Consider the following 42,685-nt stretch of genomic DNA (forward strand, 5'->3'; position numbering starts at 1 on the left):
ACTCCTTTAATTGCTATGCCATGCGGCACTACAATCTTATGCGGTATTAATCTTCCTTTCGAAAGGCTATTCCCCTCTATGAGGCAGGTTACCCACGTGTTACTCACCCGTCCGCCGCTAATCCGTTCCCGAAGGAACTTCATCGCTCGACTTGCATGTGTTAAGCACGCCGCCAGCGTTCGTCCTGAGCCAGGATCAAACTCTCAATTAAAAGTTTAATCTTAGCTTACTCAAATAAAAATTGCTGGTTTACTTAAATGTATTTATGTTATTCTGTTCAATTTTCAAAGACCAATTTTTCTCACAACATATTGTTGCGTTTTATTTTTTCTCGTCACCCTCAAGCGACTTTTTAAGTTTATCACCTAATTTAAATATTGTCAATAACTTTTTTATTTATCAAATTTTCTTAAATTTGTTAGCTTATTTTAAGTTATCTATGTCTCTTAACGACGTTTTTTATATTATCATATAATTCACTAATATTTATGTAACATATATCCATTATTTTGATTTATATTTATGCTAATTAAAATATCTATATAATGCTTAACATATCTCATTATGACACGCCTGGTACGTATTACCATGATATTTTGCATATACTAATACTTATAGAAAAAAATAAGGCTATAATCTATATTAAATAGTTATGCCTTATTTATAAATTTATAAATTTATAAATTTTTCTAAGTTTAATATTATTCTTCTATATTATTTACTTCAGAATCAATTTCATCACTTGACTCATTTTCTTGATCATCATTGCTTAATATTTTAGCTATTGCAACAACCTTCTCATCTTCATTAGTTCTCATTAATGTTACACCCATTGCAGATCTACTTGTTACAGAAATATCTGCTACATTAATTCTAATAGCTACTCCACTAGAATTTATAAGCATTAATTCATCATCTACCTTACAAATTGTAGCTCCAGCAAGCTTCCCAGTCTTCTCACTAATTTTATAAGTTATTAGCCCTACTCCGCCCCTATTTTGAAGCTTATATTCAGTAATAGGCGTTCTCTTTCCGTATCCATTTTCACTTATTACTAATAACTCTTCTCCATCAACAGCAATATCCATACACACTGCTACATCATCTTCTTTTAAATTAATAGCTTTAACACCTGATGCAGTTCTTCCCATAGATCTAACATCTCTTTCATTAAATTTAACAGCGTAACCATTTTGAGTTACAACCATAATGTTAGCATCGCCATAAGTATTCTTTACTTTTAATAATTCATCACCATCTTTTAAGCTTATTGCAATTAAACCGTTCTTTCTTAAATTTTTAAACTCGCTTAACGGAGTCTTCTTTACTATTCCTTGCTTAGTTCCCATAAACAAAAATCCTTCTCTTTTCTCATCTGTTACAGTAAGTACTGTTTGAATTTTTTCATCAGGTTCTATTGCTATAAGATTTATTAAGTTCGTACCTTTTGCTTGTCTTCCAGCATCAGGAACTTCATAAGCTCTTAATTTATACACTCTTCCTTTATTGGTAAAGAATAATACATCAGAATGTGTTGATGTTATCATCAAGTGTTCAACAAAATCATCTTCTTTAGTTGACATTGCTTGAATTCCTTTTCCACCTCTTCTTTGTGAAGAATAAGTGTCAGCTGAAATTCTTTTTATATATCCGGAATGTGTTAATGTTATAACAACATCTTCTTCTTGAATCAAATCCTCTATATCTATTTCATTTACTATTTTTTCAATTTTACTTTTTCTCTCATCTGAGTATCTATTCTTTATTTCTATTAGTTCCTGTTTAATAACATCTAACAGCTTTTCTTCGCTAGCTAAAATAGATTTTAAATATTCTATTTGTTTCATTAGTTCGTTATACTCTTCCTCGATTTTACCTCTTTCTAATCCAGTTAATCTTCTTAATCTCATCTCTAATATAGCTTGAGATTGCTTCTCAGAAAACTCAAATCTTTCCATTAGGGTATTTTTTGCAATCTCAGTAGTATTAGAATTTCTTATTATACTTATTACTTCATCTATGTTATCTAATGCTATTTTTAAACCTTCTAAGATATGCGCTCTGGCCTCTGCCTTGTTTAAATCAAATACAGTTCTTCTTGTTATAACTTCTTTTTGAAATTCTACATAATTTTCTAGTATTTGCTTTAAATTTAAAACCTTCGGCTCATTATTGACTAATGCCAACATAATAATGCCAAATGTATCTTGAAGCTTTGTATGCTTGTATAATAAATTCAATACTATACTTGGGTTAGCATCTCTTTTAAGCTCAATTACAATTCTCATACCATCTCTGTCTGATTCGTCTCTCAAATCAGAAATTCCAGTAATCTTTTTATCTTTTACTAGATCAGCAATATTTTCTACAAGTTTTGCCTTGTTTACTTGATATGGTATCTCAGTAACAATTATTGAATGCCTTCCATTCTCTTCTTCTATATCAGTGTTAGCTCTTACTATTATCTTTCCCTTACCAGTTTCATATGCAGCCCTAATTCCTGCTTTACCCATAATGGTAGCCCCTGTAGGAAAATCTGGTCCTGTAATCTTGGTCATAAGTTCCAAAACTGTACTCTCAGGATTATCTATAAGCATAACAGTCCCATCAATTATTTCAGCCAAATTGTGTGGTGGAATATTAGTTGCCATACCAACTGCAATTCCTGACGAACCATTTACCAAGAGATTTGGAAATCTTGATGGTAATACTACTGGCTCTTGCTCTTCACCATCAAAGTTAGGCATAAAATTAACTGTGTTCTTATTAATATCTCTTAACATTTCAACTGCTATTTTATTCATTTTTGCTTCTGTATATCTCATAGCAGCTGCACTGTCACCATCAACTGATCCAAAATTTCCATGTCCATCAACTAGCATATATCTCATTGAAAAATCTTGAGCCATTCTAACTAATGCATCATAAACTGAACTATCACCATGTGGATGATATTTACCTAAAACATCTCCAACTATTCTTGCACACTTTCTATATCCCTTTTCAGGAGTTAATCCCAATTCCTGCAACGAATATAATATCCTTCTATGAACAGGCTTTAATCCGTCTCTTACATCTGGCAATGCACGACCAACTATAACACTCATTGCATAATCTATATAGCATTTTTTCATTTCATTTTTAATATCTACAGGTATAACTTTTCCTTCATTAAAATCCATGTACTTCACCTCGTATTTCAGTACTAAATATCTAAATTAACAACATTTCTAGCATTTTGTTGTATAAATTCTTTTCTTGGTTCAACTTTTTCACCCATCAGTATTGTAAAAATTTCATCGGCTGCCATAGCATCATCTATGTTTACTTTTAATAAAATTCTCTTTTCCGGATCCATAGTTGTATCCCATAATTGAGACGCATTCATTTCTCCAAGACCCTTATATCTTTGAATATCAGTAGAATTATCTTTTCCACCTAACTCTGATAAAACACTTTCTAATTCATTATCACTATATGCATAATAATCTTTTTTACTCTTACTAACTTTATATAATGGTGGTTGTGCTATGTATACATGCCCATCATCTATTAAATTCCTCATATATCTGTAAAAAAATGTTAGCAATAGTGTTCTAATATGAGCACCATCAACATCGGCATCTGTCATAATTATAATTCTATTATATCTAATCTTTTCAACATCAAAATCATTCCCTATGCCTGCTCCAAATGCAGTAATCATTGATCTAATAGTATCTGCATTTAATATTCTATCTAGTCTTTGTTTTTCAACATTTAATATTTTACCTCTTAAAGGTAAAATAGCTTGGAATTTTCTATTTCTTCCTTGCTTTGCAGATCCACCTGCCGAATCTCCTTCGACTATATAAATTTCACATTCCCTCGGGTCCTTAGATGAACAATCTGCTAATTTCCCGGGCAATGTAGATCTTTCCAAGACTGATTTTCGTGTTAATTCTCTTGCTTTTCTAGCTGCATCTCTAGCTCTAGCAGCCATTAGCGCTTTATCAACAATCATTTTACCTATGTTAGGATTTTCTTCAAGAAACATTCCTATATTCTCGCCAACAATAGAATCTACAATTCCTCTTACTTCACTATTTCCCAACTTAGTCTTTGTTTGCCCCTCAAACTGAGGTTCCTCAATCTTTATAGATATTACTCCAGTAAGTCCTTCTCTTATGTCATCACCAGTAAAATTCTTGTCATTTTCTTTTATATGTCCAAATTTCTTTGCATAATCATTAAATACTCTGGTTAATGCAGTTTTAAATCCAACTAAATGGGTTCCACCTTCAACTGTATCAATATTATTTGCAAAGGAAAATATATTTTCAGTGTAACCATCATTATATTGAATAGCTACTTCCACCGATATATTATCTTTCACGCCTTCGATATATATTGGTTCTTCATGAAGCGAGACTTTGTTTCTATTTAAATAGCTAACAAATGATTTAATTCCTCCCTCATAATGGAAAACTTCTTCCTTTTCATCTCTTTTATCTACTAACTTTATATATATTCCTTTGTTTAAGAAAGCTAACTCTCTTAGTCTTTGAGATAAAACTTCAAAATCAAATACTATTTCATCAAATATTTCTGTATCTGGCTTAAAATATGTCTGTGTTCCAGTCTGGTCACTATCCCCTATTTTAGAAAGCTCATTGAGAACCTTCCCTTTACTATACTTCTGTTCCCATATATGTCCATCCCTTTTAACTGTGACAGTACATTCTTCTGAAAGAGCATTAACTACAGATGCACCAACTCCGTGTAATCCACCTGAAACCTTATACCCCCCTCCTCCAAATTTACCACCTGCATGTAATATAGTCATTATAACTTCAACAGTGGATTTTCCCATCTTAGGATGTATTCCAACAGGCATACCTCTACCATCATCATTTACTGTAATCGAATTATCCTCGTTAATGTATACTTCTATTTTACTACAATAGCCTGCTAATGCCTCATCAATGCTGTTATCTACAACCTCATATACTAAATGATGAAGACCTCTCGAACTAGTACTTCCAATATACATTCCTGGCCTTTTTCTTACTGCTTCTAATCCCTCAAGAACTTGTATCTGATTTTCATCATATTTTCTATTGTTTTGTTCCAAATCAGACTCCTCCTAAACTTAATAAATATTATTAAAATTTTTAATTTTATGGAACTAAGAACTATACTCTATATCTGTTCTTTTTGTTAATGTAGTTGATGATATTGGTGATAAATATATTTTACTTTTATTATCTACTTCTGCTATTATAAACGATTTTGGTTTTTCATCTGTTATTCTTTCTACAAATCCGTCTTCTTCTGCTAGCCTTAAAAATTGTATTGTATCAGAGCTATACATCGTGTTTTGAAGATCAAATATCCCAATAATGTCTTTAATAGGAACTACTACATTTTCACCTAAATGCAAAAACATTATATATTCCTCCCTTGATTTAAAATTTGTCCGTTTGATACGTTAAATATCTTGACTTTATCATCTAAATAATCCGTTAAATCATCAATTCCAGCACATGTTATTATAGTTTGCATATCCTTTATCGATCTTAATATATATCTTTTCCTATTGAGATCAAGTTCTGATAGAACATCATCTAACAATAATACTGGATATTCGCCTGTAATCTCTCTAATTATTTTTAAAGATGCAAATTTCATAGTTAAAATAGATGTTCTTTGCTGTCCCTGGGATCCGAAAATCTTAGTATCAATATTATTTATAAATACGCTAAAGTCATCTCTGTGCGGTCCTATAGAAGTCAATCCCTTTTCTCTATCTCTGGTAATATTATCCTTCAACTTTCTTAAATAATTATCTTTAAAGTTTTTATTTTCTAAATTAACAGTACAATTGTACTTAAACTTTATCACTTCTTTTCCAGATGTTATTTCCTTATGGATTACATCACCGTAAAAATTTATCTTATCTATATATTCTAACCGCTTTGAAATAATATAATCAGCATATTTGCTCAATTGTATATCATATACCTCTAAAATTTCTTCGCTAAATGACCTATTCTTTAATAAAATGTTTCTTTCGCTTAAAACCTTATTGTACTGTACTAAATTAAAGTAATAATTAGGATTTACCTGAGATAATTCCATATCTAATAGTCTTCTTCTTAAACTTGGTGATTCTTTTATAACTTTTAAATCTTCCGGAGAAAACATCACTACATTAAAAATTCCAAATAGTTCACCTATTTTAGTCACTTTTATATTATTTACTTTTATAGCCTTCTTACCATCTCTGAGTATATTTATATCAATCTTTTTATCTAACCTATTTTTTCCTATAAGCAAGCTTATGTAAGCTGTGCTATTTTCCCAATTTATCAATTCTTTATCTTTTGATGATCTGTGAGATTTTGCAAAAGCACAATAATATACTGATTCTAAAATATTTGTTTTACCTTGAGCATTATCCCCCACAAACACATTAACACTTTCAGTTAATTCTACATTTAACTTTTTATAATTCCTATAATTAAGCAAACTTATATTTTTAACATACATAAAAATACACCTATAATGATTATATCATAAATAATCAAATAACTATCTCTATATTATTTCAAAATCTGAACCATTGAAATTCACTCTATCTCCAACTTTTAATTTCTTACCTCTTTGAGTGCAAACTTCTCCATTAACTTTTACCATTCCATCTTGTACATAAATCTTAGCTTCTGAACCTGAGCTAGCAATTGAAGCCCACTTTAAAAAAGCATCTAATTTTATAGTTTCAGTATCAATTTTTATTTTATTCATTTTTATTTTATAAATATTAAAATAATATTTATCCTCCTATCTCATTAATCTAACTGGTAAAACCAAGTATTTAGCATTTTGATTGTTGTTTTCTTCAATAACACATGGACTTATACCAGATGTCATTTTCATAACAACTTCATTGTCTTCCATATTCTTCAAAACATCTAGCAAATATTTTGAGTTAAATGCAATTTCTATTTCATCTCCTTGCAATTTTATAGAAATTTCTTCCCGTACCTTTCCCAATTGAGAATTAGAGGTTATTATTAAATTGTCCTGACGCAAATCTAGTCTTATTAAATTAGTATTTCCATCCTTAGCCATCAGAGATGCTCTTTCTATAGCATTTTGTAGTTCTTGTCTATTAACATTTACAAATAGTTTATGTTCTTGTGGTAATAACGATTTATAATTTATAAACTTACCTTCCAATAATCTAGATATTATTTTAGTTCTTTTTAAATTAAATAATATATGGTTATTAGTAAATGTTATATCTACAATTTCATCTATATCCTCTAATATTTTTGACACTTCATTTAATGTTTTTCCCGGAATTACAACTTCTATATTGATATCTGTATCTAAAAATTCATTCTTTATAGCTAGTCTATATCCATCTAGAGCAACTAAATTTAAATTTTTATTTTTCACTTCAAATAATATTCCCTGAAGAATTGGCCTTGTTTCATCTTGAGCAATAGCAAAAGACGTACCTTTTATCATATTCTTTAGTATATTTTGATTTACTGATATTTTTAAACTCTCATTAATTTCAGGTAAATCTGGAAATTCATGTGTGTTCATATAAACTACATCAAATATGGATTTTTCACAAGTTATTTTTATTAACTGGTTTTCCATAGTTTCTATCTTTATAGTTGAATTAGGTAATTTTCTTATTATTTCTCCAAACATTTTAGCATCAATAACTATATTTCCTTCTTCCATAACAGTTGCATCTACTAATGTTTGAATACTAACGTCCATATCTGAACCTATAAGAGTTAATGTTGAGTTATTTGCGTTTATATAAATGCCTTCTAATATGGGCATTGTTGATTTACCTGTTATAGCTTTTTGAACTATTGATATACCTTCTAATATTTTTTGTTTTTCACATGTAAAGATCATTAAGAATCCTCCTTATTTTATTCACAATAATTAAAGATGACAATTAGTAGTTAGATAAATATTTTTATAGTAATAATAGTAGTAGGGGCTGTTGATTTGTTGATAACTATCCTAATCGCTGTAATATCAACAAAATTTAATTCAAAAATATTGTGGATAAATCAGTAACAAAACAGACTGGTTATCCACAAGTGTAAACATAATATAACTAAAAAAATATTATCCACAATTTATTATGTACTTATTAGACAGTCCTGTGGATTAGTTCTGAGTTAATTTTTTTGTAATGTCGTTAACAGTATTTTGTAATGAATCATCAGTTTTGAGATTTTCAGATATTTTCTCATAAGCATGTATTACTGTGGTATGGTCTCTTCCTCCAAATTCCTCTCCAATCTTAGGTAAAGACATATCTGTTAGCTTTCTACTTAAATACATTGCTATTTGCCTTGGATAAGCAACATTTCTAGTTCGCCTTTGAGATTTTAAATCTTCAACACGCAAATTAAAGTAACTAGAAACTACATCTTGTATTAAGTCAATAGTCACATGCTTTCCTTGCTTTTTAGATATTATATCTTTTAATGCTTCCGTTGCTAGATCTACTGTAACTTCCCTATTCGTTAATGAAGAGTAGGCAATTATTCTTATCAATGCACCTTCAAGTTCTCTTATATTGGATTTAATCTTAGTAGCAATATATCCCATAACTTCATTTGCTACATTTAGATTTTCAACATCAGCTTTCTTTTTTAGTATAGCCATTCTAGTTTCAAAATCAGGGACCTGAATATCTGCTATTAATCCCCATTCAAATCTAGAGCGAAGTCTATCTTCTAATGTTGGAATTTCCTTTGGTGGCCTATCTGAAGATAATATGATTTGTTTATTTGCGTCATGCAATGCATTAAAGGTATGAAAGAATTCTTCTTGAGTACGCTCTTTTCCGGCTATAAATTGTATATCATCTATAAGTAAGATATCAACATTCCTATATTTATTTCTGAATTCTTCATTCTTATCATCTTTTATAGCATTTATTAATTCATTAGTAAATTTTTCAGATGAGACGTAGACCACTTTAGCATTGGGATTCCCATCTAAGATATAGTGACCTATCGCATGCATTAGGTGAGTCTTTCCAAGTCCAACTCCACCGTATATAAATAACGGATTATATGCTTTGGCTGGGGACTCCGCAACTGCTAAAGATGCAGCATGGGCAAATCTATTACTATTACCGATTACAAAAGAATTAAAAGTATATTTTGGATTTAATGTAGATGACATTTCATCATTAACTACGATAGCTTTTGTTTTCTGATTTGAAGTACTCTTATTTTCTTCTTTGTCATAGCTTTCAGACATTATAATAAATTCAATTGTATATAATTTTGAACAGACTGCTTTTATGGAGTTTGCAACTAAGTCCTTATATCGTTTATCTAAAATATCTTGAGTAAAGGAATTTGGAACGCTTATCTTTAGAGTATTAGAAGAAATAGACAGAGGTTCGCAGCTTTTAATCCAAGTATTAAAACTAACTTCACTTAGCTCACTTTTTATAATATCTAAGGTTTTATCCCATAAATTTTTAAGATCGGCATCCATTCTTATTCCTCCAATAATTGTAATAAAAAAATTTTTATAATATTTATGTACAGTTTATCAACAAGGATGTTAACATTCATATATTATAGCCAAGTATGTATATAAATATATCAACATGTTAATAACTATGTGTATATATTAATTTAATATAAACTTAATAACAGATTATTATTAAATGTTATAAACATGCGATTATCATAGTAAAATCAACTATGAAGCATGTACTAACAATAAAAATAAACAAGTTATGCACAATTTTATCCACACATGTGGATAAGTTTTTATGCTAATAAGTTATTCACAACATAATATTTATGATAACATAAGTAATTGCTCATATTCAATAAGTTATCCACAAAAAAATATATATAAATATATTTATCAACAATTATTACCACCTTGACAGAAAAATAGTATATCTATATAATAATAAAGTAAAATTTAAATAGCGAAGTATAGTTTTTACTATAAATAATAAATTTAAGGGGGTGCATATGTATGTTTATGACTTACCAACCTAAAAAGAGACAAAGAAAAAAAGAACATGGTTTTAGAAAAAGAATGAGCACTCAATCAGGAAGAAACATTCTTAAGAGCAGAAGACAAAAAGGAAGAAAAAAATTAACAGCTTAAGGGCCCATTAGTGGCCTTTTTTCTGCAAATGCAGGGAAAAAAGGAGTATAAAAATATCTATGATTTATAGATTAAAGAAGAATTTTGAATTTACAATTGTATATAGAAGAGGTAAATCATTTGCAAATGAGCTTCTGGTTATGTATATATTAAAGAATAGAAAAAATAAAGATAAAAATCTTATGGCCTATAATAAGATAGGCATTTCTGTAAGTAAAAAAGTTGGAAATAGTGTTGTTAGAAGTAGATCTAAAAGATTAATAACTGAAAGCTTTAGATTAAATTATAATTATATAGTAAATGGATATGATTTTGTTTTTATAGCAAGAAATCCTATTAAAAGTAGAAGTTACTTTGAAGTAGAAAAAGCTATGAAAAATTTAATTAAAAAGGCAGGCTTATATAAGAATGAAGAAATTACTAATACGCCTAATTAAATTTTATAGAAAATATATTTCACCTATAAGGCCTTCATGCTGCAGATTTGTGCCGACTTGTTCACAATATGCATTAGATGCCATAAATAAATATGGAGCTTTTAAAGGTTGTGCATTAGCAGTTTACAGAATATTAAGATGTAATCCTTTTGGTAAGTGTGGGCATGATCCAGTTAGGTGAAATATTAGGAGGTATATATTTTAATGTTTCAATCAATAGTTAATTTTATGAAAGGCATATTTGACTCCCTGCATGATTTTATAGTTAGTATGGGAATATCAGATGTTGGACTATCTTATGTTTTGGCAATATTTATTTTTACATTAATTATAAGAATTTTAATATTACCATTTAACATTAAGGCAGCAAAGTCATCACAAGGAATGCAGAAAATTCAGCCAGAAGTGAAAAAGCTTCAGGCTAAATACAAAGATGATCCACAAAAATTGAATACTGAAACTATGAAACTATATAAGGACAATAATGTTAGCGTGGCTGGCGGATGCCTTCCATCATTATTACCCCTACCTATATTAATGGCTCTTTATTGGGTGTTTATGGGAATACAAGGGATAGAGGGTGCGTCATTTCTATGGATTCATGATTTATTTGCACCAGATAAATATTATATATTACCAGTATTAGCTGCATTGTCAACATATATACCATCTTATTTAATGTCTAAATCAACTCCATCACAACCTGGTGGAATGAATATGGGAAGTATGAACCTAGTTATGGCTGGAATGATGGGTGTTATGTCATTGAATTTCAAATCAATACTTGTACTTTACTGGATAATTGGTAATTTAATTCAAACTATACAAACATATTTCTTAAATTATAGACCAGCAATGAGAGAGATCAATGATAAGAGTCAAAAAGATGCTGTGATAGAATCAGATAAATTTGTTATGTCAGTGGAAGAACCTAAAAATTCAGCAAGTAAAAAAAGAAGAAAGAAATAATTAAAAAGTGATTTTGCTTTGATATTAGAGGTGGTGAATTAACAGATGAAATCAGTAGAAGTGGAAGGGAAAACTGTTGAAGATGCCTTAAATAAAGCGTTAATTGAATTGGGTGCAGATAAAGATATGGTTGATATTGAAATTTTGTACCATGGTTCAAAAGGCTTATTTAATGTTATAGGAGTTAAACCAGCTAGAATTAAAGTTTCTAGAAAATATAATTATATTGAAGAAGCACGAAACTTTATAGTTCATATACTTAAGTGCATGGAAGTTGAAGCAAGGATTGATATTAAAGAGGAAGATGATGTTATTATAATCAATTTATCAGGGGAAAAAATGGGAGTAATAATTGGTTATAGGGGAGAAACCTTAGATTCTATTCAATATTTAGTTTCACTTATAGTTAATAAGGTACATGAACTTCCTCATAAAAAGGTTATACTAGATACCGAAGATTATAGAAGCAAAAGAGAGGAAACTCTTAAGGGTGTTGCAATTAAAACAGCTAATAGAGTTAAGAAAACAAAAAAAGCATTTAAACTAGAACCAATGAATCCCTATGAGAGAAGGATTATACATTCTGCGCTTCAGGAAGATACCTTTGTTAATACATATAGTGAAGGTGAGGAGCCGTTCAGAAGGGTAGTTGTTGAATTAAAGAAAGATTTAACTTAAAAAGAAAGCCATAGTGGCTTTCTTTTTAAGTTTATAAATAAAATTTATGACTAAAAAAGAGAAGTTTTAGCTAATATAACTTTGACTATTTAAATTTTGTTATGTAAAATTGATAATAGTTAAAAAGGAATTTTAGGTTAAAAAATAATCTTCTTTAAATAAGAGGAGGAAATTAAATGAAAGAATTTGATACTATTTGTGCGATTGCTACCCCTATTGGAGAAGGTGGCGTTGCAATAATAAGGATTTCAGGGGAAAATGCTTTAAAAATTGCTAGCAAGATATTTGTTCCTAGAAATAACTATGATATTGAAAATATGAAAACATACACTATGAAATATGGAAATGTTATGGATTTAGAGAATAAAGATATAATTGATGAAGTTATTTTAAGTTATATGAAGGCTCCAAGGAGCTATACGGGGGAAAATGTTGTAGAAATAAATTGTCATGGAGGAGTTGTATCTACTAACAGTGTATTGGATCAAGTTATTAAAGCCGGTGCAAGACTCGCAGAACCTGGAGAATTTACTAAAAGAGCATTTTTAAATAGAAGAATAGATTTGAGTCAGGCTGAAGCAGTTATGGATATAATAACTGCTAAAACAGAGTTATCAATGAAGGCTGCTATGCTTCAGAGCAAAGGAGCTTTATCTAAAGAAATAAACGAATTAAGAAAGTATTTACTAAACGTTTTAGCTTTGATTGAATATGCGGTTGATTTTACAGAAGATGATGAGGATATCGTTGATGACAACTTAATTCTCCAGATTAAAGAAGGTATAGGTAAGACTAACTCAAGAATTCAAAACTTATTATCCAATGCTGATCAGGGAAAGATTGTAAGGGATGGACTCAATATAGTTATTGTGGGAAAACCAAATGTAGGAAAGTCCTCATTACTTAATGCGTTATTAAGAGAAAATAGAGCTATAGTAACAGATGTTCCAGGGACGACTAGAGATATAATTGAAGAGTACATAAACCTTGACGGAATACCAGTTAAAGTAACTGATACAGCGGGGATAAGAGATACAGAGGATGTAGTAGAAAAAATAGGCGTAGAAAAATCAAAAGAGAAAATTGAAGAAGCAGACTTAATAATACTCATGCTTGATGCATCTAGATATATAGATCAAGAAGACAGTAGAATAATTAATAAAATAAAGGATAGGAAATATATAGTACTACTAAATAAGATGGATTTAGACGATATGAAAATTCAAAAGGAAGTGCTTAGAAGTCTAAATAATATAATAAATATATCAGCTAAAACTGGAGAAGGAATAGATATTTTAAAGGGTGAAGTTAAAAGGTTATTCTTTAATGGAGAGATAAGTTCTGAAAGTTTAATAATTTCTAATGCACGGCATAAGCAAGCATTATATAAGTCATTGGAAAATTGTAAAATAGCTTTAGAAAAAATTAATGCTAATGAATATCTTGATTTAATATCAATTTATATAACAGCAGCTATGAAAGCTTTAGGAGAAATAACAGGCGATGAGCTAGAAGAAGATTTATTAAACAAAATTTTTAGTGAATTTTGTGTAGGAAAGTAGGTAAAAGTAATGGCAGTAAATTATGATGGTGGTCAATTTGATATAATTGTTGTTGGTGCAGGTCATGCGGGATGTGAAGCTGCATTAGCATCAGCAAGATTAGGGCTTAATACATTAGTATGTACAATAAATTTAGATTCAATAGCATTGATGCCTTGTAATCCTAATATAGGTGGTACTGCAAAAGGCCATTTGGTTAGAGAAATTGATGCACTTGGTGGAGAAATGGGAATTAATATCGATAATACATTTATTCAGTCAAGAATGTTGAATACTTCAAAAGGACCAGCTGTTCACTCGTTGAGAGCTCAAGCAGATAAAAAGAGCTATCAATTTAGAATGAAGAGAGTTTTAGAGGAACAAGAGAATCTTAAAATAAGACAAATTGAAGTAACCGAACTTAATGTTGAAAATGGAAAAGTAACAGGTGTAGTTACTAAAAATGGAGCAATCTTTAAATGTAAGGCGGTAATACTTGCAACTGGTACATATTTGAAAGGAAAAATTATAATTGGTGAAGTATCATATAGTGGTGGTCCTAATGGTTTATTTCCAGCAGATGATTTATCGCAATCATTATTGGATTTAGGAGTTTCTTTGAGGAGATTCAAAACTGGCACTCCAGCTAGGATAAATAGACGATCTGTGGATTTTTCTAAGATGATAGAACAAAATGGCGATGATAGTATAGTACCCTTTTCATTTATGAGTGAAAATATCCAAAAGGAACAAGTATCTTGCTATTTAACTTATACAAATGATGAAACACGTAAAATAATTAGAGATAACATAGAAAGATCTCCAATTTACAATGGAAGTATAAAAGGTGTTGGTCCTAGATATTGTCCATCTATAGAAGACAAAATAATGAGATTTCCAGATAAACCACAGCACCAGATATTTATTGAGCCTGAGGGTCTTGACACACTGGAAATGTATGTAGGTGGATTTTCATCATCATTGCCTGAAGAGGTGCAAATTAAAATGCTTAAGACCCTACCAGGGCTTGAAGATGTTGAAATGATGAGAACTGCATATGCAATTGAGTATGATTCAATTGATCCAACTCAATTAAAGCCAACATTAGAGTTTAAGGATATTGAAGGATTATATGGTGCAGGTCAACTTAATGGAAGTTCAGGATATGAAGAGGCTGGAGCGCAAGGACTAATTGCGGGTATAAATGCAGCATTAAAAATTAAAAAACAAGATCCATTAATATTAACTAGATCTGATGCTTATATAGGAGTTCTTATAGATGATTTAGTTACGAAAGGTACTAATGAACCTTATAGGATGATGACTTCTAGAGCAGAATATAGATTATTATTGAGGCAGGATAATGCAGATTTTAGATTAACAGATATAGGACATAGCGTTGGATTAGTTACAGAGGAAAGATATAGTAAGTTTTTAAAGAGAAAACAAAATATTGAAAATGAATTAGAACGACTAAAGAATTTGAAGGTAACCAATAAAAAGGAAATAAATGAATTTTTAATATCGTTAAATTCAGCTGAATTAAGAAAACCAATTACTTTCTATGAACTACTACAAAGGCCTGAGTTAGACTATTTCGATCTGAAGCAACTAGATCCGGATAGACCTGAATTGCCTTATGACGTTGGAGAGCAAATTAATATATTAACAAAATATGAAGGATATATTCAAAGTCAGCTTGAGCAAGTCGCTCAATTTAAGAAATTTGAGAAGAAATTGTTACCGAAGGACATCGATTATAGTGATATTAAAGGGCTAAGGACTGAAGCAATACAAAAGCTAAGTAACATTAAACCAATAAGTATGGGGCAAGCAACACGTATTTCTGGAGTATCTCCAGCAGATATTTCGGTAATACTTATTTATCTTGAACATCATTATAATAAATAATTTTAATTATTAGTGGAGGAATTATGGATTTTTATGATTTAATGTCTAGATCAGCAGAGGATGTTGGTTTACAATTATCAAAAGAACAGTATGAAAAATTTATTGATTATATGAAGCTTCTTCAAGAATGGAATGAAAAGATTAATTTGACAGCTATAGTTGATGATGAAGGAATAATCAAAAAGCACTTTATTGATTCAATAAAAGCATTTAAACGAGATGAATTTAAAAGTGCTAGCAATTTAATAGATGTTGGTACAGGAGCAGGTTTTCCAGGTTTACCGATTGCAATAATGAGAGCTGATTTGAATGTTACACTATTAGATTCATTGAATAAAAGAGTGAATTTTTTAAATACTGTTATCAATAGGATTGGAACATCTAATGTAGCAACAATACATTCTAGAGCAGAAGATGGAGCAAAAGATATTAATCTAAGGGAAAAGTTTGATATTGCGACATCTAGAGCCGTTGCAAATATGAGTGTGCTATCTGAATTATGCTTGCCATATGTAAAAGTTGGAGGAAACTTTATTGCATTAAAAGGTCCATCGGTTGATCAAGAAATCGTAGAGAGTACAAATGCTGTAAAGATTCTCGGAGGAGAATTGTTAGAAATTTGTGAGATTAGTATTGAAGATACGGAATTAAAACATAATTTAGTTGTTGTAAAAAAGATAGCTAAATGCCCTAAGGCATATCCAAGAAAAGCAGGATTAATAAGTAAGAATCCAATTAAATAAAGAAAGTATATAAAACAATCGAAATTTGATTATTTAAGTAGATATATGATAAAATATTAAGGTAGTAACAAGATAGATAAAATAGGATATTAAGGTAAAATATGTATATAGTATTTTAATAAGGGATGGGTTGGGAACATGAATAATGAAATAGTAAAGATAAGCATAAATAAAGTCATTCCAAATATTTATCAACCTCGTAAATATTTTAATGAAGAGGCTATAGAAGAATTATCACAATCAATTAGGGAACATGGAATAATTCAACCGATTACTGTAAGAAAACGTGGTGAGGTTTTTGAATTAGTAGCAGGTGAGAGAAGACTTAGAGCAGCTAAGTTAGCTGATCTAGAGATGATTCCCTGCAATATTATAGATATAACAGATTCTGAATCTGCTCAGATAGCTTTACTCGAAAATCTTCAGAGAGAGGATTTAAATTACATAGAAGAAGCAGAAGCGTACTATAATTTAATAAGTGATCATAATTTTACACAAGATGAATTAGCAAGAAAGATGGGGAAGAAGCAATCAACAATTGCTAATAAATTAAGGTTGCTAAAGTTAAGTAGCGAAGTCAGAGAATTATGTTTAAAGAATAAGTTAACTGAAAGACATGCAAGAGCATTGCTAACAGTTCCTACTGAAGAATTGCAGTTGAAGATTGTTCAAAAGGTAATAAAAGATGGATTAAATGTTAAAAGAACAGAAGAATTGATTAATAAAGAATTACTTAAATTAGCCGGAGAAGAGTTAAAAAATACGAATAAAAAAAATATAAGAGGTGTATTACCTGCTAAACTATACGTTAATACTATAAAACAAGTTTTGCAGAAATTTGATATTCCAGCTGAATATGCATATAAAGATGATGATGATTTTATAGAAGTGGTAGTAAAAATACCAAAAACAAAAAAATAAAAAATAAGATAAATAATTGGAGAGTTAAGGTTTTATTAATTATTACCTTAACTTTAATTATATATTAATGCTATAATTATAAAGATTAGGATATAGGATTATTAATTATATGTCCGTGTATAGATAATTAATAATTAATGAAGAATAGTTCATAATATAAGATAATTTTATTAAGAGTTATTGTTTTTTAGAACATAATTCTTTTATTATAATAGAAAAGTATATATAATATTAATATGGAAAGGGGGGACGCTCTTTTAGGGCTGTACTATGAAAGTAATTTGTATTTTTAATCAAAAAGGTGGCGTTGGAAAAACAACTACTAATATAAATTTATGTGCGTACTTGGCAATGGAAGGTTATAGGGTGTTAACTATAGATATAGATCCTCAAGGAAATACTACAAGTGGATTAGGATTGGATAAAAGTAATTTGGATTTATCTATTTACGATGTGTTAATTTCTGATTCAACTATGAAAGAATCTATATTAAGAAGCGATTTAGTCCAGAATCTTTACATATCACCATCAACGATGGAACTTGCTGGAGCAGAGGTAGAACTTATAAATAGAAGTGATAGAGAAAATATAATGAAAAATAAATTAAAGGAAGTTGAATCAGAATATGACTATGTATTTATAGATTGTCCACCATCTTTAGGAGTATTAACAATAAATGCATTAACATGCGCAGATTCAGTACTAATACCGATACAATGTGAATTCTATGCATTGGAGGGAGTTAGTCAATTGATCAATACTATACAATTAGTAAAAAAGTCGCTTAATAGAAGATTAGAAATTGAAGGTGTAGTAATGACAATGTTTGATTATAGGACAAATCTTAGTAATGAGGTTTTGAAGGAAGTAAAAAAATATTTTAAGGATAAGGTATATCAAACAACAATTTCGAGAAATGTAAGACTCGCAGAGGCACCAAGCTTTGGACTTCCTATAATGCTATATGATGAAAAATGCAAGGGCGCTGAAGCGTATGTAAAGTTAACTAAAGAGTTTTTAGAGAGACAGTAGGTGATAGAATGGCAAAGAAATTCACTTTAGGAAAGGGATTAAGCGCGCTTATACCGGAAGAATCAGATAATAATACACAGGAAAACAGTAGTTTTCTTATTTCTATAAACAAAATTAAAAGCGATGAAGACCAACCAAGAAAGTTATTTGACTCAGAAAAAATAGCTGAATTAGCAGAATCAATTAAAACTCATGGTGTTATTCAACCTTTAATTTTACGAGAGCTTACGAAGGATAAATACATTATAGTTGCAGGGGAACGGAGATGGAGAGCAGCTAAGATGGTTGGACTAAAAGAAGTACCAGCAATAATAATGGAATTAAGTGATAAAGATATATTAGAAATTTCATTAATAGAGAATATTCAACGACAAGACTTAAATCCAATAGAAGAAGCTTTAGCATATAGAAAATTATTAAATGATTTTAAAATTACACAAGAAGAATTGAGTAAAAGAATAGGAAAATCAAGAGTAGCTATTACTAATACAATGAGATTGACAAATCTTGATGAACGTGTTCAACAATACATAATTGAGAGTATTATTACAGAAGGACATGGAAGAGTGCTTCTTTCAATAAGCAATAAACAAAAGCAGTATGAAATGGCTCAACAAGTAATCGACGAAAAGTTATCTGTAAGGGAATTAGAAAGATTAATAAAGAAAATCAATGATGATACTGAGAGAGAAAAAAATAATGAAAATATAGGTGAAGTGAATCCGTATTATAAAGAAGTTAAGAATCAGCTTCAGAACTATTTTGGAACAAAAGTTAATATTTTAAATAAGAAAAATAAAGGGAAAATAGAAATCGAGTATTATTCAGAAGAAGATCTTCAAAGAATACTAGACATTATTAATATGTAATGTTTCACGTGAAACAATTATGAAAGGAATGACAGAAAATTGGATATGCTAATTGGTGCAATGAATGATGTAATACCATATTTATTAATTGGAATGATAATAATAATTATATTATTATTTATAATGGTGGTAGTCTTATTTAAAGCAGTTGGAAAAGTAGAAAGTAGATATAGAAAATTAATGAAAGGTACTACCAATAATAATCTAGAAGAAATGCTACTGGAAAGATTGGACAGCATTGAAGATGCTAAGGAAAGGTCTGATAAGGCACTAGAAGAATGCAAGAAGTTAGAAGTCAAGATGAAAGATTGTATTCAAAAAGTAGCAATTATGAGATATAAGGCATTTGAGAATGTTGGGAGTGACTTAAGTTTTTCAATTGCAATGCTAGATGATAGAAATGATGGAGTTATCTTAACTGGTATATATGGAAGACAGGAAAGTACAACTTATGCAAAACCAATTGATAAAGGAATATCAAGATATGATCTTTCAGAGGAAGAATTATATGTTTTGAATGAAGCATCAAATAAGGATAATAAATAATAATTTTTATTTTACTTACTCAGAGCACCAAATAGTTTTTGGTGCTCTCTTTTATGTGGGTGTATCCAGCATGGCCACGCGCTAATCGATGAAAGTCCGTAATGACGGTTGTGATAGTGACAACAATTAGCTTGAAATAAGGATGTCCATTGCGAGATCGACTCTGAAGGAAGTCGACGACAAGGCCTTGGCATGAGGTACATGAATCGCATTTGAAGCTTAATTCTATAGGTAAACTTGCAACACTGAGTAAAGCCAAATAACTATCCAAAACAGAAAGAATAAATGCGGAAGATGAATGAGGTGAAAGTGCATGTTCTTACCAGAGGAAGTCTGATAGACAATTATCCAAAGAATTAAGCCTCTAAGATACAACCTATATGGTGATATATAGCTGAACTAGCAGAAGTCATAGCAATTCTATGGTTTTGCCAAACAGAGAAAGCGTAAATGATGATGCATTTGATACTTGTAAATTACTTGAAGAATTTCTTGAAAGAAATAATATGTTCCTGGAACTTAAAACAGTAATTAGCAATAGAGGTAGTATCGGCGTTGATGTAATGAAGACCGATGAACTTAGTGAGCATATCAAGAAACACTGAGAGACCATTAATGCTAGATTATTAGAAAGTTAATATAATCCGTTACGTGTAAGAAGAAAAGAAATATACAAACCCAATGGCTAAGTTAGACTTTTAGAAATACCGACTGTACAAGATAGATTGATTCAACAAGCAATTGCTCAAGAGCTTTAACGAATCTATGGACCATTGTTCTCCAATAATGGCGTTGGAGTTCGACATCGGAGATGAGCAAAAGATGTTATAGCAAAATCAAAGCAATATATAAACGAAGGAAACAGATAGGCTATAGGTATGGATTTAGAAAAGTTCTTTGATAAAGTTAATCAGGGTACTTTTATGAGCAAATTTGAAAAGAGATTTAAGGATAAAAGATTACTGATACTGAGTAGACGGCCACTTGAAAAGCGATATTAATCAATGGTTGACAGAATCAAGTGAAGAAGGAACTCTAAAAGGAGGAATGCTAAGTCCATTGTTTAGATGAAATAGATAAGGAACTTGAAGACGTGTTAACAAATTTTTCGGATTATATGTAAAAAGTTAAAAGAGCAGTAGATTTAATATTTAAACGAAAGTTTCTAGGTTTTTTATTCTACTTTTTGAAAAGTTGAGTAGAAATAAGGATTAATAAAAGAATATAGAGTTATTTAAAGAATAGATTAAAAGAAGACTATAACAAAACAAGAAATCTATTTTAACAAGAAATCAACAAATATAAAGTTTGGTAATATGCAAATACAAGAAAAGGCTACTTGAGAACTCCAGCAGTCCGATTTTGGGTAAATATATAAATAATAAATACTTAGAATTTACTAGTCTACTGCACAAATATTAAATGATACATTACATTCTATAGAGACCTAAGTATAATGTATTTAACTTATAAATGGCATTATCTTTAGGTCTTTTTATTTAGAAAAATACTGAACAATATATAATGACTAGACCACAGGGTACGCACGGTGGTGTGAGATGTCTGAAAACAAAATAATTATTTTCCTTCTACCCGAGTATTCTCTAGAAGATTATGTGGTTAGACATCCTGTAGATAACTAGTAAAATATAGGTATTATGAATTAAGGGGAAAACAGTGTTAAAAGATACATTAAAGGATAATTATAATGATTTCAAGGATAAGTATTTGTATAAGTCACTAAAAGATATGAGAAAGCATATTGATGAAGCGGCAAGTAAGGATTAAGGTGCAGCAGTGATATTAAGCATGGATTTTAGAATACGATTGTAAAATATATGAGAAGGTGCAAGGAGTCTATTTATATATAAAAGTAAATTTTATAATAGATTTGATAGGCTATATACCATGAAATGAGCTTAAGAATAAAGGAAAGATACGCTAACGACAGTGTGTTTATGCTTGTAGAGTAGCTAAGAGACTATTCTTGATCCAAGAGAGAGAATTGTTAAATGAACTACAAGGTAGAGTAAATCATGTGATTAAGGATTTGTATAATAAAAAGAAGGACTCTAATTATGAAGTGAGAGTAATTATATTAATTCATACTTTTGGCATAGATTTAAAATGGAATCCACATGTACATTCATTGGTAACCAAAGGTGAAAATGATAAAATAACAAAATGACGGAAGCAAGTTTAGTATATCCTATATTCATATTAAAAGAAACATGGTAAAAAGTTTTAATAGAAATAATGAAAAGTACTTTAATTCTCATAAGATATTAGTAAGTTATCTATGTAAAAATGCAATAAAGGTTTTTACATGAATGCAAAGAAAAATTAGGGGGGATAGAATGATTCTATACCAAAATACTTTATAAAGGTATTTATTAATGAAAGAAAATAGGATTGTTTCACGTGAAACAATCTCTATTAAAAAATAAAGCATCAATTGTATTATACGGATATATTATATAAATTTAAAATGAACAGGGGATTATAGGAGTGAATTATTTAAAGAGGAGAAGAATTAAAAGTAATTAGATTGAATATTTACAGAAGTACTAGGCTTATCTAAGCTTTTTAAGATAAAATAGTAAATGCCTCTGGAAATTGAATCTGCGAGATTCATAACAGTATATAATCTGGTATTTTGTAAAACTAGGAAATCAAAGCCTCCAGATACATTTACGATGCCAGTTATACTCATTTCACCGACGGCAGGAAGTTTCTTATTTAGAGCCAAACCGGGAAAGAGAGGTTTTTTCTGTATAAAAATCTTACCTATATTATTTATAGATCCCAAACAAGAATCGATGGCTATGATATATGGATTCTTAAAGTTAAAACTTATTTCATTTAATTTACTAATTATATTTTTTGCATGTATTGGATCTTCGAGAGTTCCAAAGATATGTATATTATTTTTAGAAAAATATCTTAATTTATGCCCAACTAATGGACCTAATGAATCACCGGTAGATCTATCACTTCCAATACAGATAAAAATAATTGGTCTCTCTTCATTAATTATAGGTTGTAATTCAGTCAATAAATAATTCTTAATTTTGGTATAAGAAGCTAATGAAGATGCGTTTACAGAAAAAGCTTGACACATAATAAAACCTCCTTTTACTAGATTTATTCCCAATAAAAAAAGGTTTTATTCAGTGTTTGCAAATAATAATAAATGAATATACACTAAAATTAATAATCTTATGTAATAAGTAAAACATTACAGGAAGTATATATATTAAGATTATTATAAAGAACACTAATAATATTTATTGATATATACTTTTGGATATTTTATTAAGAACCATAAGAGTATAATCAACTTCCTCTTTAGTTGTAAAATAACTAATACTTAACCTAACGGTTCCAGTTGGATAGGTACCTATAGTCTTGTGCGCTAATGGAGCACAATGCAAACCAGATCTAGTCTTAATCCCTTCACATTCCAGATAATATCCTAATTCAGAAGGATCTAAGGAATTAATATTTATAGAAACACATGAACTTAACATTTTACCAGATAAGTCACCATAAACAGTCATTCCTTTAGTATTTAATAAACCTTCTAACATATGATTCATTAAATAATTATTATGCTCATAAATTGTATTTAATCCTACTGAGTTTATGTATTTAATAGCTTCTGATAATCCAACTATGCCTGGAAGATTATGAGTTCCAGATTCAAATTTATCAGGTAGAAAGTCAGGTTGCGATAAAGAATATGAAAGACTTCCAGTGCCACCATGTATTAAGCTTGAACAAGAGTCATTAAATTTAGAGTCTAATATAAAACCACCAATTCCTTGTGGACCTAATAAGCTTTTATGACCTGTAAAAGCTATTGCATTAGCTCTGATATTTTTCATGTTAATATCTAGAACACCAGCACCCTGAGAAGAGTCAACAATGAAAAAAATGTTGTTTTCATCACATATTTTACCGATGCTTGATAAATCCTGAACTGAACCTGTAACATTAGATACCTGAGTCATTACAACTAACTTTGTTTTGCTAGTAATTTTATCTTTTAAATCACTGGCTTTGATAAAACCTTCAGAATTTGCATTTATTATATCTAAGTGAATTTTAAGACTTTCCTTGCAAAAGAATAATGGTCTAATAACGGAATTGTGCTCCATCGAAGAAGTTATTACATGATCTCCGGGCTTTAAAATTCCCTTAATTAATACATTTAAAGATGTAGTAACATTATTTGTGAAAATAACATTGCTTGGAGAATCATAGCCAAAAAAATTGCAAATCACTTCTCTTGCATCATAGAGATATCTATTGCTTTGGATAGAGTTGCTATAATTTCCCCGACCAGCATTACCGCCTATATTAAGCATATAGTTACACATAGCATTAATAACTTGCTTTGGTTTAGGAAAAGTTGTTGATGAGTTATCTAAGTAAACTTCCATATTAAGTATTCACCTCTAAAAAAATAATTTATAAAAGCCCCAAATAATAAATATTATACCCAAAGCAAAGAGGAAGTAGTCCAATATTTTTGTTGTGCCATTGACCAAATCAGGCTTAAATTTCTTAAAACCTTTACTTACTAAAATGTTAAGAAAGCAAAACCAAGTTATACTTCCAATTATCATTGATGAGATTGAAAATATAAAATATATTCTTCCATGATGTCTCCAAACATTGAATATGGTTCCACTTAATGCAATCCATAATGATGGAGTAGTTGGATTGAGAAAGGTTATCAGGAATCCAGTTAGAAACCCATTTGATGAAGTCCTATAAATTGGCTTTTCCAAGTTAAATCCTACCTTTTTATGTGCAAATGATATTTTATTAGATAAAATTAAAACAATACCAGATACTATCCAAAATAGACTATGAAACTTAGGGTTTCTGGTAAGTATTGTAAAAAGGCCTAAGTTTATAATTACTATATATGTTATATCTGCGGAAACAGCACCAAGCGACACCTTAAATCCTTCTCGAAAGCCTTTTGATATCGAACGACTAACAGACTCAAGACCTGAAGGACCTAAGGGTATAGAGGCAACAAAACCTGTAAAAAAACCAATTAATATAGCTTTTAATATGTTAAATACTGAAAACATTATATTCTCCTTTTTATTGCATTTCTATATAATTATAAAATAAAAAGATATTTATTTCACTAAATTTATGAAGTTTTTATCTGAATGTATTCTTAACCTTTATAAAATGAGAAAAATATATATAATATTAATATAAGTTATAATAAAGATAGTACAGGTGGTGTAAATATGAATTATTATATAATAGTATTCAAAAATACATATGATGCAATGTCAGCAGAAAAAAGATTAAAAGAATTAGACTTAGTGTTTAGAATAATGCCAACACCTACATCCATAACAATGAGTTGTGGCATATGTGTGAGGGTTGATAAAAAGGTAGATATAGAGAAGGTAATAAATAGCGATTTAATAGAATACAAAAATATATACTATAGAAATGATGGAGGATATATCTTAATTAGTAAATAGGAAGGGGGATTATAATTGTATGGTAATTACTTAATAGAATTAGAAGAAGATTTTCAATTTCTAAAAGAATTGAAATCAAATATTAATAGTACACTAGTAGATATAATAAGTGTTAAATCAATCGAACTAATAATAAATAAAGCATTTAAAATAGCAGTTGTAATTATTATAATGTATTTTTCTATAAAAATAGGAAAGCATTTAATAAAAAAGTTTGTTGAGAAGCAAATTGAAAGTAATGCAGTTATTTCCTTGGATTCTCAAAGAGCAAAAACTTTAGGGGAAGTTTTAAAAAGTGTTTTAAAATATGTAGTATATTTCATGGGAATAACAGCAATAATATCAATTTTATTTGGTGGTATGTCTTTTACATTCGCAAGTATAGGGGGTATCGCAGTTGGTCTTGGTGCACAAAGCCTAATAAAGGATTTAATCAATGGATTTTTTATTTTATTTGAAAATCAATTTGGAGTAGGGGATCATGTAACTATAGGCAGTTTTAATGGAATTGTTAAAAGTATAGGAATTAGGGCTACTGTGATTAAAGATTTTACAGGTGACATACATTCAATTCCAAATGGATCAATAGGTGGAGTTACAAATCATTCACGTAATGATATTAGGTTTGTGGTAGATATAGATATATCGCCACAGGAAAATATTAAAAAGGTAATTGATATTATAAGAAGTGCTTGTGATGAGTTTAAGTGCAAAAACGAAGAATACATAGGTGAATCTTTAGAAATAACGGGGGTCATAGCACTTGAAGTATCAAAGGTTACAATAAGAGTAGTAGGTAATGCAAAGCCATTAATGCAATGGAAAATGGAAAGAGAGCTTAGAATGATAATAAAGTTAGCTTTAGATAAAAACAGAATAAATATATCTATGACTGAGAAGCAATTAGACAATGAAAATATAGAGAAGGGGGAGGAATAATGGTAGAAAACTTTAATCTTGGAGATGTGGTTGAAATGAAAAAGCAACATCCATGTGGATCAAATCAGTTTGAAATAATAAGGGTAGGTGCTGATATAAAGATAAAATGTACTGGCTGCGCTAGAATAGTAATGATTCCAAGAGGAAAATTTAAAAAGGAAGCAAAAAAAATAGTAATTGCTGCAGAAAGTTAGCAAAATAACTTGATTCTTTCTTTTTTAAATGGTATAATCATTAATTGTAATCCCTGCTATGCAAAGCATAGCCGTTAGTCCGAGGGGAGGAGGTGAAATTGATGAGAAAGTACGAAACTATATTTATATTAAACCCATCATTCGATGAAGAAACTGTAAAAGCTAACATCGAAAAGTTTAAGGGTGTTATAGAAAATGGTGGAGGAACAGTAGAAAATGTTGATTTCTGGGGTAAGAGAAAGCTTGCTTACGAAATCTCAAAAGTTAGTGAAGGTTATTATACTTTAGTTAACTTTACTGCTAACCCTGAATTACCAAGAGAATTAGATAGAATATTCAGAATCACTGATGGTGTTATAAGACATATTATTGTTAATGAACAAGTATAAGGTGGCGTTGTAAATGAATAAAGTAGTTCTAATCGGAAGATTAACGAAAGATCCAGAACTAAGATTTACTCCAGGAAGTGGAGCAGCAGTAACAACCTTAACATTAGCAGTTGATAAATATAATACAAAGACTGGCCAAAGAGAAGCTGATTTTGTTCCTGTAGTAGTATGGGGCAAACAAGCTGAAAGTACTGCTAATTACATGAGTAAAGGTAGCCAAGTGGCTATTAGTGGTAGAATCCAAACCAGAAGCTATGATGCGAAAGACGGAACTAAGAGATATGTTACTGAAGTTGTAGCAGATCAATTTGGTGGAGTTGAATTCTTAGGAAGCAAAGGAAGCAATTCATCAGGAAATAGTTTTAGTAATAGCAATGAATATTCAGCACCAGCGAATGATGCGTTCAATGGTGGATTTGAAGAGGATATAACTCCAGTAGATGACGGAGATATGCCTTTCTAAAATTTAAGTAAGGAGGGAATATAATGAGCAGAGAAGAAGGTAACAACGGTAGAAGACCTGGCGGTAAAATGAGAAGATCTAGAAAAAAAGTTTGTGCTTTTTGCGTAGATAAAGCTGAATTTATCGACTATAAAGATATAAATAAGCTTAGAAAATATGTTACAGAAAGAGGAAAGATTCTTCCAAGAAGAATTTCTGGAACTTGTGCTAAGCATCAAAGAGAATTAACATCTTCAATTAAGAGAGCAAGAAACATAGCATTATTACCATTTACAACAGAATAAATGGTAATAATAATATTCCCCCTGAGAAATCAGGGGGTTTTTAATATAAAAAAATATTAATATTAGATAAATTTCTCAAGTTTATGGAAATATATAGTAAATTGACTATAAATTCTTGCAATACTCATAAAAAAAATTTAAAATAAGAATACAAGGGTTTTAAGAGAGGTGATAGACTATGAGAAAAGATAATTTTAATATAATGACGAACATTAAAATTATAGAAGATTTAAAGGCACAACTTCTTTGTATAATAGGAGAGTTTTTCAGGCTATTAACAAAGGGCAACAATGTAGCCCGCGATTCTATTTTAGATTGTATCTCAGGAGCTATAATTATACTATATATTCTAGGTGATAAGTTAGGATATTCATTTGTAGATATAGACCATACTATAAAATCAAAATTAGATTTAGGGGTAAGAGCAGAGGATCAAGTTGAAAAAGAAGGCAAAAGCTTAAGTAAATTAAAAGGTTATATTAGTAACAGAAGAGATTAAATATTCTTAGGAGGCTTTTTATGAATTGGATAACTATGCTTAAACGTTTGCTTAAGCCCGGATTACTAATTACAATTTTAATAGTATTATTTGCATATAATTATACAGGTGCAGGTATTATTGTCCTAGTAATCTACTTAATAGATGATTTCCACCATTTAAATTATTACTTGGAAAAGGAAAATGATTTTAACCAATTTATAAAAAGTATAAATAAAGGTATATCAGAGAATGCATTAAAGTCAATATATCCATTAGTATTGATAAAAGAAGATGGGGAAATAGTTTGGTACAATAATTTATTTAACACTTTAAAATCAGATGAAGAAGATAATGAAAAAAATATTTTAAGTATAACAAGGGGAATAAATCTAGATGATTTTTTAAAGAGTGAAAATAACTTGCATCAAAGGTTAAATATACAAAATAAGTTATACGATGTATATGCCACTTTGATTGAAACTAAAAATAAAAAAAGTTTATACTTATTATCATTTAATGACATTACAAAGCTCATAGATTATGAAACAACTCAAGAAAGTGTAATATTAATAGAGGTGGATAATTTTACAGAAGTATTAGATAAAACCGATGATAATAATAGGCCGCTTTTAGTGGCTGAAATTGAAAGAACAATAAACGCATATGCCAATAATCTAAAAGCAATGATTAAAAGATATGATACCAATAAATATGTATTGTCAGTTCAAGATAAGTATATTGAAGATGAAATAAAGCATAAGTTTAATATAATGGAAGTAATATCAAAAATAGATAAGGGAAATTCAATTGAAATTACTTTAAGTATGGGTGTTGGCAAAGGAGGAATGTCCCCTCTTGAAAATTATAATAATGCAAATATAGCTAAAGAGTTAGCGTTAGGTAGAGGCGGAGACCAAGTTGTTGTTAAAACTAATGATGATATAAAGTTTTTTGGTGGAAATACAAAGGAAATAGAAAAAAGAACTAAAGTTAAAGCGAGAGTTATAGCGAGAGCTCTGAGTGAATTAATTCGCGAGAGCAGCAAGGTCTATATTATAGGGCACAAAAACCCGGATATGGATTGCTTTGGATCTGCAGTCGGATTAACTAGTGTAGTTAAACAATTGGGTAGAGATTGTAAAATTATACTAAATAATGATATTACTGCAATTGGATACTTTTTGAATAAATTAAATAAGGAGTCTAAATATGATGATTTATTCATATCTGTGGAAGAGGCAAAAAGTGACTTAGATGGTCAAACATTAGTTATCATTGTGGATGTTCATAATAAGAGTTATGTTGCTGATTTGTCACTAGTAGATAAAGCCCAAAGAAAAGTTATAATAGATCACCATAGGAGAAGTCCAGATATGATAGAGCATGATATACTTAATTATATAGAAGTATATGCATCATCTACATCAGAGATGGTTACAGAAATCATTCAATATATGGTTGATAAGCCAAAGTTGACGAGAACAGAAGCAGAAGGGTTGCTTGCAGGTATTTTTATGGATACAAAAGGATTTTCATTTAAAACTGGTGTTAGAACTTTTGATGCTGCATCATTTTTAAAATCATTGGGAGCAGATCCGATAGAAATAAAAAAAATGTTTACAGATGACTTAGAAGATTATCTACTTATTGCTGAAACCATAAAGTCTGCTGAAGTGAAAGAGAATACAGCTATTGCTATAACACCTAAAAATATTGATACTGTAATTATAGCAAAGGCAGCAGATGAATTGCTAAATATATCTGGAATATCTGTAAGTTTTGTTTTAGGTGAAGTAAATAGTGATATCTATATAAGTGGAAGATCAGTAGGTGATATTAATGTTCAAGTGGTGCTAGAAGCACTTGGCGGAGGAGGGCATATGAATATTGCTGGCGTAAAAATATCAAATAAGACAATTGAGCAAGTAATTATTGAATTAAAAGAAGCAATGAAAAAATACTTAAGGATAGGTGAATAAATTATGAAGGTTATTTTATTACAAGATGTTAAAAAGATAGGTAAAAAAGGTGATATTATTGAGGCTTCAGACGGATATGCAAGAAATTTTTTATTCCCAAGGAAATTAGCGCAAGAAGCTAGTACTGCAAATATGCATATTTTGAATAATAAAAAAGAAAATGAAAGAAAACAAAAATTAGCAGAACTCGAAGCAGCACAAAAGCTAGCTGAAGAATTAAAGGGAAAAGAAATAAGAATTAAAGCTAAAACAGGGGAAAGTGGGAAATTATTTGGTGCAATTACTAGCAAAGATGTTGCAGAACTAATTAGAGAACAGTATAAGATTGAAATAGATAAAAAGAAAATTGTTATGGATACAATAAAATTAGCAGGCGGATATGAAATTGATATTAAACTATATCCAGAAGTTAGTACTAAAATGAAGGTGATTATTGTTCCACAAGAATAAGGAGGATTAATTTTGAATTCATATGATGACGCAAGCTTATTGCAGGATATTATTTCAGGAACTTTATCATTAGAGTCACAAATTGAGGCTTTATTTTCTATAACCAAGAATGTACTCGACAAAGGCGCATTTAGAGCGAGAACAGTTAGATTTAAACTAGATAAATTCATTCAATCATCAAATCTTTGCGATAAAATTTTCGCGCTAAATACTATATTAGCTGAAGGTAAGGATCTAAAAACAATACCTAAAAAAGAAGAGTTACAAAAGGCTATAGATAGAACTGTTAGATTAATTTCAAATGAATTAGCAAAAAGGTATGTTCAAAATAAAATTGAATCTCAAGTTGAGCAATCTATTATGGAAAAACAGGAGAAATATATAGATGAAGTTAGGCTTTCAGTTATAAACAAGCAAAAGGGTTCCGAAAATAAAAAGACTATCAGTAAATTAAATAATTTAATAGAATTAGATAGTAGAATTACTAGTAAAAATATTATGAGCTTTTTAAGGCCAACGGATTTTAATCAAGTAGTTGGGCAAGAAAGAGCAATAAGATCATTAATATCAAAGCTTTCATCACCATATCCACAACATATAATATTATATGGACCTCCAGGAGTTGGAAAGACCACAGCAGCAAGATTAGCTTTAGATGAGGTTAAGAAGCTTTCATTTACACCTTTTGATGATAAATCTAAATTTATTGAGGTTGATGGTACTACATTAAGATGGGATCCTAGGGAAATAACAAACCCATTGCTAGGATCTGTGCACGATCCAATATATCAAGGGAGCAAAAGGGATTTGGCTGAGGTTGGGATACCAGAACCTAAACCAGGATTAGTTACACAGGCACATGGAGGCATACTATTTATAGATGAGATTGGGGAATTGGATTCGATGCTTCAAAATAAGCTTTTGAAGGTTTTAGAAGATAAAAGAGTTGAATTCTCATCATCATACTATGATCCAGATGATGAAACAATTCCTAAATATATAAAGTATCTTTTTGATAATGGAGCTCCAGCAGATTTCGTTTTAATTGGGGCAACAACTAAGAGTCCAAGTGAAATAAATCCAGCTTTAAGATCTAGATGCACAGAAGTGTATTTTGAACCGCTTTCTTCAAAGGATATTGTATTTATAGTAAAAGATGCAGCTGAAAAATTAAATGTAAGACTAGAAGATGGCGTTGCTCAAAAAATAAGTAATTATACGTTTGAGGGTAGAAAAGCTGTAAATATTCTAACAGACACATATGGATATGCATTGCATAGATCTAAACAATTTGTTGATAATTTAGAAATAAAACTATCAGATTTAGATGAGGTAATATCGGTTGGAAGATATACGCCATATGAAAGGTTAAGCAATATAAATGAAAGAGAAGTTGGGCATGTGTATGGATTAGGTGTAAGTGGATTTTTAGGATCTACAATTGAAATTGAAGCTGCGGTTTTTCCAGCAAAGAAAAAGGGTTATGGTATAGTTAGATTTAATGATACAGCAGGAAGTATGGCTAAGGATTCTGTATTTAATGCTGCTTCAGTAATTCGAAGATTAACCGACAAAGATATTAAGGATTATGATATTCATGTTAATGTAGTTGGTGGAGGAAAAATAGATGGACCTTCAGCAGGTGCGGCCATTACGATTTGTATAATAAGTTCATTATTAAATAGACCTATAAGGCAGGATATGGCTATTACAGGAGAGATATCACTTCAAGGAAAGGTTAAGCCTGTTGGCGGAATATTTGAAAAAATATACGGAGCTAGAAGAACGGGAATAAAACTTGTTTTAATTCCAAGTGATAATAAAAATGAAATTCCTTTAAATACTGATGATATAGATGTTAGGATTGTAAGATCTATAAAAGAAATTATGGATATTGCATTTATCTAATTTAATGAAATAGGTCTCCTTAAGGTGAAGGAGACTTTTTTTTGTAACTAAGAAATGATAGAATTAGAATGATGATATACAAAAGACGAAGGGGAAATTAATTGTCAATTGATAATTAGATAGGAGGAATAAAGCTTGGATGCATCAGTTATGAGGAGTTTGCCTCAAAGCATAGAAGCGGAACAATCAGTTATAGGATCTATGATTATTGATAAGAATGCTATTGCAAAAGTTCTAGAGAGCTTAGAGGAAGAGGATTTTTATAGAGATGGTCATAAAGTAATATATAAGGCTATACAAGAAATGTTTAGAAGTGATATAGCAGTAGATCTATTAACATTATTAGAATATTTGAAGAGTTCGGATATGCTTGAGAGGGCCGGAGGGGTAACATATATAACAGAAATAAGTTCTTCTGTACCAACTACTGCAAACTTAAGCGCGTATATAAAAATTGTTTCTGATAAATCTACGTTGAGAAAGCTCATTAAGTCATCAACTGCAATAATAGAAGAAAGTTATAATAATCAAAGTAATGTAGAAGATGTCGTAGATAGTGCTGAAAAGAAAATATTCAATATAGCTGAAAAAAGGACATCAAAGGATTTCGAGCCTTTAAGCGATGTATTAGAAAGAGGATTTGCGCAAATAGAAAAATTGTTTAACAATAAGGGAACAATTACTGGTGTGGGATCTGGATTTACTGATCTAGATGCAAAGACATCTGGATTTCAAAGTGGAGATATGATATTAATAGCAGCCAGACCTTCAATGGGTAAAACAACATTTGCACTGAATATTGTAGAACATGCAGCTCTTAGAGAAAATAAAAGCGTTGTAGTCTTTTCTCTGGAAATGTCCAAAGAGCAATTAGCATATAAACTTCTTTGTTCAGAAGCTAATGTAGATATGTTAAGCCTTAGAACTGGAACTTTAGAGGATAAGGACTGGGAAAATATAGCTATGGCTGCAGGCCCACTTTCAAAGGCAAAAATTTATATAGATGATACTGCTGGTGTCACTGTTATGGAAATGAGATCAAAATGTAGAAGACTTAAAATGGAATATGGAATAGATCTAATTGTAATAGACTATTTGCAGCTTATGTCTGGAGGAGCTGGTAGTGATAATAGACAACAAGAAGTATCTGAAATTTCCAGATCGATTAAAGCATTAGCTAAAGAAATGGAATGTCCAGTAATAGCCTTATCTCAGTTGTCGCGTGCACCTGAGCAAAGGGCAGATCATAGACCGATGTTATCTGACTTAAGAGAATCAGGATCTATAGAGCAAGATGCCGATATAGTTATGTTTTTATATAGAGATGAATACTACAATAAAGAAACTGAGGATAAAAATATCGGTGAGTGTATAATGGCTAAGCAAAGAAATGGCCCGGTTGGAACTGTTAAACTTGCTTGGCTTGGTCAATATAGTAAATTTGGTAATTTAGATTTGATTCATAAGGAATAAAATTTAAATAATTAGTAAAACTAAATTATAAAGATATAAGAAATTCATATAAATATAAGATTTCTTATATCTTTAAATAATGAGGATAATATTACTATGAATATTATCAAACAGCTTTTGGAATTATTAGCTTTAAACTACTTTTATAGTCATGGAGTAAAATATTACTTACATCAACTTTTGATAAATAAAAGATTCGTTGAAACAAAAATTCTTTTGAATTGTTATTAAACATAATTTTTAATATTAAAAAATTATTTTTATAAGATATTTCTAATATATGTTTGCTATCATAAAATGAATCTACATTTATGTAATAAAAATCTGAAGATTCTTCAAGTTCACATGTAGGAAGTTGTTCTTCAAGCTCAAGAGATAGCATGGAATTAATGAATTCTTTTGGGCTTATTAAACAATTATTATATACTAAAAAATTATCTTTCATATATATTCCTCCCTTCATATTTAATTATAGTTTGTGAGTTTTTAATACAAGCTATCCTATGATTGTGGTGGTTTATAATTAAGATATTCATATAAAATGATAAAATTTGAATAAATAACAAAAAATATTTAATGGGGGCTATGATATGAGCAAAAAAATTGGTTTTATAGGTTGCGGTAATATGGGAAGTTCGATGGTTGGAGGTCTTATTAAGTCTGGATTTATAAAAGCTGAGGATATAATGGTATCGACCAAAACTGAGTCTTCCTCAAAGAGATTAGAAGAACAGTTTCAAGTAAAAACAACTTTAGATAGTACAATTGTTGTAAGAGAATCTGATGTTATTATTTTTGCTATTAAACCTTTTATGTTTAAGCAAATGATAAACGAGATTAGATCGGAATTAACAGAAAATAAATTGATTATTACCATAGCAGCAGGAATTACAATTAATAACATGGAGGAATGGATTAATTGTAATTCTAAAGTAATTAGAACAATGCCAAATACACCTGCTCTTGTAGGTCAAGCAATGTCAGCTGTATGTCCTAATAAAAATGTTACCAAAGATGAGCTAGATTATTGTTTTAAGATTTTTGAAAGTTTTGGAGAATGTGTTCAACTAGAAGAAAAAGATTTTCACGCATTCATTGCATTATGTGGATCATCACCTGCATATGTGTTCATGTTTATAGAAGCCATGGCAGATGCAGCAGTAAAATTAGGAATACCTAGAGCGAAGGCTTATAAAATGGCATCTCAAAGCGTTTTGGGATCATCAAAGATGGTTCTAGAAACAGGAAAGCATCCAGGAGAATTAAAGGATATGGTTTGTTCACCGGCTGGTACAACTATAGATGCAGTAGTTGAGTTAGAGAAATTAGGTTTTAGAAATAGTGTTATACAGGCTATGAATAAATGTGCAGAGAAATCTAAAAGTATGTAGTAAATAAAAAGGGATGGTATAGTAAATAATTATAATCATTTACTATACCATCTCTTTTTATTTACTTTAATTTTTCAAATTATAATATATTAAAATCAAAAGATTTAAATATATTATAATAAAATTCAAGGTCTTTTTGAGTATTAAAAAAACAAGGAAATTTTAAATCATAATTGCCCCAGATAGTAATAGGTTTATAAGTAAAATAAAAAGTAACAAAAAAAGTTTCTCGTGTATTTAAACGAACTAAAAATGGTATAAGCTCTTTGTTAAGAAGTTTAAAAAATACACCAGTATGTTTATCAAAATTTAAATGGGATTTTAGTATATCTTTATCTTCATCCGGAATTAACTCAAAAAGCTTTTTTTTATCTTCATCTGAAATTTTATTTATATAAAAATCTATGTAAGCGCTACAATTATTTATTTCGAAAGTATATTCTATAAATTTGATAAACTTCTTCTCTCCATCTTCAATGTTATTAGCCATAAGGGTAAAATTTTTAAAGGAATCGAAGCCTTCCGAAATATTATTAAATCTTATACTAACTTCAGCTTTAAAAGTATCATCATCTATAGGGATTAGTAATTTATTCATATAATTCACTCCTAATATGATTAATATTAATTTTATATTAACTAACTGACTTAATATTGTCTAGGATTAGGTGTTTTTATGAAGAGTGCATATTTATCAACATAATATTTAAAAATATTTTTTGTGGATAAGATTTATAGCAATATAATGTGGATAATTATATAATATAAATTCTGTGGATAAATTTTAAAAATAATTTTGTGAATAATTTTTGTTAAAATGAATTTGTGGATAAATCTAAGCTTATTTTTCTTGTGTACATAACTAATTAGGAAAGGAAATAATAAAAACCTATAATTGAAATATAAGCTCAATTATAGGTTTTATTAATATAAATTCTTCAAGATTAAAATCTTAAAATATTAGATACTAGCAACTCCACTTCTAACTGCAGCATCTTTAACAGCTTCTGCAACTAAAGCTTGAACCTTGAGGTCAAATGCTTTTGGAATTATATTTTCAGGAGTTAATTCATCGGACGATATAGCATTTGCAATAGCATAAGCAGCGGCTACTTTCATCTCTTCATTAATTTCTGTAGCTCTTACATCTAACGCTCCTCTAAATACGCCTGGAAAGGCTAATACATTGTTTATTTGATTAGGATAATCTGAACGTCCAGTTCCCATCACTGCAATTCCAGCTTCTTTTGCATCTTCAGGAAAGATTTCAGGAGTTGGATTAGCCATGGCAAATATTATTCCATCTTTGTTCATAGTTTTAACCATATCTTTAGAAACTATGTTTGGAGCAGAAACACCAATAAACACATCTGCACCTTTTATAACATCTTTAAGTGTACCAGTTTCATTATTTGGATTAGTTATATTAGCTAGTTCTTCCATGTAAATATTATGGCTTAGATCTTTATCTCTACTTATTACGCCATCTATATCACACATTACTATGTTTTTAACCCCGGAAGAAAGTAATAACTTACATATGGCAGTTCCGGCAGAACCGGCACCATTTATAATTACTTTTATATCTTCTAGCTTTTTGCCTACTATTTTTAAGGCATTCAATAGACCCGATAAAACAACTATAGCTGTTCCGTGTTGGTCATCGTGAAATACTGGTATATTTAATTTCTCTTTCAATTTTTTTTCAACTTCGAAACATCTAGGAGCTGAAATATCTTCTAGGTTTATTCCGCCAAGAGTTGGAGCGATATTTACAACTGTATTAACAATTTCATCTACATCTTTAGTGTCTAGAACTATAGGGAATGCATCCACATTACCAAACTCCTTAAACAAAATACTCTTACCTTCCATGACAGGTAAAGAAGCAAGCGGACCAATATCTCCAAGGCCTAAAACTGCAGTACCATCGGAAATAACAGCAACCGTATTCCATTTACGAGTATATGTGTAAGCTTTTGATGGATCTTTATGTATTTCACGACAAGGCTCTGCAACACCGGGTGTATATGCAAGACTTAAGTCCTTAGCAGTTTTTACCTCGCATGTAGGTTTAATCTCATACTTGCCTCTTTTTTCTTCGTGGAAATTTAAGGCTTCTTCATAAATATTCATTAAAAACACTCCTTAATATATTAAATATATTTAATATCAGTAAAATATAAGCATAAATACAACAATATAAAACAATTATACGAATTATTTATAAAAAAAGCAAAAAAATATTCGATATACAGTTGACCGTAGAAAGGTACTTTGCTACTATTTAAAAGGAGAGATTAAAAGAATTTTATACTACTCCAAATTGATAAGTAAAATTAAAGCTAATGTAAGCTTATTTATATTAAGGGAGGCAAGATAAATGTCAGCATTTATTGTTTTAGGAGCTCAATGGGGAGATGAAGGAAAAGGAAAGATGACAGATTATTTAGCAGAAGAAGCTAATGTAGTTGTTAGATTTCAAGGTGGAAATAATGCTGGTCACACTGTAGTGGTTGGCGATAAAGAATATAAACTACACTTAATACCATCTGGGATTTTGTATGATGATAAATTAAATGTTATAGGAAACGGAGTAGTTGTAGATCCAAAGGCTCTATTTGATGAAATAGAATACTTAGAAGGTGTAGGAGTTAATGTTACACCTAAAAAGTTAGTAGTAAGTGACAGAGCTCAACTTATCATGCCATATCATAAAATATTAGATCAATTAAAAGAAAAAGCTAGAGGTAAAAATGATATAGGTACTACAGGTAAAGGAATAGGACCTTGTTATACAGATAAATTTGAAAGATGTGGAATTAGAGTTTGTGATTTAATGCATGAAGATGTTTTTGCAGAAAAATTAAAAGAAAATGTTGAAATGAAAAATGCTTATATTACAAAAGTATTAGGTGGAGAAGCATTAAATTTTGAGGAAATATTAAAAGAATATTTAGAATTTGCTAAAAAATTAAAGCCATTTGTTCAAGATACATCTGTTAGAGTTTATAATGAAATCAAATCAGATAAAACTGTTTTATTTGAAGGTGCTCAAGGAATGTTGTTAGATATTGATTATGGTACATATCCATATGTAACTTCATCTAATACAACTGCTGGAGGGGTGTCTAGTGGGGCTGGTATAGGACCTAATATGATCACTAATGCTGTGGGAATAACAAAGGCGTATACTACAAGAGTTGGTAAAGGACCATTCCCAACAGAATTACTTGATGAAACCGGAAATTGGATAAGAGAAAAAGGACATGAATATGGTGTAACTACAGGAAGATCTAGAAGATGTGGTTGGTTAGATTTAGTTATAGTTAAGACTGCAGCTAGAGTAAGTGGATTAACTTCATTAGCTGTTACAAAAATTGATACATTAGCAGGATTAGAAAAGATTAAAGTATGCGTTGGATACAAGTTTAATGATACAGTAATTGATTATTTCCCAGCGAGTTTAGAAGATTTAGCTAAATGTGAACCAATATATGAGGAATTTGATGGTTGGGATGATAGCGTAGCAGATGTTAGAAGCTATGATGAATTACCTGATAATGTTAAGAAATATTTAGCTAGAATTTCAGAGTTTACTGATACTAAGATTTCAATAGTTGGAGTTGGTCCAAAGAGAGATCAAACAATGAGAATAGATAGTATATAATCTATAGTTTAGTATTATGCTCGGGTATTGACTTTATGTTTTGTATAAAATATAATTTTATTGTAGACAATAATTATATAAAGTTATATTAAAGAAGGTGAAATTATGATAACTAAAGATATGACAATTGGCGAAGTAGTTAGTGCAGATCAATCTAAAGCTCAAGTTCTAATGAGTTTTGGAATGGGATGTGTTGGATGTCCATCAGCTCAAGCTGAAACTATAGCTGAAGCAGCAACAGTTCACGGATTAAACTTGGACGATTTATTAGAAGCATTAAATAGATAATAATATTATTTATTAGGGGATTTTCTTTTTAGAAAATCCTCTTTTATTTGCACTAATATCACAGTAATTAGAAGCATTTATTTTAAGAATTAAGACGGAAATTAATAATTATATTAACTCCTATCCGTTAAGAAATGATAAAATATACTATATTGAGATCACAGCTTTAATAAAGTCAAAAACAGTATAAAAATATACATTAAAGGGGGAGGTATATTGTTAAATTAAGAATAGTATATGATAAATAAGCTAATCTAAAAATGCTTATGAATAGGAAAACTATTTTTTATTAGCAATGAATAAATATGAGTAAAAGTTTTACAAAGAAATATGAAGTACATTATTATGAAGTAGACGCTAAATTAAGATGTAAATTATCATCTTTAGTAGATTTTATCTGTGATGTAGGTACTCAGCAATCGGAGCATTTGGGTGGTGGAATTCAATATTGCACAGAAAATGATTGTGCATGGGTTTTCTATAAATATGATATTAAGATAAATAGATATCCAATGTTTGGTGAAGCTGTAAGCATTACAACTCAGCCTATTGGTTTTAAAAAGTTTTATGGATTGAGAAAGTACTTTATAAGAGATGAGAAAAACAATATTATCGGAGAAGCTCTTGCACTATTTTTCTTGATTGATATTAAAAAAAGAAGACCAATCAGGATACAGAACGAACAGTATGATATTTATGGGGTAGATGGGGATGTAGATTATGATATAAGCATGGATAAAATAGAACGTGTTGATGAAGAGCAGTATCATAAGGAGTTCAGAATTAGGTATAGTGACATTGATTCAAACAATCATGTTAATAATGTGAAGTATATTGAATGGGCAACTGAAGCTGTTCCACTGGATGTTGTTAATAGATATAATCTTAGGAGAATTAAAGTGACATTTGAGAAAGAGACTAAATACGGGGATGTTATATCATCAATTGCAACTGTGAAGAAAGTGAATGAAAATAGTTTAAAATCATATCATACTATAAGAAATGGAGAAGGAGTTGCTGTTACATTACTAGAGGGTGAGTGGGAAAAAATAAAAGAATAATTATTAGAAATGACAGTCACAAAATTTAAATTCTTTAAAAGTTTTGTGGCTGTCATTTATTTTTAGTAAATAACTTAGATTATTTTGTTATATAATTAGCTATTAGCAGCAGATTTTGCAGCTAAATAACCAGAACTCCATGCCCATTGAAGATTAAAGCCACCACAATCACCATGAACGTCTAGGATTTCTCCACAGAAGTATAAATCTTTAACTAGCTTGGATTCCAATCTCATATTGTTTACCTCAGAGGTATTTACACCTCCTACAGTGACTTGAGCATTAGGAAAGCCGTTAGTATCTATGCAATTGAAGTCCCACATTTTAAATCTATCGATTAATTTATTAATGTGCTTCCAATCAATATTGCTACAAGGCAAGTGAATGTCTTTTATTCCAACATCTTTTAATATCGTAGGAATTAATTTTTTGTTTATTACTCCAATTAATGCAGATGATATGCCTCTGTAATTAAACATAGAAAAATGACTAGAAAAGAAATTTTCAACATCTTCTTTGCTTTCATGTGGAAACATATCAAGTCTTATAGTGACTTTTGAGCCGCTATAAAGAGCTTTAGAGGCATGAGATGATAACTGCATTATAGGAGGTCCAGAAATTCCGTAGTCTGTGAATAGAACTTCTCCAACCTCTGTGCGCGCTATTTTATCGTTAACGAGAAGAGAAACAGAGCCATCAAATTTAATCCCGGATAAAGCTTTTAAGTAAGGATAGTCTAATTTTAACTGAACAATACCAGGAAGTGTACTTACAATGCTATGACCCAAAGATTTGCATAGCTTATAACCAGAACCATCTGACCCTGTTTTGGTAGCAGATTTGCCACCACAACTCAAAATAAGTTTTTTGCAAGAAAAGTTTTTAAAGTCAGTATTGCTGCTGTTTAAAATGAAGTTACTCTTTTTGCTTATAGAATTAACTTTGCAATTTGTGTATAAAGGTATTTGTCTATCATCTATTGCCATTCTGAATATATCTATTACGGAAGAGGCTTGAAGGGACTTGGGATACATCTTACCATTTTCTAATTCAATTAGTGGCAATCCTAGAGACAAAAATGTACTTTCAACATCTTTAACAGTAAAGCTATCTAATGCTGTTTTAAAGAAAGTTTGATTTTCGCTGTGAAAACAATTAAATGGGTGATATATATTTTTATTAGTGATATTACATCTTCCGTTGCCAGTTACAAGAATTTTTTTGCCAATTCTATCATTGCCTTCAACAATTGCTACATCAACTCCAAAATCTTTAGCTATTATTGCAGCCATTAGGCCGGAGGCACCACCACCAACAATTATTAAATCGTGATAAATCATTATAACAATCACTCCTTATGTATGTTTTATTGACCGTATAAAATTAAATAATATATTTTTGATCAGAACCAAAAGAAACTGAATATTTTAAGTATATCACTAATTCATCGATTACTACTAAAATAAAGAGTTTCAAATAATATTATTCAATGTTTTATAATACGCTTTAATAAATTTTATCATAGTAATATTAAGACTAAAAGAAAGGAATACTAAAGATGAGGTGATTTTTAGTATGAAAGTAAAGGTTATTAATGAAAAATCAAGATACTTTGGAGGTATATTTAAAGTAATAAGAATGAATTTTGATAATATAATGGTTAATTATCAAGATGTAGGTGGTGCAAAGAGCTTTTCTTTTAATGATGTGGAATGTGTAAGTGAGAATGAGATAGATGAATTTTTAATTAAGAATAGAAATTTTTTAAAGATTAAATTAAAAAGAGGGATCTCAGTACTTTTTTATAATGCGTTATATGAGTCATTAGAGTTAGAAATTAAAGAAGAAATAAAAGAATTAAGTCTCTTAAGAGATAAATATAAACTACATAAAAGCAAAGTATGGGAAAAGGAAATGCTATTACTTATAAATAATAAATTTCCTTTAGAAGTTAGAGCATCAGGAAAAAATTTTAAAAAAAATGGATATAGTATAAATATTAATAAGATGGAAAGAGATAATTTTTTAGAGGTATGTTGTGGAGAAATGGAAATCATTGAAGATCAAATTAATTTAAAAAAGGGTATTTTATCTAGTCTGAAGGAAGCAATAGATTATATTCAAGAAGCCCATGAAATGTAGTTATAATGCCATTATCGTAAAAATAAATAAGATAAAAATAAAAAAAATGAAAAAATGTGTTGACAGGGAATCTAATTTTAGGTATTATAGTCTATGTGGTCAGCAGCTTGAATAACTCAAGGACATAAAGTTAAGACATTTAAGCGAAAGACAATATAGCATGGCTCCTTGGTCAAGCGGTTAAGACACCACCCTTTCACGGTGGTAACAGGGGTTCGATTCCCCTAGGAGTCACCATTT

44 protein-coding genes, 1 tRNA gene and 1 rRNA gene are annotated in these 42,685 nt (G+C 29.9%); 31 read left to right on the plus strand and 15 right to left on the minus strand.

Annotated elements, in window-relative coordinates:
• The 8 genes from T483_RS0115960 to dnaA form a co-directional block, all read right to left on the minus strand.
• Window positions 1-211: ribosomal RNA gene (locus T483_RS0115960) — 16S ribosomal RNA — on the minus strand; the annotation flags it as partial.
• A 490-nt stretch (window positions 212-701) separates the two neighbouring features.
• Window positions 702-3,182, minus strand: a complete 2,481-nt coding sequence (gene gyrA / locus T483_RS0115965) for a DNA gyrase subunit A (protein ID WP_026887749.1) — start codon at window positions 3,180-3,182, stop codon at window positions 702-704.
• A gap of 23 nt (window positions 3,183-3,205) precedes the next feature.
• A complete protein-coding gene (gene gyrB / locus T483_RS0115970; RefSeq protein ID WP_026887750.1) occupies window positions 3,206-5,113 on the minus strand; it encodes a DNA topoisomerase (ATP-hydrolyzing) subunit B in 1,908 nt (635 codons plus the stop codon).
• 54 nt (window positions 5,114-5,167) lie between these two features.
• Complete coding sequence (gene remB / locus T483_RS0115975; protein ID WP_026887751.1) at window positions 5,168-5,428, minus strand: extracellular matrix regulator RemB; 261 nt, start codon at window positions 5,426-5,428, stop codon at window positions 5,168-5,170.
• On the minus strand, window positions 5,428-6,531 hold the full coding sequence (recF, locus tag T483_RS0115980) for a DNA replication/repair protein RecF (RefSeq protein WP_026887752.1): 1,104 nt from the start codon (window positions 6,529-6,531) through the stop codon (window positions 5,428-5,430). The genes remB and recF overlap by 1 nt, the downstream gene beginning before the upstream one ends.
• A gap of 48 nt (window positions 6,532-6,579) precedes the next feature.
• Window positions 6,580-6,786 (minus strand): S4 domain-containing protein YaaA, encoded by a 207-nt coding sequence (gene yaaA / locus T483_RS0115985; protein ID WP_026887753.1) that lies wholly within the window; start codon window positions 6,784-6,786, stop codon window positions 6,580-6,582.
• Window positions 6,787-6,822: 36 nt separating this feature from the next.
• Window positions 6,823-7,923: a DNA polymerase III subunit beta gene (gene dnaN, locus T483_RS0115990; RefSeq protein WP_026887754.1), complete on the minus strand. Its 1,101-nt coding sequence runs from the start codon at window positions 7,921-7,923 to the stop codon at window positions 6,823-6,825.
• Between the two features lie 261 nt (window positions 7,924-8,184).
• Window positions 8,185-9,534 carry a chromosomal replication initiator protein DnaA gene (gene dnaA / locus T483_RS0115995; RefSeq protein ID WP_026887755.1) on the minus strand — a complete coding sequence of 450 codons (1,350 nt, stop codon included), beginning with the start codon at window positions 9,532-9,534 and terminating at the stop codon, window positions 8,185-8,187.
• A gap of 498 nt (window positions 9,535-10,032) precedes the next feature.
• On the opposite strand from dnaA, the gene rpmH reads away from it, so the two are divergent.
• The 14 genes from rpmH to T483_RS0116070 all read left to right on the plus strand — a co-directional run bounded on the left by rpmH (window position 10,033) and on the right by T483_RS0116070 (window position 22,002).
• Window positions 10,033-10,167: a 50S ribosomal protein L34 gene (gene rpmH, locus T483_RS0116000; protein ID WP_008419045.1), complete on the plus strand. Its 135-nt coding sequence runs from the start codon at window positions 10,033-10,035 to the stop codon at window positions 10,165-10,167.
• 59 nt (window positions 10,168-10,226) lie between these two features.
• A complete protein-coding gene (gene rnpA, locus T483_RS0116005) occupies window positions 10,227-10,604 on the plus strand; it encodes a ribonuclease P protein component (protein WP_026887756.1) in 378 nt (125 codons plus the stop codon).
• Window positions 10,576-10,785, plus strand: coding sequence for a membrane protein insertion efficiency factor YidD (gene yidD, locus T483_RS0116010; RefSeq protein ID WP_026887757.1), 210 nt, complete (start codon window positions 10,576-10,578; stop codon window positions 10,783-10,785). The genes rnpA and yidD overlap by 29 nt, the downstream gene beginning before the upstream one ends.
• Before the next feature lie 23 nt (window positions 10,786-10,808).
• On the plus strand, window positions 10,809-11,573 hold the full coding sequence (locus T483_RS0116015; protein ID WP_026887758.1) for a membrane protein insertase YidC: 765 nt from the start codon (window positions 10,809-10,811) through the stop codon (window positions 11,571-11,573).
• 45 nt (window positions 11,574-11,618) lie between these two features.
• Window positions 11,619-12,251: an RNA-binding cell elongation regulator Jag/EloR gene (jag, locus tag T483_RS0116020; protein WP_026887759.1), complete on the plus strand. Its 633-nt coding sequence runs from the start codon at window positions 11,619-11,621 to the stop codon at window positions 12,249-12,251.
• A gap of 176 nt (window positions 12,252-12,427) precedes the next feature.
• Window positions 12,428-13,813 (plus strand): tRNA uridine-5-carboxymethylaminomethyl(34) synthesis GTPase MnmE, encoded by a 1,386-nt coding sequence (gene mnmE, locus T483_RS0116025; RefSeq protein WP_026887760.1) that lies wholly within the window; start codon window positions 12,428-12,430, stop codon window positions 13,811-13,813.
• Between the two features lie 9 nt (window positions 13,814-13,822).
• A complete protein-coding gene (gene mnmG, locus T483_RS0116030; protein WP_026887761.1) occupies window positions 13,823-15,703 on the plus strand; it encodes a tRNA uridine-5-carboxymethylaminomethyl(34) synthesis enzyme MnmG in 1,881 nt (626 codons plus the stop codon).
• Between the two features lie 23 nt (window positions 15,704-15,726).
• Entirely contained in the window at window positions 15,727-16,446 is a 720-nt protein-coding gene (gene rsmG, locus T483_RS0116035) for a 16S rRNA (guanine(527)-N(7))-methyltransferase RsmG (RefSeq protein ID WP_026887762.1), read from the plus strand.
• A 138-nt stretch (window positions 16,447-16,584) separates the two neighbouring features.
• Window positions 16,585-17,367 (plus strand): nucleoid occlusion protein, encoded by a 783-nt coding sequence (gene noc / locus T483_RS0116040; protein ID WP_026887763.1) that lies wholly within the window; start codon window positions 16,585-16,587, stop codon window positions 17,365-17,367.
• Window positions 17,368-17,637: 270 nt separating this feature from the next.
• Window positions 17,638-18,399: a ParA family protein gene (locus T483_RS0116045; RefSeq protein WP_026887764.1), complete on the plus strand. Its 762-nt coding sequence runs from the start codon at window positions 17,638-17,640 to the stop codon at window positions 18,397-18,399.
• Between the two features lie 8 nt (window positions 18,400-18,407).
• Window positions 18,408-19,268 carry a ParB/RepB/Spo0J family partition protein gene (locus T483_RS0116050; RefSeq protein WP_026887765.1) on the plus strand — a complete coding sequence of 287 codons (861 nt, stop codon included), beginning with the start codon at window positions 18,408-18,410 and terminating at the stop codon, window positions 19,266-19,268.
• A gap of 45 nt (window positions 19,269-19,313) precedes the next feature.
• On the plus strand, window positions 19,314-19,814 hold the full coding sequence (locus tag T483_RS0116055; RefSeq protein ID WP_431603156.1) for a DUF4446 family protein: 501 nt from the start codon (window positions 19,314-19,316) through the stop codon (window positions 19,812-19,814).
• Window positions 19,815-20,236: 422 nt separating this feature from the next.
• Window positions 20,237-20,419 carry a hypothetical protein gene (locus tag T483_RS31105; protein WP_026887767.1) on the plus strand — a complete coding sequence of 61 codons (183 nt, stop codon included), beginning with the start codon at window positions 20,237-20,239 and terminating at the stop codon, window positions 20,417-20,419.
• 1,382 nt (window positions 20,420-21,801) lie between these two features.
• Window positions 21,802-22,002, plus strand: coding sequence for a transposase (locus T483_RS0116070; RefSeq protein WP_026887768.1), 201 nt, complete (start codon window positions 21,802-21,804; stop codon window positions 22,000-22,002).
• Between the two features lie 345 nt (window positions 22,003-22,347).
• On the opposite strand, the gene yyaC is transcribed toward T483_RS0116070, so the two are convergent.
• From yyaC to T483_RS0116085, 3 genes are all read right to left on the minus strand, one after another.
• On the minus strand, window positions 22,348-22,935 hold the full coding sequence (gene yyaC / locus T483_RS0116075) for a spore protease YyaC (protein WP_026887769.1): 588 nt from the start codon (window positions 22,933-22,935) through the stop codon (window positions 22,348-22,350).
• 166 nt (window positions 22,936-23,101) lie between these two features.
• A complete protein-coding gene (locus T483_RS0116080; RefSeq protein WP_026887770.1) occupies window positions 23,102-24,259 on the minus strand; it encodes an aminotransferase class V-fold PLP-dependent enzyme in 1,158 nt (385 codons plus the stop codon).
• A 15-nt stretch (window positions 24,260-24,274) separates the two neighbouring features.
• Window positions 24,275-24,922, minus strand: coding sequence for a LysE family translocator (locus T483_RS0116085; protein WP_026887771.1), 648 nt, complete (start codon window positions 24,920-24,922; stop codon window positions 24,275-24,277).
• A 168-nt stretch (window positions 24,923-25,090) separates the two neighbouring features.
• On the opposite strand from T483_RS0116085, the gene T483_RS0116090 reads away from it, so the two are divergent.
• The 11 genes from T483_RS0116090 (at window position 25,091) to T483_RS0116140 (ending at window position 33,893) form a co-directional block, all read left to right on the plus strand.
• Entirely contained in the window at window positions 25,091-25,333 is a 243-nt protein-coding gene (locus tag T483_RS0116090) for a DUF3343 domain-containing protein (RefSeq protein ID WP_026887772.1), read from the plus strand.
• Window positions 25,334-25,348: 15 nt separating this feature from the next.
• Window positions 25,349-26,272, plus strand: coding sequence for a mechanosensitive ion channel family protein (locus tag T483_RS0116095; RefSeq protein WP_026887773.1), 924 nt, complete (start codon window positions 25,349-25,351; stop codon window positions 26,270-26,272).
• Window positions 26,272-26,466: a DUF951 domain-containing protein gene (locus tag T483_RS0116100; protein WP_026887774.1), complete on the plus strand. Its 195-nt coding sequence runs from the start codon at window positions 26,272-26,274 to the stop codon at window positions 26,464-26,466. Before T483_RS0116095 ends, T483_RS0116100 begins: the two co-directional genes overlap by 1 nt.
• Window positions 26,467-26,567: 101 nt before the next feature.
• On the plus strand, window positions 26,568-26,855 hold the full coding sequence (gene rpsF / locus T483_RS0116105; protein WP_009167635.1) for a 30S ribosomal protein S6: 288 nt from the start codon (window positions 26,568-26,570) through the stop codon (window positions 26,853-26,855).
• Between the two features lie 13 nt (window positions 26,856-26,868).
• Window positions 26,869-27,318 carry a single-stranded DNA-binding protein gene (locus T483_RS0116110; protein ID WP_026887775.1) on the plus strand — a complete coding sequence of 150 codons (450 nt, stop codon included), beginning with the start codon at window positions 26,869-26,871 and terminating at the stop codon, window positions 27,316-27,318.
• 23 nt (window positions 27,319-27,341) lie between these two features.
• Window positions 27,342-27,602, plus strand: a complete 261-nt coding sequence (gene rpsR, locus T483_RS0116115; RefSeq protein WP_012061233.1) for a 30S ribosomal protein S18 — start codon at window positions 27,342-27,344, stop codon at window positions 27,600-27,602.
• Window positions 27,603-27,780: 178 nt separating this feature from the next.
• A complete protein-coding gene (locus tag T483_RS0116120) occupies window positions 27,781-28,101 on the plus strand; it encodes a MazG-like family protein (RefSeq protein ID WP_026887776.1) in 321 nt (106 codons plus the stop codon).
• 20 nt (window positions 28,102-28,121) lie between these two features.
• Window positions 28,122-30,062 (plus strand): DHH family phosphoesterase, encoded by a 1,941-nt coding sequence (locus T483_RS0116125; RefSeq protein ID WP_026887777.1) that lies wholly within the window; start codon window positions 28,122-28,124, stop codon window positions 30,060-30,062.
• Between the two features lie 3 nt (window positions 30,063-30,065).
• Window positions 30,066-30,512, plus strand: a complete 447-nt coding sequence (gene rplI / locus T483_RS0116130; protein ID WP_026887778.1) for a 50S ribosomal protein L9 — start codon at window positions 30,066-30,068, stop codon at window positions 30,510-30,512.
• 12 nt (window positions 30,513-30,524) lie between these two features.
• Window positions 30,525-32,420: a Lon family ATP-dependent protease gene (gene lonC, locus T483_RS0116135; RefSeq protein WP_026887779.1), complete on the plus strand. Its 1,896-nt coding sequence runs from the start codon at window positions 30,525-30,527 to the stop codon at window positions 32,418-32,420.
• A 135-nt stretch (window positions 32,421-32,555) separates the two neighbouring features.
• Complete coding sequence (locus T483_RS0116140; protein WP_026887780.1) at window positions 32,556-33,893, plus strand: replicative DNA helicase; 1,338 nt, start codon at window positions 32,556-32,558, stop codon at window positions 33,891-33,893.
• A gap of 106 nt (window positions 33,894-33,999) precedes the next feature.
• Here T483_RS0116140 and T483_RS0116145 read toward each other — a convergent pair whose 3' ends face one another.
• Window positions 34,000-34,338: a hypothetical protein gene (locus tag T483_RS0116145; RefSeq protein ID WP_026887781.1), complete on the minus strand. Its 339-nt coding sequence runs from the start codon at window positions 34,336-34,338 to the stop codon at window positions 34,000-34,002.
• A 145-nt stretch (window positions 34,339-34,483) separates the two neighbouring features.
• On the opposite strand from T483_RS0116145, the gene proC reads away from it, so the two are divergent.
• A complete protein-coding gene (proC, locus tag T483_RS0116150; protein ID WP_026887782.1) occupies window positions 34,484-35,284 on the plus strand; it encodes a pyrroline-5-carboxylate reductase in 801 nt (266 codons plus the stop codon).
• 79 nt (window positions 35,285-35,363) lie between these two features.
• Here proC and T483_RS0116155 read toward each other — a convergent pair whose 3' ends face one another.
• Together T483_RS0116155 and T483_RS0116160 are read right to left on the minus strand one after the other, a co-directional pair.
• Window positions 35,364-35,882: a hypothetical protein gene (locus T483_RS0116155; protein WP_026887783.1), complete on the minus strand. Its 519-nt coding sequence runs from the start codon at window positions 35,880-35,882 to the stop codon at window positions 35,364-35,366.
• Between the two features lie 362 nt (window positions 35,883-36,244).
• The gene (locus T483_RS0116160) at window positions 36,245-37,420 is read right to left on the minus strand and encodes an NAD(P)-dependent malic enzyme (RefSeq protein ID WP_026887784.1); all 1,176 of its coding nucleotides are present in this window, start codon (window positions 37,418-37,420) and stop codon (window positions 36,245-36,247) included.
• 247 nt (window positions 37,421-37,667) lie between these two features.
• On the opposite strand from T483_RS0116160, the gene T483_RS0116165 reads away from it, so the two are divergent.
• The 3 genes from T483_RS0116165 (at window position 37,668) to T483_RS0116175 (ending at window position 40,303) form a co-directional block, all read left to right on the plus strand.
• The gene (locus T483_RS0116165) at window positions 37,668-38,954 is read left to right on the plus strand and encodes an adenylosuccinate synthase (protein WP_026887785.1); all 1,287 of its coding nucleotides are present in this window, start codon (window positions 37,668-37,670) and stop codon (window positions 38,952-38,954) included.
• Between the two features lie 105 nt (window positions 38,955-39,059).
• On the plus strand, window positions 39,060-39,242 hold the full coding sequence (locus T483_RS0116170) for a DUF1858 domain-containing protein (RefSeq protein ID WP_012061222.1): 183 nt from the start codon (window positions 39,060-39,062) through the stop codon (window positions 39,240-39,242).
• Window positions 39,243-39,547: 305 nt separating this feature from the next.
• Window positions 39,548-40,303: an acyl-[acyl-carrier-protein] thioesterase gene (locus tag T483_RS0116175; RefSeq protein WP_026887786.1), complete on the plus strand. Its 756-nt coding sequence runs from the start codon at window positions 39,548-39,550 to the stop codon at window positions 40,301-40,303.
• A gap of 95 nt (window positions 40,304-40,398) precedes the next feature.
• On the opposite strand, the gene T483_RS0116180 is transcribed toward T483_RS0116175, so the two are convergent.
• Window positions 40,399-41,643 carry an NAD(P)/FAD-dependent oxidoreductase gene (locus T483_RS0116180; protein WP_026887787.1) on the minus strand — a complete coding sequence of 415 codons (1,245 nt, stop codon included), beginning with the start codon at window positions 41,641-41,643 and terminating at the stop codon, window positions 40,399-40,401.
• 235 nt (window positions 41,644-41,878) lie between these two features.
• On the opposite strand from T483_RS0116180, the gene T483_RS0116185 reads away from it, so the two are divergent.
• Window positions 41,879-42,445, plus strand: coding sequence for a hypothetical protein (locus T483_RS0116185; RefSeq protein WP_026887788.1), 567 nt, complete (start codon window positions 41,879-41,881; stop codon window positions 42,443-42,445).
• A gap of 162 nt (window positions 42,446-42,607) precedes the next feature.
• A tRNA-Glu gene (locus T483_RS0116190) sits at window positions 42,608-42,682 on the plus strand.
• The last annotated feature ends 3 nt before the right edge of the window (window positions 42,683-42,685 follow it).

The organism is Clostridium beijerinckii HUN142, from assembly GCF_000621745.1.
GTDB lineage: Bacteria > Bacillota > Clostridia > Clostridiales > Clostridiaceae > Clostridium > Clostridium beijerinckii_A.

What these genes read in the sequence shown, in the direction of transcription:
- gyrA (WP_026887749.1), bottom strand. Translation starts at nt 3,182, where the DNA reads ATGGATTTTAATGAAGGAAAAGTTATACCTGTAGATATTAAAAATGAA.
- remB (WP_026887751.1), bottom strand. Translation starts at nt 5,428, where the DNA reads ATGTTTTTGCATTTAGGTGAAAATGTAGTAGTTCCTATTAAAGACATT.
- recF (WP_026887752.1), bottom strand. Translation starts at nt 6,531, where the DNA reads ATGTATGTTAAAAATATAAGTTTGCTTAATTATAGGAATTATAAAAAG.
- yaaA (WP_026887753.1), bottom strand. Translation starts at nt 6,786, where the DNA reads ATGAATAAAATAAAAATTGATACTGAAACTATAAAATTAGATGCTTTT.
- dnaN (WP_026887754.1), bottom strand. Translation starts at nt 7,923, where the DNA reads ATGATCTTTACATGTGAAAAACAAAAAATATTAGAAGGTATATCAATA.
- dnaA (WP_026887755.1), bottom strand. Translation starts at nt 9,534, where the DNA reads ATGGATGCCGATCTTAAAAATTTATGGGATAAAACCTTAGATATTATA.
- rpmH (WP_008419045.1), top strand. Translation starts at nt 10,033, where the DNA reads ATGTTTATGACTTACCAACCTAAAAAGAGACAAAGAAAAAAAGAACAT.
- rnpA (WP_026887756.1), top strand. Translation starts at nt 10,227, where the DNA reads ATGATTTATAGATTAAAGAAGAATTTTGAATTTACAATTGTATATAGA.
- yidD (WP_026887757.1), top strand. Translation starts at nt 10,576, where the DNA reads ATGAAGAAATTACTAATACGCCTAATTAAATTTTATAGAAAATATATT.
- T483_RS0116015 (WP_026887758.1), top strand. Translation starts at nt 10,809, where the DNA reads ATGTTTCAATCAATAGTTAATTTTATGAAAGGCATATTTGACTCCCTG.
- jag (WP_026887759.1), top strand. Translation starts at nt 11,619, where the DNA reads ATGAAATCAGTAGAAGTGGAAGGGAAAACTGTTGAAGATGCCTTAAAT.
- mnmE (WP_026887760.1), top strand. Translation starts at nt 12,428, where the DNA reads ATGAAAGAATTTGATACTATTTGTGCGATTGCTACCCCTATTGGAGAA.
- mnmG (WP_026887761.1), top strand. Translation starts at nt 13,823, where the DNA reads ATGGCAGTAAATTATGATGGTGGTCAATTTGATATAATTGTTGTTGGT.
- rsmG (WP_026887762.1), top strand. Translation starts at nt 15,727, where the DNA reads ATGGATTTTTATGATTTAATGTCTAGATCAGCAGAGGATGTTGGTTTA.
- noc (WP_026887763.1), top strand. Translation starts at nt 16,585, where the DNA reads ATGAATAATGAAATAGTAAAGATAAGCATAAATAAAGTCATTCCAAAT.
- T483_RS0116045 (WP_026887764.1), top strand. Translation starts at nt 17,638, where the DNA reads ATGAAAGTAATTTGTATTTTTAATCAAAAAGGTGGCGTTGGAAAAACA.
- T483_RS0116050 (WP_026887765.1), top strand. Translation starts at nt 18,408, where the DNA reads ATGGCAAAGAAATTCACTTTAGGAAAGGGATTAAGCGCGCTTATACCG.
- T483_RS0116055 (WP_431603156.1), top strand. Translation starts at nt 19,314, where the DNA reads ATGCTAATTGGTGCAATGAATGATGTAATACCATATTTATTAATTGGA.
- T483_RS31105 (WP_026887767.1), top strand. Translation starts at nt 20,237, where the DNA reads ATGGTTTTGCCAAACAGAGAAAGCGTAAATGATGATGCATTTGATACT.
- yyaC (WP_026887769.1), bottom strand. Translation starts at nt 22,935, where the DNA reads ATGTGTCAAGCTTTTTCTGTAAACGCATCTTCATTAGCTTCTTATACC.
- T483_RS0116080 (WP_026887770.1), bottom strand. Translation starts at nt 24,259, where the DNA reads ATGGAAGTTTACTTAGATAACTCATCAACAACTTTTCCTAAACCAAAG.
- T483_RS0116085 (WP_026887771.1), bottom strand. Translation starts at nt 24,922, where the DNA reads ATGTTTTCAGTATTTAACATATTAAAAGCTATATTAATTGGTTTTTTT.
- T483_RS0116090 (WP_026887772.1), top strand. Translation starts at nt 25,091, where the DNA reads ATGAATTATTATATAATAGTATTCAAAAATACATATGATGCAATGTCA.
- T483_RS0116100 (WP_026887774.1), top strand. Translation starts at nt 26,272, where the DNA reads ATGGTAGAAAACTTTAATCTTGGAGATGTGGTTGAAATGAAAAAGCAA.
- rpsF (WP_009167635.1), top strand. Translation starts at nt 26,568, where the DNA reads ATGAGAAAGTACGAAACTATATTTATATTAAACCCATCATTCGATGAA.
- T483_RS0116110 (WP_026887775.1), top strand. Translation starts at nt 26,869, where the DNA reads ATGAATAAAGTAGTTCTAATCGGAAGATTAACGAAAGATCCAGAACTA.
- rpsR (WP_012061233.1), top strand. Translation starts at nt 27,342, where the DNA reads ATGAGCAGAGAAGAAGGTAACAACGGTAGAAGACCTGGCGGTAAAATG.
- T483_RS0116120 (WP_026887776.1), top strand. Translation starts at nt 27,781, where the DNA reads ATGAGAAAAGATAATTTTAATATAATGACGAACATTAAAATTATAGAA.
- T483_RS0116125 (WP_026887777.1), top strand. Translation starts at nt 28,122, where the DNA reads ATGAATTGGATAACTATGCTTAAACGTTTGCTTAAGCCCGGATTACTA.
- rplI (WP_026887778.1), top strand. Translation starts at nt 30,066, where the DNA reads ATGAAGGTTATTTTATTACAAGATGTTAAAAAGATAGGTAAAAAAGGT.
- T483_RS0116145 (WP_026887781.1), bottom strand. Translation starts at nt 34,338, where the DNA reads ATGAAAGATAATTTTTTAGTATATAATAATTGTTTAATAAGCCCAAAA.
- proC (WP_026887782.1), top strand. Translation starts at nt 34,484, where the DNA reads ATGAGCAAAAAAATTGGTTTTATAGGTTGCGGTAATATGGGAAGTTCG.
- T483_RS0116155 (WP_026887783.1), bottom strand. Translation starts at nt 35,882, where the DNA reads ATGAATAAATTACTAATCCCTATAGATGATGATACTTTTAAAGCTGAA.
- T483_RS0116160 (WP_026887784.1), bottom strand. Translation starts at nt 37,420, where the DNA reads ATGAATATTTATGAAGAAGCCTTAAATTTCCACGAAGAAAAAAGAGGC.
- T483_RS0116165 (WP_026887785.1), top strand. Translation starts at nt 37,668, where the DNA reads ATGTCAGCATTTATTGTTTTAGGAGCTCAATGGGGAGATGAAGGAAAA.
- T483_RS0116170 (WP_012061222.1), top strand. Translation starts at nt 39,060, where the DNA reads ATGATAACTAAAGATATGACAATTGGCGAAGTAGTTAGTGCAGATCAA.
- T483_RS0116175 (WP_026887786.1), top strand. Translation starts at nt 39,548, where the DNA reads ATGAGTAAAAGTTTTACAAAGAAATATGAAGTACATTATTATGAAGTA.
- T483_RS0116180 (WP_026887787.1), bottom strand. Translation starts at nt 41,643, where the DNA reads ATGATTTATCACGATTTAATAATTGTTGGTGGTGGTGCCTCCGGCCTA.
- T483_RS0116185 (WP_026887788.1), top strand. Translation starts at nt 41,879, where the DNA reads ATGAAAGTAAAGGTTATTAATGAAAAATCAAGATACTTTGGAGGTATA.